55 protein-coding genes and 1 pseudogene (1 of these 56 running past the window's edge) are annotated in these 55,145 nt (G+C 70.2%); 35 read left to right on the plus strand and 21 right to left on the minus strand.

Going from position 1 to position 55,145, the window contains the following annotated elements; translation table 11 throughout:
• The first annotated feature begins 142 nt into the window (after positions 1-142).
• The 9 genes and pseudogenes from AC3EQ1_RS17090 (at position 143) to AC3EQ1_RS17130 (ending at position 7,740) form a co-directional block, all read left to right on the plus strand.
• Entirely contained in the window at positions 143-790 is a 648-nt protein-coding gene (locus AC3EQ1_RS17090) for an HAD family hydrolase (RefSeq protein ID WP_432095168.1), read from the plus strand.
• A 43-nt stretch (positions 791-833) separates the two neighbouring features.
• Positions 834-2,105, plus strand: a complete 1,272-nt coding sequence (locus AC3EQ1_RS17095; RefSeq protein ID WP_432095169.1) for an MFS transporter — start codon at positions 834-836, stop codon at positions 2,103-2,105.
• Positions 2,056-3,228: an acetoin utilization protein AcuC gene (locus AC3EQ1_RS17100; RefSeq protein WP_432095170.1), complete on the plus strand. Its 1,173-nt coding sequence runs from the start codon at positions 2,056-2,058 to the stop codon at positions 3,226-3,228. Before AC3EQ1_RS17095 ends, AC3EQ1_RS17100 begins: the two co-directional genes overlap by 50 nt.
• Before the next feature lie 329 nt (positions 3,229-3,557).
• Positions 3,558-4,374 (plus strand): annotated as a pseudogene (locus AC3EQ1_RS17105) (phosphatase).
• Positions 4,375-4,501: 127 nt separating this feature from the next.
• Complete coding sequence (locus AC3EQ1_RS17110) at positions 4,502-4,711, plus strand: helix-turn-helix domain-containing protein (RefSeq protein WP_351507891.1); 210 nt, start codon at positions 4,502-4,504, stop codon at positions 4,709-4,711.
• A gap of 111 nt (positions 4,712-4,822) precedes the next feature.
• The gene (locus tag AC3EQ1_RS17115; RefSeq protein ID WP_003948845.1) at positions 4,823-4,921 is read left to right on the plus strand and encodes a 30S ribosomal protein bS22; all 99 of its coding nucleotides are present in this window, start codon (positions 4,823-4,825) and stop codon (positions 4,919-4,921) included.
• A 207-nt stretch (positions 4,922-5,128) separates the two neighbouring features.
• A complete protein-coding gene (locus tag AC3EQ1_RS17120; RefSeq protein ID WP_432095171.1) occupies positions 5,129-6,181 on the plus strand; it encodes an NAD-dependent epimerase/dehydratase family protein in 1,053 nt (350 codons plus the stop codon).
• A 1-nt stretch (position 6,182) separates the two neighbouring features.
• Complete coding sequence (locus AC3EQ1_RS17125) at positions 6,183-7,193, plus strand: lysophospholipid acyltransferase family protein (protein WP_432095172.1); 1,011 nt, start codon at positions 6,183-6,185, stop codon at positions 7,191-7,193.
• Between the two features lie 79 nt (positions 7,194-7,272).
• Positions 7,273-7,740: a hypothetical protein gene (locus tag AC3EQ1_RS17130; RefSeq protein ID WP_432095173.1), complete on the plus strand. Its 468-nt coding sequence runs from the start codon at positions 7,273-7,275 to the stop codon at positions 7,738-7,740.
• A 246-nt stretch (positions 7,741-7,986) separates the two neighbouring features.
• Here the strand turns inward: AC3EQ1_RS17130 and AC3EQ1_RS17135 are convergent, their stop codons facing one another.
• The 4 genes from AC3EQ1_RS17135 to AC3EQ1_RS17150 all read right to left on the minus strand — a co-directional run bounded on the left by AC3EQ1_RS17135 (position 7,987) and on the right by AC3EQ1_RS17150 (position 12,036).
• Positions 7,987-9,177, minus strand: coding sequence for a DUF5667 domain-containing protein (locus tag AC3EQ1_RS17135; protein ID WP_432095174.1), 1,191 nt, complete (start codon positions 9,175-9,177; stop codon positions 7,987-7,989).
• 218 nt (positions 9,178-9,395) lie between these two features.
• The gene (locus AC3EQ1_RS17140) at positions 9,396-10,184 is read right to left on the minus strand and encodes an ECF subfamily RNA polymerase sigma factor, BldN family (RefSeq protein WP_432095175.1); all 789 of its coding nucleotides are present in this window, start codon (positions 10,182-10,184) and stop codon (positions 9,396-9,398) included.
• 491 nt (positions 10,185-10,675) lie between these two features.
• Positions 10,676-11,617: an HAD family hydrolase gene (locus AC3EQ1_RS17145; RefSeq protein ID WP_432095176.1), complete on the minus strand. Its 942-nt coding sequence runs from the start codon at positions 11,615-11,617 to the stop codon at positions 10,676-10,678.
• Positions 11,618-11,757: 140 nt separating this feature from the next.
• Positions 11,758-12,036 carry a glutaredoxin family protein gene (locus tag AC3EQ1_RS17150; protein WP_432095177.1) on the minus strand — a complete coding sequence of 93 codons (279 nt, stop codon included), beginning with the start codon at positions 12,034-12,036 and terminating at the stop codon, positions 11,758-11,760.
• Between the two features lie 357 nt (positions 12,037-12,393).
• Here AC3EQ1_RS17150 and AC3EQ1_RS17155 point away from each other — a divergent pair, with 357 nt between their 5' ends.
• The 5 genes from AC3EQ1_RS17155 to hemB are packed head-to-tail and all read left to right on the plus strand — an operon-like array spanning position 12,394 to position 18,170.
• The gene (locus AC3EQ1_RS17155) at positions 12,394-13,161 is read left to right on the plus strand and encodes a redox-sensing transcriptional repressor Rex (protein ID WP_432095178.1); all 768 of its coding nucleotides are present in this window, start codon (positions 12,394-12,396) and stop codon (positions 13,159-13,161) included.
• Positions 13,158-14,504 (plus strand): glutamyl-tRNA reductase, encoded by a 1,347-nt coding sequence (locus tag AC3EQ1_RS17160; protein ID WP_432095179.1) that lies wholly within the window; start codon positions 13,158-13,160, stop codon positions 14,502-14,504. Before AC3EQ1_RS17155 ends, AC3EQ1_RS17160 begins: the two co-directional genes overlap by 4 nt.
• Positions 14,501-15,523 (plus strand): hydroxymethylbilane synthase, encoded by a 1,023-nt coding sequence (gene hemC / locus AC3EQ1_RS17165; protein WP_432095180.1) that lies wholly within the window; start codon positions 14,501-14,503, stop codon positions 15,521-15,523. The genes AC3EQ1_RS17160 and hemC overlap by 4 nt, the downstream gene beginning before the upstream one ends.
• Positions 15,520-17,178 (plus strand): bifunctional uroporphyrinogen-III C-methyltransferase/uroporphyrinogen-III synthase, encoded by a 1,659-nt coding sequence (locus AC3EQ1_RS17170; RefSeq protein ID WP_432095181.1) that lies wholly within the window; start codon positions 15,520-15,522, stop codon positions 17,176-17,178. The genes hemC and AC3EQ1_RS17170 overlap by 4 nt, the downstream gene beginning before the upstream one ends.
• A complete protein-coding gene (gene hemB / locus AC3EQ1_RS17175) occupies positions 17,175-18,170 on the plus strand; it encodes a porphobilinogen synthase (RefSeq protein ID WP_432095182.1) in 996 nt (331 codons plus the stop codon). The genes AC3EQ1_RS17170 and hemB overlap by 4 nt, the downstream gene beginning before the upstream one ends.
• 108 nt (positions 18,171-18,278) lie before the next feature.
• On the opposite strand, the gene AC3EQ1_RS17180 is transcribed toward hemB, so the two are convergent.
• The 6 genes from AC3EQ1_RS17180 to AC3EQ1_RS17205 all read right to left on the minus strand — a co-directional run bounded on the left by AC3EQ1_RS17180 (position 18,279) and on the right by AC3EQ1_RS17205 (position 22,326).
• Positions 18,279-18,866, minus strand: coding sequence for an AMIN-like domain-containing (lipo)protein (locus tag AC3EQ1_RS17180; protein WP_432095183.1), 588 nt, complete (start codon positions 18,864-18,866; stop codon positions 18,279-18,281).
• 131 nt (positions 18,867-18,997) lie between these two features.
• Positions 18,998-19,552, minus strand: a complete 555-nt coding sequence (locus tag AC3EQ1_RS17185; protein WP_432095184.1) for a hypothetical protein — start codon at positions 19,550-19,552, stop codon at positions 18,998-19,000.
• Positions 19,549-20,205 (minus strand): hypothetical protein, encoded by a 657-nt coding sequence (locus tag AC3EQ1_RS17190; RefSeq protein ID WP_432095185.1) that lies wholly within the window; start codon positions 20,203-20,205, stop codon positions 19,549-19,551. Before AC3EQ1_RS17190 ends, AC3EQ1_RS17185 begins: the two co-directional genes overlap by 4 nt.
• The gene (locus AC3EQ1_RS17195; RefSeq protein WP_432095186.1) at positions 20,202-20,777 is read right to left on the minus strand and encodes a hypothetical protein; all 576 of its coding nucleotides are present in this window, start codon (positions 20,775-20,777) and stop codon (positions 20,202-20,204) included. The genes AC3EQ1_RS17190 and AC3EQ1_RS17195 overlap by 4 nt, the downstream gene beginning before the upstream one ends.
• Positions 20,778-20,809: 32 nt before the next feature.
• The gene (locus AC3EQ1_RS17200) at positions 20,810-22,021 is read right to left on the minus strand and encodes a WXG100 family type VII secretion target (protein WP_432095187.1); all 1,212 of its coding nucleotides are present in this window, start codon (positions 22,019-22,021) and stop codon (positions 20,810-20,812) included.
• Positions 22,018-22,326 carry a hypothetical protein gene (locus AC3EQ1_RS17205; RefSeq protein ID WP_432095188.1) on the minus strand — a complete coding sequence of 103 codons (309 nt, stop codon included), beginning with the start codon at positions 22,324-22,326 and terminating at the stop codon, positions 22,018-22,020. Before AC3EQ1_RS17205 ends, AC3EQ1_RS17200 begins: the two co-directional genes overlap by 4 nt.
• Positions 22,327-23,280: 954 nt before the next feature.
• Between AC3EQ1_RS17205 and AC3EQ1_RS17210 the strand changes: the two genes are divergently transcribed.
• The 3 genes from AC3EQ1_RS17210 (at position 23,281) to AC3EQ1_RS17220 (ending at position 25,571) form a co-directional block, all read left to right on the plus strand.
• Positions 23,281-23,478, plus strand: coding sequence for a DUF397 domain-containing protein (locus tag AC3EQ1_RS17210; RefSeq protein WP_432095189.1), 198 nt, complete (start codon positions 23,281-23,283; stop codon positions 23,476-23,478).
• Between the two features lie 369 nt (positions 23,479-23,847).
• The gene (locus AC3EQ1_RS17215) at positions 23,848-24,477 is read left to right on the plus strand and encodes a hypothetical protein (RefSeq protein WP_432095190.1); all 630 of its coding nucleotides are present in this window, start codon (positions 23,848-23,850) and stop codon (positions 24,475-24,477) included.
• On the plus strand, positions 24,477-25,571 hold the full coding sequence (locus AC3EQ1_RS17220) for a hypothetical protein (RefSeq protein ID WP_432095244.1): 1,095 nt from the start codon (positions 24,477-24,479) through the stop codon (positions 25,569-25,571). The genes AC3EQ1_RS17215 and AC3EQ1_RS17220 overlap by 1 nt, the downstream gene beginning before the upstream one ends.
• 81 nt (positions 25,572-25,652) lie before the next feature.
• On the opposite strand, the gene AC3EQ1_RS17225 is transcribed toward AC3EQ1_RS17220, so the two are convergent.
• Together AC3EQ1_RS17225 and AC3EQ1_RS17230 are read right to left on the minus strand one after the other, a co-directional pair.
• A complete protein-coding gene (locus tag AC3EQ1_RS17225) occupies positions 25,653-25,847 on the minus strand; it encodes a DUF397 domain-containing protein (RefSeq protein ID WP_432095191.1) in 195 nt (64 codons plus the stop codon).
• Positions 25,848-25,860: 13 nt separating this feature from the next.
• A complete protein-coding gene (locus AC3EQ1_RS17230) occupies positions 25,861-26,712 on the minus strand; it encodes a helix-turn-helix domain-containing protein (protein WP_432095192.1) in 852 nt (283 codons plus the stop codon).
• Positions 26,713-26,980: 268 nt separating this feature from the next.
• Here AC3EQ1_RS17230 and AC3EQ1_RS17235 point away from each other — a divergent pair, with 268 nt between their 5' ends.
• Both AC3EQ1_RS17235 and AC3EQ1_RS17240 read left to right on the plus strand, forming a co-directional pair.
• Complete coding sequence (locus tag AC3EQ1_RS17235) at positions 26,981-27,403, plus strand: ATP-binding protein (RefSeq protein WP_432095193.1); 423 nt, start codon at positions 26,981-26,983, stop codon at positions 27,401-27,403.
• Positions 27,400-27,954 (plus strand): Uma2 family endonuclease, encoded by a 555-nt coding sequence (locus tag AC3EQ1_RS17240; RefSeq protein WP_432095194.1) that lies wholly within the window; start codon positions 27,400-27,402, stop codon positions 27,952-27,954. The genes AC3EQ1_RS17235 and AC3EQ1_RS17240 overlap by 4 nt, the downstream gene beginning before the upstream one ends.
• Positions 27,955-28,079: 125 nt before the next feature.
• Here the strand turns inward: AC3EQ1_RS17240 and argS are convergent, their stop codons facing one another.
• Positions 28,080-29,846 carry an arginine--tRNA ligase gene (gene argS, locus AC3EQ1_RS17245; protein ID WP_432095195.1) on the minus strand — a complete coding sequence of 589 codons (1,767 nt, stop codon included), beginning with the start codon at positions 29,844-29,846 and terminating at the stop codon, positions 28,080-28,082.
• 243 nt (positions 29,847-30,089) lie between these two features.
• On the opposite strand from argS, the gene lysS reads away from it, so the two are divergent.
• Both lysS and AC3EQ1_RS17255 read left to right on the plus strand, forming a co-directional pair.
• On the plus strand, positions 30,090-31,844 hold the full coding sequence (gene lysS / locus AC3EQ1_RS17250; RefSeq protein WP_432095245.1) for a lysine--tRNA ligase: 1,755 nt from the start codon (positions 30,090-30,092) through the stop codon (positions 31,842-31,844).
• A 279-nt stretch (positions 31,845-32,123) separates the two neighbouring features.
• Positions 32,124-32,354 (plus strand): hypothetical protein, encoded by a 231-nt coding sequence (locus tag AC3EQ1_RS17255; protein WP_432095196.1) that lies wholly within the window; start codon positions 32,124-32,126, stop codon positions 32,352-32,354.
• Between the two features lie 154 nt (positions 32,355-32,508).
• Here the strand turns inward: AC3EQ1_RS17255 and AC3EQ1_RS17260 are convergent, their stop codons facing one another.
• The 3 genes from AC3EQ1_RS17260 to AC3EQ1_RS17270 form a co-directional block, all read right to left on the minus strand.
• Entirely contained in the window at positions 32,509-34,014 is a 1,506-nt protein-coding gene (locus AC3EQ1_RS17260) for a DUF2637 domain-containing protein (RefSeq protein WP_432095197.1), read from the minus strand.
• Positions 34,015-34,340: 326 nt separating this feature from the next.
• A complete protein-coding gene (locus tag AC3EQ1_RS17265) occupies positions 34,341-35,183 on the minus strand; it encodes a DUF3558 domain-containing protein (protein ID WP_432095198.1) in 843 nt (280 codons plus the stop codon).
• Between the two features lie 27 nt (positions 35,184-35,210).
• On the minus strand, positions 35,211-36,227 hold the full coding sequence (locus AC3EQ1_RS17270) for a hypothetical protein (RefSeq protein WP_432095199.1): 1,017 nt from the start codon (positions 36,225-36,227) through the stop codon (positions 35,211-35,213).
• 161 nt (positions 36,228-36,388) lie between these two features.
• On the opposite strand from AC3EQ1_RS17270, the gene AC3EQ1_RS17275 reads away from it, so the two are divergent.
• Positions 36,389-37,582 carry an RtcB family protein gene (locus AC3EQ1_RS17275; protein ID WP_432095200.1) on the plus strand — a complete coding sequence of 398 codons (1,194 nt, stop codon included), beginning with the start codon at positions 36,389-36,391 and terminating at the stop codon, positions 37,580-37,582.
• Positions 37,583-37,730: 148 nt separating this feature from the next.
• Here the strand turns inward: AC3EQ1_RS17275 and AC3EQ1_RS17280 are convergent, their stop codons facing one another.
• Entirely contained in the window at positions 37,731-38,486 is a 756-nt protein-coding gene (locus tag AC3EQ1_RS17280) for an SDR family NAD(P)-dependent oxidoreductase (protein WP_432095201.1), read from the minus strand.
• 337 nt (positions 38,487-38,823) lie between these two features.
• On the opposite strand from AC3EQ1_RS17280, the gene AC3EQ1_RS17285 reads away from it, so the two are divergent.
• Positions 38,824-39,420 carry a hypothetical protein gene (locus AC3EQ1_RS17285; RefSeq protein WP_432095202.1) on the plus strand — a complete coding sequence of 199 codons (597 nt, stop codon included), beginning with the start codon at positions 38,824-38,826 and terminating at the stop codon, positions 39,418-39,420.
• A 111-nt stretch (positions 39,421-39,531) separates the two neighbouring features.
• Here the strand turns inward: AC3EQ1_RS17285 and AC3EQ1_RS17290 are convergent, their stop codons facing one another.
• Positions 39,532-39,867, minus strand: coding sequence for a YnfA family protein (locus AC3EQ1_RS17290; protein WP_432095203.1), 336 nt, complete (start codon positions 39,865-39,867; stop codon positions 39,532-39,534).
• Positions 39,868-40,089: 222 nt separating this feature from the next.
• On the opposite strand from AC3EQ1_RS17290, the gene AC3EQ1_RS17295 reads away from it, so the two are divergent.
• Together AC3EQ1_RS17295 and AC3EQ1_RS17300 are read left to right on the plus strand one after the other, a co-directional pair.
• A complete protein-coding gene (locus AC3EQ1_RS17295; RefSeq protein WP_432095204.1) occupies positions 40,090-40,869 on the plus strand; it encodes an SDR family NAD(P)-dependent oxidoreductase in 780 nt (259 codons plus the stop codon).
• Positions 40,870-41,728: 859 nt separating this feature from the next.
• Positions 41,729-42,187, plus strand: coding sequence for a hypothetical protein (locus tag AC3EQ1_RS17300; RefSeq protein ID WP_432095205.1), 459 nt, complete (start codon positions 41,729-41,731; stop codon positions 42,185-42,187).
• A gap of 240 nt (positions 42,188-42,427) precedes the next feature.
• Here the strand turns inward: AC3EQ1_RS17300 and AC3EQ1_RS17305 are convergent, their stop codons facing one another.
• The gene (locus tag AC3EQ1_RS17305; RefSeq protein WP_351507826.1) at positions 42,428-42,982 is read right to left on the minus strand and encodes a hypothetical protein; all 555 of its coding nucleotides are present in this window, start codon (positions 42,980-42,982) and stop codon (positions 42,428-42,430) included.
• Between the two features lie 116 nt (positions 42,983-43,098).
• On the opposite strand from AC3EQ1_RS17305, the gene hemL reads away from it, so the two are divergent.
• The 7 genes from hemL (at position 43,099) to ccsB (ending at position 51,168) form a co-directional block, all read left to right on the plus strand.
• Positions 43,099-44,415 (plus strand): glutamate-1-semialdehyde 2,1-aminomutase, encoded by a 1,317-nt coding sequence (gene hemL, locus AC3EQ1_RS17310; protein WP_432095206.1) that lies wholly within the window; start codon positions 43,099-43,101, stop codon positions 44,413-44,415.
• Positions 44,412-45,140: a histidine phosphatase family protein gene (locus AC3EQ1_RS17315; RefSeq protein WP_432095207.1), complete on the plus strand. Its 729-nt coding sequence runs from the start codon at positions 44,412-44,414 to the stop codon at positions 45,138-45,140. The genes hemL and AC3EQ1_RS17315 overlap by 4 nt, the downstream gene beginning before the upstream one ends.
• Positions 45,141-45,238: 98 nt before the next feature.
• The gene (locus tag AC3EQ1_RS17320; RefSeq protein ID WP_432095208.1) at positions 45,239-46,471 is read left to right on the plus strand and encodes a polysaccharide deacetylase family protein; all 1,233 of its coding nucleotides are present in this window, start codon (positions 45,239-45,241) and stop codon (positions 46,469-46,471) included.
• A 125-nt stretch (positions 46,472-46,596) separates the two neighbouring features.
• Entirely contained in the window at positions 46,597-47,214 is a 618-nt protein-coding gene (locus AC3EQ1_RS17325; protein ID WP_432095209.1) for a TlpA family protein disulfide reductase, read from the plus strand.
• A gap of 10 nt (positions 47,215-47,224) precedes the next feature.
• Entirely contained in the window at positions 47,225-47,986 is a 762-nt protein-coding gene (locus tag AC3EQ1_RS17330; RefSeq protein ID WP_351507916.1) for a cytochrome c biogenesis CcdA family protein, read from the plus strand.
• 3 nt (positions 47,987-47,989) lie between these two features.
• On the plus strand, positions 47,990-50,089 hold the full coding sequence (locus AC3EQ1_RS17335; RefSeq protein WP_432095210.1) for a cytochrome c biogenesis ResB family protein: 2,100 nt from the start codon (positions 47,990-47,992) through the stop codon (positions 50,087-50,089).
• Complete coding sequence (ccsB, locus tag AC3EQ1_RS17340) at positions 50,086-51,168, plus strand: c-type cytochrome biogenesis protein CcsB (RefSeq protein ID WP_432095211.1); 1,083 nt, start codon at positions 50,086-50,088, stop codon at positions 51,166-51,168. Before AC3EQ1_RS17335 ends, ccsB begins: the two co-directional genes overlap by 4 nt.
• A 104-nt stretch (positions 51,169-51,272) precedes the next feature.
• Here the strand turns inward: ccsB and AC3EQ1_RS17345 are convergent, their stop codons facing one another.
• Complete coding sequence (locus tag AC3EQ1_RS17345) at positions 51,273-51,638, minus strand: PLDc N-terminal domain-containing protein (RefSeq protein WP_432095212.1); 366 nt, start codon at positions 51,636-51,638, stop codon at positions 51,273-51,275.
• A gap of 89 nt (positions 51,639-51,727) precedes the next feature.
• Here AC3EQ1_RS17345 and AC3EQ1_RS17350 point away from each other — a divergent pair, with 89 nt between their 5' ends.
• Positions 51,728-53,179 carry a menaquinone biosynthesis decarboxylase gene (locus AC3EQ1_RS17350; RefSeq protein ID WP_432095213.1) on the plus strand — a complete coding sequence of 484 codons (1,452 nt, stop codon included), beginning with the start codon at positions 51,728-51,730 and terminating at the stop codon, positions 53,177-53,179.
• Positions 53,179-54,093, plus strand: coding sequence for a menaquinone biosynthesis prenyltransferase MqnP (gene mqnP, locus AC3EQ1_RS17355; RefSeq protein ID WP_432095214.1), 915 nt, complete (start codon positions 53,179-53,181; stop codon positions 54,091-54,093). Before AC3EQ1_RS17350 ends, mqnP begins: the two co-directional genes overlap by 1 nt.
• A 173-nt stretch (positions 54,094-54,266) precedes the next feature.
• Here the strand turns inward: mqnP and AC3EQ1_RS17360 are convergent, their stop codons facing one another.
• On the minus strand, positions 54,267-54,872 hold the full coding sequence (locus tag AC3EQ1_RS17360; protein ID WP_432095215.1) for a rhomboid family intramembrane serine protease: 606 nt from the start codon (positions 54,870-54,872) through the stop codon (positions 54,267-54,269).
• A gap of 148 nt (positions 54,873-55,020) precedes the next feature.
• On the opposite strand from AC3EQ1_RS17360, the gene AC3EQ1_RS17365 reads away from it, so the two are divergent.
• Positions 55,021-55,145: the 5' end (the start) of a UbiX family flavin prenyltransferase gene (locus AC3EQ1_RS17365; protein WP_432095216.1), read on the plus strand. 583 nt of this gene lie beyond the right edge of the window; 125 of the gene's 708 nt are visible here — the first part of the coding sequence; it begins with the start codon at positions 55,021-55,023; its stop codon lies beyond the right edge, outside the window.

Below are 55,145 nucleotides of genomic sequence, written 5' to 3' on the forward strand. Positions count from 1 at the left end.
ACGGACCCGTTTTCCCTGCACGCCCCGGGTATCGGATTCACGTATCCCCGGGGCCGGACCCCTCAACACCGCAGCCGGATACGGATCTTGGCAAGGAGAAGAACGGGGCTCCCGCACACTGACCTGCGTTTAGGCTTCCCGCATGCGCTACGACTTGGTGATCTTCGACAACGACGGCGTGCTCGTGGACAGTGAGCCGCTCTCCAACGCGATCCTGGCCGCCTACCTCACCGAGTCGGGCCACCCCACCACGTACGAGGACTCGATCCGCGACTACATGGGATCGGCCATGCACCGGATCCACGACCTGGTGCGGGAGCGTTCCGGGAAGCAGCTTCCGGCCGACTTCGACGACGTCTTCCACGCCAGGGTCTTCGACGCCTTCCGCCGTGAGCTCCAGGCCGTCGCAGGAGTCGAGGAGGTGCTGGAGAAGCTGACAGCGGATGGCGTCCCCTACTGCCTCGCCTCGTCCGGCAGCCACGGCCGGATCCGCGTGGCCCTCCACAGGACCGGGCTGTACGACCGCTTCGGGGAGGAGCGCATCTTCAGCTCGCAGGACGTCGGGCGGGGCAAGCCGGCGCCGGACCTCTTCCTGCACGCCGCCCGCACCATGGGGGTCCGTCCCGAGCGGTGTGCCGTCGTCGAGGACAGCCCGCTCGGGGTGCAGGCCGCGGTCGCGGCCGGGATGGATGTGTACGGCTTCACCGCGATGACGCCGCCTGCCCGGTTCGACGGACGGGCCACGGCGCTCTTCTCGGGCATGGGGGAGCTGCCGCAACTCCTGCTGTGAACGGCCTACCCAGCGGTAGCGGCGGGCCGTACGCTCCTCGGCCATGGACGCAGCGGTGCGGCACGGCAGGGTCTCGTTGACGGTCGGCTTCCTCGCGCAGGGTGTGGTGTTCGCGCTCCTGGTGACCCGCATTCCGGCGATTCAGGAGCGCTACGGCATGTCCGACGCGCTGCTGCCGGTCTTCCTCGCCGCCGTTCCGGCGCTCGCCGGTGTGGGGAGCGTGGCGACCGAGGGTCTCGTCCGGAGGCTGCCGCCGAGTGCCGTGCTCCGCTGGGCACAGCCGGTCGTGGCGCTCGCTCTGGTGGCCGTCGGCGCCGGCCGGGACGTGCCGGAACTCATCGCGTCCCTCGCGGTGTTCGGGCTCGCCCTCGGTGCGCTGGACGCCTCCATGAACATGCTCGGCGTCAGTCTTCAGCAGGCGTACGGGCGGAGCATCATGCTCGGCTTCCATGCCGCGTACAGCCTCGGCGGCATCCTCGGAGCCTCGCTCGCCTGGGCGGGTGCGCACGGGGAGTTATCGCTTGCCGCGCTCTACGGGCCAGTGGTGGCCGTGCTGATCCCTTTGGCACTCGTCGCGAGCCACTGGTACGCCGACGGGGCGCCGGCCCGCGTCCCACGTCCCCGTGAACCCGGCTCCGTCGGCGTGCCGCTGACGGCGGGACAGAGCGACGGCGTCGCGCGGGAGTCCCTACCGTCGCCCGTCGCGATGCGGGTGCTGATGCCCCTGTGCCTGGTGATGGCCTGTGTCTACATCGGTGACTCCACGGTGGCCAACTGGAGCGCGAAGTACCTCCAGGACGTGCTCGGCAGCTCCGAGCAGCTGGCCACCGTCCCCTACAACGTCTATATGGTCACCACGCTCCTCGGACGAGCGGTCGGCGACCGCGGGGTGCGGCGGTTCGGCGCGGTGCCGGTGGTGCGCGGCGGGACGGTCCTGGCGGCCGCGGGCTTCGCCGTGGTCGCCCTGGCACCCGGGGCGGCGGTGGGGATGGCCGGCTTCACGCTGCTCGGTCTGGGGCTCTGTGTGATCGTGCCGCAGACCTTCGCCGCCGCGGGCCGCCTCTTCCCCGGCGCGTCGGACGCCGCCGTCGCCCGGCTCAACATCTTCAACTATGTCGGCTTCCTGGTCGGCTCACCGCTCGTGGGCGTGCTGGGGGACGCCTGGAGCTACCGCGGGGCGATGCTCGTGCCGATGGCCCTGGTGCTGGTGACACTCCTGTACGCCGGTTCGTTCGGCGCCGAATCGACCCGATACGGTGGCGAGCATGAGCGGCCGCGCACAGCTGATGTGGGACGAGGCAGTAACGGGCTATGACTTCGGGCCCGGACACCCGATGGATCCGGTGCGGCTGGGACTGACCATGCGCCTGGTCGAGGCGTTCGGTCTTGACCGGGCGCTGGACGTGGTGTCCGCCAAGTCCGCCGGTGCCTCCACGCTGCGGCTCGTGCACCGCTCGGACTACATCGACGCCGTGCGGCGCGCGTCGGCCGATCCGAAGTCCGCCGAGGCGTCGTACGGCCTGGGCACCGAGGACGACCCCGCGTTCGCCGGCATGCACGAGGCGTCGGCGCTGATCGCCGGGCAGTCGGTCGGGGCGGCGGAGGCCGTCTGGCGCGGTGAGGTCCGGCACGCGGTGAACTTCGCCGGCGGACTGCACCACGCGATGCCCGGCGGGGCGGCTGGGTTCTGCATCTACAACGACGCGGCCCTGGCCATCGCCCGGCTCCTGGAGCTGGGCGCCGAGCGCGTCGCCTATGTGGACGTGGACGTGCACCACGGCGACGGCGTCCAGGCCGCCTTCTGGGACGACCCGCGCGTGCTGACCGTCTCGCTCCACGAACACCCCCGCACGCTCTTCCCGCAGACGGGCTGGCCCGAGGAGACGGGCGGCACGGCCGCCGAGGGCAGCGCGGCCAACATCGCGCTCCCGGCCGGGACCGGGGACGAGGGCTGGCTGCGGGCGTTCCACGCGGTGGTGCCGGAGCTGATCGAGGCGTTCGCGCCGCAGGTGCTGGTGACCCAGCATGGCGCGGACACGCACTTCGAGGACCCGCTCGCCCACCTCGCGGTCAGCCTGGACGCCCAGCGGGCGGTGGCGGAGTCCTGTCACGACCTGGCCCACCGGCACGCCGACGGCCGCTGGGTGGCGCTGGGCGGGGGCGGCTACGCGGTCGTGGAGGTCGTGCCCCGCTCCTGGACGCATCTGGTGGCGATCGCCGCCGGACGCCCGATCGCACCGACCACCGAGGTGCCGGAGGAATGGCGTCACCATGTGTACGCCAAGACGCGGCAGCCGGCCCCGTACCGGATGACGGACGGGCGGGAGCCGCACTGGCGGGACTTCGAAGGCGGCGGCTACGACCCGGCGGACCGGCTGGACCAGGCGATCCTGGCCACGCGCCGGGCGGTGTACCCGTCCCACGGGCTCCTGCCGTAGACCCGTCACCGCTGTAGCTCCGCCATTGCCGTAGCCCGCCATTGCCGTAACCCGTCACTGAATTGGCCCGGCCACTGCGTCCAGGTACCGCCATGGCACCGTCACCGCCATGCCCTGTCACGGCCATGCCCTGTCACAGCCGTGGGCGCTCTCCTCGCCGCGGCACAGCCTGGTGACCGGCGCGTTCTGGCCGTCCCCGGCGACCGCGAGCCTCTTACCCGGCCCGGTAACGCGCCCCGCGGCGACCGCGGTTACGCGTCATCGGGCCGTCGGTGGGGCTTCTCCGCGTTCCCCTGCCGTGGGGCCCTCTTGTGGCCGGCATCGTGGGCGTGTTGAGTGCTGGAGCGCTGCGGGCCCATCTGCTGGCGGCCCGGTTGGCGGGGCCCGTGGCCACCTCACGGGAGCCCAGCCTGCGGAGCTATCGGCTCTTCGCCGCCCGTGAGACCCGAGCGCGCTGCTCGGGCTCGATCCGGAACGGACCTGGCGGCAGCCGGAACTGCTGCGGCTGATGGGCGACCGGTGCGGTCTCTCGGGCGACCCGGAGCCGGCGTCCGGGCCCGACCGGATCGGCCCCGACCGCACCCTGGCCGCTCTCGGGGCGTTCGCCGACCGGCTCCGCGCTGCTGCCCGCGCCCGTGCGCCGGTCCTGCTCGGGACCGGCCACCCGCACCGTCTCCTGGGCTTCTACGCCGCGTTGGCCCGCGCTCTCTCGGCGGCGGGATGCCCCGTTCTCCCCCCGGCGCAGGGGCGATGTATCGACATAACGACCCGGTTCGGGGTACGCACCCGCACCCTCGCCTACGCACGAGGGGTCGCGTTGGTGTGCGCGGGGCGGGCTGCCGCGGAGGGCTGTGGAACCGGCGTGCACACCCACTCCCCGCTCCCGGTTCGGACCGCCCTCGGGGCCGCCGCCGACGTCGGCGGACCCCTCCCCGCGCTCGTCGTCGGGGCCACGGCTGGGTCTGCGGAGCAGGTCAGCTGGGGATCGAGGCCATCGGCCCGGCCGACACGGACGACCCGGCGCTGTTCGTCGGCGAGGCCGGAGGCCGGGTGGCGGTGACCGTTCCGCTTGATGACGCTGTGCGGTCCGCTTACTACCGACCGCTTACGCGCTATGTACTCAATCGAGCGTGTCTGTCACAGTAGGCGGTCGATCGCTACTCCTCTTCCCCACTTGCATCACACGCCCCTAATCTGGGGAGGAGCGCACAGCGACGCGAAGTCACCGGAGGGGAAGCCGGTGACCGTCATGTGCGGAAGGTTCAGGTGTGTCATGGCTGCTGGCGAGAGGCCTCTGAACGAGGTGCAGTTCCTGACTGTGGCGGAAGTCGCCACGGTGATGCGCGTATCCAAGATGACCGTGTACCGGCTGGTGCACAGCGGTCATCTGCCTGCGATCAGGGTGGGGAGGTCCTTCCGGGTGCCGGAGCAGGCGGTGCACGACTACCTCCGTGAGTCCTATGTGGGGGTGGAGACCGCCTGAGGGTGACCCGCGGATTACGCTCCTCACTCGGCGCCGGGTAGGCTGGGCCGACGTAGGTAGTGTGGGCTCGGACGCCCCGCACCGAGTGATTCGAAGTGAGCGAGGGTAGTCGTGGGCTCTGTTATCAAGAAGCGGCGCAAGCGGATGGCGAAGAAGAAGCACCGCAAGCTGCTCAAGCGCACCCGCGTTCAGCGTCGCAACAAGAAGTAAGCGAACGCCGAGCGTGACACGCCGCCCTCCTGCCGTTCCGGTGGGAGGGCGGCGTCGTCGTATCGGGGGAAGGCCGTCCGGCATCCGGCCGAAATGTAGCTCTGTGCATCCTTCGGTCACCACAGCGCAACAACCACCCGATACGGTGACCGCTGCGGGAACAAACACGCCAGCCGCGACCTGGATGTGGAAGGAAGGCGCTGAATCTTGGGCAAAGTCGTGCTCGTCACCGGTGTCGCCCGGCAGCTCGGGGGACGGTTCGTACGACGCATCCAGCGGGAGCCCGGTGTCGACCGGGTGATCGGAGTGGACGCGGTACGGCCCGAGCACCATCTCGGCAGCGCGGACTTCGTCCGGGCCGACATCCGCCAGCCCACCATCGCCAAGGTCCTCGCCGAGCACGCGGTCGACACCGTGGTGCACATGGACGTCACCGGCACCCCGCTGGGCACCCGCGGCAGCCGGAGCACGATCAAGGAAACGAACGTCATCGGCACCATGCAGCTGCTCGGCGCCTGCCAGAAGGCGCCCTCCGTGCAGCGGCTCGTGGTCAAGTCCAGCACCAGCGTGTACGGCTCGGCGCCGCGCGACCCCGCCGTCTTCACCGAGAGCACGCCGCCCAAGTCCCTGCCCAGCGGTGGCTTCGCCAAGGACGCTGTCGAGGTCGAGGGGTACGTCCGCGGCTTCGCCCGCCGCCGCCCCGACGTCGCCGTCTGCGTGCTGCGGTTCGCCAACATCCTCGGCCCCCGGGCCGAGTCCCCGCTCATCGACTATTTCTCCCTGCCGGTGCTGCCCACCGTGTTCGGGTACGACCCGCGGCTGCAGTTCGTGCACGAGGACGACGTCGTCGAGGTGCTGCGGATCGCCTCGTCCGAACCGCGCCGCGGCACGCTCAACAGCGGCACCTTCAACATCGCCGGCGACGGAGTGCTGCTGCTGTCGCAGACCGCGCGGCGGCTCGGCCGCCCCACGGCGCCGGTGCTGCTCCCCGCCGTCACCTGGGTCGGCTCCGCGCTCCGCTCCATCGGCATGACCGACTTCTCCCCGGAGCAGATCCGGCTGCTGACCCACGGCCGGGTGGTGCAGACCACGCAGATGCGGGAGACGCTGGGGTTCCGGCCGGAGTACACGACCGCCGAGACCTTCGCCGACTTCGCCCGCAGCCGGGGCCCCGGGCTGCTGCCGCCCGAGACCCTCGCCCGTACCGTCGACCGGCTCGCGGACCTCGCCTCCGCCGGCCCCAGTGAGGAGCGCACCTGACATGGCCGACGCCAAGGTCATTCCCTTCGGTGACGACCCGAGGTCGCGGCGCGGCAAGCCCAAGCCGAAGTCCCGGGTGAACGGGCGTGCGTCGGGCCCGCTGGCGCCGGTCCCCGAGCAGGCCGTGTCCCCCGATGCGCCGGCCGCGGCGGCCGGGGACCCACCGCGGAGCGGCCAGTGGGAGCGCCGGCTCGCGCACGGGCTGTCCTTCCTGCGCCGCCGGGTCACCGGGGACTACGAGGTCGACGACTTCGGCTACGACGAGGAGCTCACCGACCAGGTCCTGATGTCCATGCTCCGCCCGCTGTACGACAAGTACTTCCGGGTCGAGGTGAAGGGCATCGAGAACATTCCGGACACCGGTGGCGCGCTGATCGTCGCCAACCACTCCGGAACCCTGCCGCTGGACGGGCTGATGCTCCAGGTCGCGGTGCACGACCACCACCCCGCCGACCGTCATCTGCGGCTGCTCGCCGCCGATCTCGTCTTCATGCTGCCCGTCGTCAACGAGCTGGCGCGCAAGGCGGGCCACACCCTGGCGTGCTCCGAGGACGCCCAGCGGCTGCTGGAGCGCGGCGAGGTGGTCGGGGTCATGCCGGAGGGCTTCAAGGGCATCGGCAAGCCCTTCTCCGAGCGGTACAAGCTGCAGCGCTTCGGGCGGGGCGGGTTCGTCTCCACGGCGCTCCAGGCGGGGGCGCCGATCGTGCCGTGCTCGATCGTCGGGGCGGAGGAGATCTACCCGATGATCGGGAACGCCAAGACGCTCGCGCGGCTGCTCGGCTTCCCGTACTTCCCGCTGACGCCGACGTTCCCCTGGCTCGGCCCGCTCGGTGCGGTACCGCTGCCGACGAAGTGGACGATCCAGTTCGGCGAGCCGATCCCGACGGACGGCTACCCGTTGGAGGCGGCCGAGGACCCGATGCTGATGTTCAACCTGACCGACCAGGTCCGGGAAACGATTCAGCACACCCTGTACAAGCTGCTCGTCCAGCGGCGGTCGGTCTTCTTCTGACCTGTTCCTCCGGCCTGCGCCCGGTCCCCGCTCGGCGGACGGCCGGGAACGCCGTGTCCGGCAGGGCCGTTCGCCGGATGTGGGAAACGACATCGTCATCATCACGGGGACGCTTGCAGCCCTGGCCGCGGCTGCGTTCCTCGCCGATCGCCTGCTGTTATGGATGGAGCGCCGCGGCTGGATCTACTGGCGCAAGCGCAAGGGGCTGTCGGCGATCGGCGCCGACTTCATGCAGGACATGAGCCCGCAGGCGCAGGCCAACAAGAAGGCCATGGAGCAGGAACGCGTCCGCAAGAACGTCCGTCCCGCGGAGGAGCCGCCGGTCTCGGTGGACCTGGACGCCGGCGTGGTCCGGCTGCGCCTGACCGAGCACCGGGACGGCGGGGGCCGCGAGAACGCCGGTAGTCGGGAGAACGGCGGTAGTCGCGAGGACGGGGGCAGTCGCGTGGGCGGCGGTCGCGGGGACGGCAGCGGGCGCGGGGACACGGCCCGCGCGGACACCGGCACCCTGTCCTGGGGCGGCGGCCGGCTCGGGGCCGATCGGTGACGGACGCCCTGAACGCCTCGGCGCAGAGCCCCCGCACAGCCCCTGGAGCACAATCGCCTGGAACACAGCCGCCTGGAACACAGCCGCCTGGAGCACATCCGCTCCGCTGAAGACGCCCGCCCGCAGCCGCCCGGGGCACAGCCGACACAGCGAACGGCGTCCGATCCCCGGCGCCGTAGCGCGGAGGACCGGACTCCGTCCGGAGAGCGGGAGCCGCCGGGCGAGGGGCGGCAGGCGCGGTGCTGCCTACCGGGCGTCCTCGCCCTCGATGCCCAGGCCCGGCAGCAGGCCGGGCAGTACGGGCGGCAGGGTGACGTCCGGCTTGGCCGGGGCGCCGCCCTTGCCGCTGTCCCGGCCCGAGGGCGACGGGCTGGTCTTCGGCGGGTCGAGCAGATCGTCGGCGCCGTCGATGAGCCCGCCCTCGGACTGCCGCGACTCCGACGGATGCGGCTTGCTCTCCTTGCCGCTCCGGCGCTCGGACGGGGCGTCGGACGCGGGCTCGGAGTGCCGTGACCGGCTGTGCGAACCGGTCGGGCCCGAGGAGCGGCCGGAGCCCGTCCGGGCGTCGTCCCCGCCGGGCGGGGTGGGGAGGAGCGACTTCAGCGGGCCGACCTCCTCGTCCATCGCGTCGAAGACCGAACTCACCTGGTCGCCCACGTCGGTGAGCTGGGCGGGCAGCCGGTCGCGGAGCTCCCGCCAACTGCGCCGGTGCGAGGTCGAGAAGGACTCCAGGGTCTGGATCGGACCCAGCGAGCCGTCCTGCGCGTAGGCCTGGGACAGCAGCCGGTGGCCCTCCGAGGCGTCGTGCCGCATGCCGGAGAGTGCCCGGCGGACCTCGCCCAGCGACTCGTGGTCGAGATCACCGGCGCGGCCGCGCTCCATCAGCCTGCGGGCCTCGTTCATCCGCGTCGAGGCCTGGTCCAGGTACACCCTGCCGCGGTCGGAGTCGCCGTCCGCCAGGCCGCGCTTCATGTCCTCCATGCCGCGCTTGAGCCCGTACAGCGAATCCCCGGGCAGGGCGTCGGAGCTGGCCGCCGCCACGCCGCTGAACGCCCCGGCCGCGACACCGACCGTCAGCCCGCCCGCGGCGAGCCCCTTCGACCAGCGGGACCGCGGACGGAGCGACCGGCCCGAGCCGGCCCGGTGGGCGCCCTTGCCGGAGCGCTGGCCGGGCAGTGCCGGGCCCTCGCTCGCGGTGCCCTCGGCGAGCATCGCCTCCATGGCAGCGACCAGCTGCGCCCGCTGCACCGTCCTGACGTCCGGATCCAGCTCCGGCTTCGGCAGCCGACCGAGCCCGCCCGCCAGGGCGAGCAGCCGGTCCTGCCGGATGTCCGCCGTGGTGTCGGACCGCTCGGCCGTCCCGTCCTGGTGAGCCTGCTCGTCCAGGACCTGGGCGAAGGCGTTCGCCCGCCGGTGCGCCGATACGTTTGCGATCACAGGCGGCACCTCCTCTCGTCATCACCCTCGACTCCCCGGCATGGATGGAAGGTTGCGCACCTTGAGCGCAACCACTCGATCGAGTGAGCAGAAGCGATCAGGGGACGACCAGAGGGAGCCTGCAATCCGGACAACGAGCAGCTCGGCAGTCGGGTTACGCGCGGACGATGATCGGACCGGGGGGTCATGTTGGGTCACCGTAGGGGTTGTCGTGGTGGTCAGCGGGCGTCGTCGGGGAGCAGCCGCGCCAGGGTCCGGACGGCCCGGTACTGGAGCGTCTTGATCGCGCCTTCGTTCTTCCCCATCACCCGGGCGGTCTCCGCGACCGACAGGCCCTGGAGGAACCGCAGGGTCACGCACTCCTGCTGCTGCGGGTTGAGCTTGCGAACGGCCTCCAGCAGGGCCGCGTTGGACAGCGATTCGAGGACCGAGTCCTCGGGACTGCGCTCCACTTCGTTGGCGTCGAGCATCTCGCCGGTGGTGATCTCGAGGCGGAACCGGCTGGACTTGAAGTGGTCGGCGACGAGGTTGCGGGCGATCGTCACCAGCCAGGCGCCGAAGTCGCGGCCCTGCCAGGTGAAGGTGCCGATCCGGCGCAGGGCGCGCAGGAACGTCTCGCTGGTGAGGTCCTCCGCGGTGGCCTTGCCGCCCACCCGGTAGTAGATGTACCGGTACACGGTGTCGGCGTACTGGTCGTAGAGGCGGCCGAAGGCCTCGGCCTCGCCGGCCTGGGCGCGTTCGACCAGGTCCATCATGCGACGGCTGTCGCTGTCGGCGGCGGGGCGGCGAGCGGCGGGGGCGCCGGTCCGGGTGCGTCGGCCGACCGCGGCGGTGCGCTCGGCGAGGGCGTAGGCGGGGCCGACGGGTCCGGTGGGTCCGGCGGCAGGGACAGGCACGGCGAAGGCGGGGACGGCGTACGCGGCGGGGACGAGGCCGCGCAGATGGTCGGCGACCGTCGCGCGGAGCGTAGCCAGGCCCGAGGCGTCAACCCCGACGTGTGGGTACACGGGACTCCCAGAGGCAGAGCTTCCATCACGTGCAGTACGGATACATTCACCCGTCGTAGCGACGTGCGGGTACCCGTTTGCGTCTGAGGAGAATAACGCTTCGTACAGGCAGCGCTACACCGAGTTGCTCAAATCACCGCTTCGGAGCGCTCTGTTACAGGTTGATGACCGATTGCATAGGGAGCGTGGTGCGCAGAATGATCGATTCTCCGCGCAAATTGCTCGATCGCGGGTCAACTTGTGGCGATGCGGCGGCATTGGGACTGGCGGGGAGCCGCGGGGGGTAAGAAGGCCGGAATGGCCGCGCGTCGCACCGGCGCAGCACGGCCGGGCCGGAGCGGGCGGTGCGGTCCGCCGGCCGGCGCTCCGGGGGTCGCCGGATCTCCGGGCGGGGCGGGGCGGTTCCTTCGCCTCCGCAGGTCGGTCCGGCGGGACGGTGACCGACCCGCCGCGGCCGGCGGCCGACGGTGGTGGGGTGCGAAAAGGGTGCGTCAGCGGCGGCGGCGCTGGAGGGCGACCGCGGCGGCCGCTCCACCGGCCAGCGCGCCGACCCCGGCGGCGGCCGGGATGCCGACCTTCGCCGCCTTGCGGCCCGTGCGGTAGTCGCGCAGCCGCCAGCCGTGCTCGCGGGCGTGTTTGCGCAACCGCGTGTCCGGGTTGATCGCGTACGGGTGCCCGACGATGGACAGCATCGGGATGTCGTTGGCGGAGTCGCTGTACGCGGCGCAGCGCGAGAGGTCGAGCCCCTCGGCGCCGGCCAGGGCCCGTACCGCCTCGGCCTTCGCCGGGCCGTGCAGCGGTTCGCCGACGAGCTTGCCGGTGTAGATGCCGTCGAGGGACTCGGCGACGGTGCCGAGGGCGCCGGTCAGGCCGAGCCGGCGGGCGATGATCGTCGCGGTCTCCACCGGGGCGGCGGTGACCAGCCAGACCTTCTGGCCCGCGTCGAGGTGGGCCTGGGCGAGGGCGCGGGTGCCCGGCCAGATCCGCTCGGCCATGTACTCGTCGTAGATCTCCTCGCCCATCTCCATGAGCTCGGAGACCCGGTGGCCCTTCACGATGGACAGCGCGCTGTTGCGGGCGTCCTCCATGTGCGCCGGGTCCTCCACGCCCGCCAGCCGGAACCACGCCTGCTGCCAGGCGAAGCGGGCCAGTTCGCGCTTCTGGAAGAAGCGGCGCTTGTAGAGGCCGCGGCCGAAGTGGAAGAGGGCCGCGCCCTGCATGACGGTGTTGTCGAGGTCGAAGAAGGCGGCGGCCAGGCGGTCCCCCGCGACGGGGAACTCCGGCTCCCCGGAGTCCTCGGCGCTCTCGCTCCCGGCGTCCGGCGCGGCGTCGAGCGAGGACTTGCGGGCTGCCTCGGCAGCCGCTTCGCCTGCCAGCACGCTGCGTGCCGTGGCGGAGCGCCTTCGCGGTGTGAGCCATCCCAGTGCGGCCATGACGTGAGCATAGCCAGTGACCTCCGCCAAACCGGAGTCGGGAGGATTCGGGCGCGTGAACTTCCTGCGGCGGTTCTGTTTCCGGTCCGTGTGTCCGCTGTGCCGGTGTGTGATCACCGGCCGCCGTCGCCGGACGGGCCTCAGCCGCCCAGGGCCGTGCGCAGCCGCTTCGGGTCGACCCGCCAGAAGTCGTGCTGGGCGCCGTCGACGAGGACGACCGGGATCTGCTCCCAGTACTTGCGGTGCAGTTCCGCGTCCTCGGTGATGTCCTTCTCCTCCCAGGCCGCCCCCAGCTCGGCGCAGACGGAAGAGATCACCTTCCGGGCGTCGTCGCAGAGGTGGCAGCCCGGTCTGCCGATCAGAGTGACGGTGCTGTCGGCGGGGTTCTTGCGGGGTGTGCGGCGCAGCAGCGGGCTCATGACTGCATTGTGCAGCGCGCGGACGTGCGCCGGGGAGCGGCCTCCGGTTGGATGGCGGCATGGACGATTCGGGTGGTTCGGGGGCAAAGTCGTAGGGAACGTGGCCACGCACCCCTGCCGGCCGCGGGTCCGTCCCGGTGGCCGGGGGTGGGGGTCCCCTCCCGGCGGCGACCGGGGGAGATCCGCATTGTGGGCGGTTCCGCGATCATGCGATCGATACGCGTGACCCCGGTCACTTTGGTCGGACAAAGCGGACACCATCTTTGTGCACGCGTTCACAAAGACATAGCCTGCTGTCGACGGGGTGGCCCTGGGACGTGTGGCCGCCTGCAGCCCCGCTCTACCCGCAGGAGCACCGTGGCAACTGGCCGAACTCACCGACCGGCGACCCGTAGCCGAGGGATTCCCGAGGCCACCGTCGCCCGGCTTCCGCTGTATCTGCGTGCGCTGACGGCGCTGTCCGAGCGTTCGGTTCCCACGGTCTCGTCGGAGGAGCTCGCGACCGCGGCCGGGGTGAACTCCGCCAAGCTCCGCAAGGACTTCTCCTACCTCGGCTCGTACGGCACCCGTGGTGTCGGCTACGACGTCGAGTACCTCGTCTACCAGATCTCGCGCGAGCTCGGCCTGACCCAGGACTGGCCGGTCGTGATCGTCGGTATCGGTAACCTCGGCGCCGCCCTCGCGGGCTACGGCGGCTTCGCCTCCCGCGGCTTCCGGGTCGCCGCGCTGATCGACGCCGATCCGGCCATGGCCGGCAAGCCGATCGCCGGGCTGCCCGTCCGCCACACCGACGAGCTCGAAGCGATCATCGACGACAACGGCGTCTCCATCGGGGTCATCGCCACCCCGGCCGGCGCCGCCCAGCAGGTCTGCGACCGGCTCGTCGCCGCCGGCGTGACCTCCATCCTCAACTTCGCCCCCACCGTGCTCTCGGTGCCGGACGGGGTGGACGTCCGCAAGGTCGACCTCTCGATCGAACTCCAGATCCTCGCCTTCCACGAGCAGCGGAAGGCGGGCGAGGACGGTGCGCACGAGGGCGCCGTGTCGCCGCCGCCGCTGCGCGCCGGAGCCGACGGGGGCCGGAAGGGGCCCGACGGGGACGTGCCCGCCGTGATGCCGGCATGAGTCTTCTGGTCGTCGGGCTGAGCCACCGCAGCGCGCCGGTGAGCGTGCTGGAGCGGGCCGCCCTCGCCGCCGACACGCAGGCCAAGCTGCTGCAGGACACGCTCGCCGCCGAGCCGGCGGCCGAGGCCGCGGTGCTCGCCACCTGCAACCGCATCGAGCTCTACGCCGACGTGGACAAGTTCCACGCCGGTGTCGCCGAGCTGTCCACGCTGCTCTCCGTGCACTGCGGGGTCGGCATCGACGAGCTCACCCCGTACCTCTACGTGCACTACGAGGACCGGGCCGTCCACCACCTGTTCTCGGTGGCCTGCGGCCTGGACTCGATGGTCGTCGGCGAGGGCCAGATCCTCGGCCAGATGAAGGACGCCCTCGCGCTCGGCCAGGAGCTGCACAGCGCCGGGCGGCTGCTGAACGACCTGTTCCAGCAGGCGCTGCGGGTCGGCAAGCGGGCGCACAGCGAGACCGGGATCGACCGGGCCGGCCAGTCGCTGGTCACCTTCGGTCTCGAACAGCTCGCCGCGGGCGGCCCCGTCGAGCCGTGGGCGTCCGGCAAGCGCGCCCTGGTGATCGGCGCCGGATCGATGTCCTCGCTGGCCGCGACCACGCTCGCCCGCGCGGGCGTCGTGGAACTGGTGATCGCCAACCGAACAATCGACCGTGCCGAGCGGCTGGCCGCCGCGCTCGCCGACCAGACCGGTCCCGGCCTCACGGCGCGCGCCGTACCGATGGACGAGGTCCCGGGCGAGCTGGCCCGCGCCGACCTCACCGTCTCCTGCACCGGCGCGACCGGGCTGGTGCTCACCGGCGAGGCCGTGGCCACCGCGGTCGCGGAGCGCACCGGGGAGAGCTTCCTGCTCGACCTGGCGATGCCGCGCGACATCGACCCGGCGGCGCACCGCGTCGACGGCGTCCGGCTGGTGGACATAGAAACCCTCGCCGAGGCCTCCGCCGACGCGCCCATGGCCGCCGATGTGGACCGGGTCCGGGGCATCGTCTCCGAGGAGGTCGCCGCGTTCGGCGCCGCTCAGCGTGCCGCCCACATCACCCCCACCGTCGTCGCCCTGCGGACCATGGCCGCCGATGTCGTCGCGAGCGAGATCGCCCGCCTCGACGGCCGCCTCCCCGGACTGGACGACAAGCAGCGCGCCGAGATCACCCAGACCGTGCGCCGCGTCGTCGACAAGCTGCTGCACGCGCCCACCGTGCGGGTCAAGCAGCTCGCGGGCGAGCCCGGCGGCGCCGGGTACGCGGACGCGCTGCGGGAACTCTTCGACCTCGACCCGCAGGCGGTCGCCGCCGTCAGCCGGGCCGACAGCACCGACCCCGGGCAGGAGCGGGCATGAACGACAACACCACCCCCTCCACCACCGCGCGCGAAGCGTCCGGCTCCGGCAGCGGTCCGCTGCGCCTGGGCACCCGCCGCTCCACCCTGGCCATGGCCCAGTCCGGGCAGGTCGCGGACGCCGTCCGCCGGCTCACCGGACGCCCGGTCGAGCTGGTCGAGATCACCACGTACGGCGACACCTCCCGGGAGCAGCTGGCGCAGATCGGCGGCACCGGCGTCTTCGTGACCGCGCTGCGCGACGCGCTGCTGCGCGGCGAGATCGACTTCGCCGTGCACTCGCTCAAGGACCTGCCGACCACGCAGCCCGAGGAGCTCGTGATCGCCGCCGTGCCGCCGCGCGAGGACCCGCGGGACGCCCTCGTCGCCCGCGACGGCCTCACCTTCGAGCAGCTGGCGGAGGAGTCCCGGAGGGCTCCGGTCCGCATCGGCACCGGCTCCCCGCGCCGGATGGCGCAGCTCAACGCGTGGGCCCGCACCCTGGGCCGCGACATAGAAACCGTTCCGATACGCGGCAACGTCGACACCCGTATCGGATACGTGCGCTCCGGCAAGCTGGACGGCGTCGTCCTCGCCGCCGCCGGGCTCACCCGGATCGGCCGTATCGACGAGGCGACTGAGAAGCTGCCCGTCGACAACGTCCTGCCCGCCCCCGGCCAGGGGGCACTGGCGGTCGAGTGTTCCGCGTCCGACGCGGGCCTCGCCGCCCGGCTCGCCGAGCTCGACGACCCGTACACCCGGGCCGCCGTGACCGCCGAGCGATCCCTGCTCGCCGCCCTGGAGGCCGGCTGCAGCGCACCTGTGGGGGCGCTGGCCGACCTTCTGGCCGACGGGCAGGTTGTCACCGAAATGCGCCTGCGCGGCGTCGTCGGCACGACCGACGGCAAGACGCTGGTGCAGCTGTCCACCACCGCTCCCGTACCCGCGTCTCACGACGACGCCCTGCAGCTCGGCAGTGAACTCGCCGCCGAACTGCTCGCCAAGGGTGCGGCCGGTCTGATGGGGGAGCGAGCACTTTGAGCCCCACTGCCGCAAAGATCCAACGAGCACCACAGGCTGGTCTCGGTCACGTCACCTTCCTCGGTGCCGGACCCGGAGATCCGGGACTGCTGACGCTGCGCGCCGTCGAGGCGCTGGCCAACGCGGACACTCTGATCGCCGATCCCCAGGTGCTCGACGTGGTGCGTACGCACACCAGGGCAGGGGTGGACATCCCGCAAGCGGGGCATGACGAGTCGTCAGCCCCTGCGACGGAGCCCGCCTCAGGGGATGCCGCCAATCTTGTCATGGGGGCCGCACGGGGCGGCAAGCGGGTCGTGCGGGCGGTCGCGGGCGACCCCGGCATGGACTGCGACGCCGCCGCCGAGATGCTGGCCTGCGCCGCCGAGAACATTCCGTTCGAGGTGGTGCCCGGAGTGGCGACCGCGGTGGGTGTACCCGCGTACGCCGGTGTGCCGCTGCGCAACGGGACCGGCGCCGACGTCCGCTTCCTTGACGCCCGGACCGCCACCGAGCGGTCCTGGAGCGAGGTCGGCACCAGCGACGCCACCGCCGTCGTCTCCACGACGCTGGACTCGGTCGCCTCGGCCGCCGGTGAACTCGTCGCCGCCGGGCGGAAGCCGGACACCCCGATGACGGTCACCGTCGCCGGCACGACCACCCGGCAGCGCACCTGGACCGCCACCCTGGGCACGGTCGCCCAGGTGCTGAAGTCCGCGAAGGTGCTGCCGTCGCCGGACGGCGGCCAGTCGGTGATAGCCGTCGTCGGCGAGCACAGTGCGGCGGAACGGCGCGACCAGCTCTCCTGGTTCGAGTCGAAGCCGCTGTTCGGCTGGAAGGTCCTGGTCCCGCGGACCAAGGAGCAGGCGGCCTCGCTCTCCGACCAGCTGCGCAGCTACGGCGCGGTGCCGCACGAGGTGCCCACCATCGCCGTCGAGCCGCCCCGCACCCCGCAGCAGATGGAGCGCGCGGTCAAGGGCCTGGTCACCGGCCGCTACGAGTGGATCGCCTTCACCTCGGTCAACGCGGTGAAGGCCGTCCGGGAGAAGTTCGAGGAGTACGGGCTCGACGCCCGCGCCTTCGCCGGGATCAAGGTCGCGGCCGTGGGCGAGCAGACCGCCAAGGCGCTGGTCGACTTCGGTGTGAAGCCGGACCTGGTGCCCAGCGGCGAGCAGTCGGCGGCGGGCCTGCTGGAGGACTGGCCGCCGTACGACCCGGTCTTCGACCCGATCGACCGGGTGTTCCTGCCGCGCGCGGACATCGCCACCGAGACCCTGGTGGCCGGTCTGATCGAGCTGGGCTGGGAGGTGGACGACGTCACGGCCTACCGGACCGTGCGCGCCTCGCCGCCGCCGGCCGAGACCCGTGAGGCGATCAAGGGCGGCGGGTTCGACGCGGTCCTGTTCACCTCGTCCTCCACGGTGCGGAACCTCGTCGGCATCGCCGGCAAGCCGCACAACGTCACCGTCATCGCCTGCATCGGCCCGGCCACCGCGAAGACCGCGGAGGAGCACGGCCTGCGTGTGGACGTCCTGTCGCCCGAGCCGTCGGTGCACAAGCTGGCCGAGGCGCTCGCGGACTTCGGTGCCAAGCGCCGGGACGCCGCCGTCGAGGCGGGCGAACACGTCACCAGGCCGAGCGAGCGCCGGCCCGGATCGCGCAGGAGGCGCACGTGAGTGTTTACGGACGCTTTCCCGGGGCCCGTCCCCGACGGCTCCGTACCACCCCGGCCATGCGACGGATGGTCGCCGAGACCCGGCTGCACCCGGCCGAGCTGATCCTTCCCGCCTTCGTGCGGGAGGGCATCAGCGCGCCGGTGCCGATCTCGGCGATGCCGGGCGTCGTGCAGCACACCCGCAACACCCTGCGAAAGGCCGCCGCGGAGGCGGTCGAGGCCGGGGTCGGCGGGCTCATGCTGTTCGGCATCCCGGAGGTCAAGGACGCGGCCGGCAGCCAGGGCACGGACCCGAACGGGATCCTCCAGGTCGCCATCCGGGACGTGAAGGCCGAGGTCGGCGACGACCTCGTCGTCATGTCCGACCTGTGCCTGGACGAGTACACCGACCACGGCCACTGCGGCGTACTGGACGACGACGGCCGGGTCGACAACGACGCGACGCTGGAGCGCTACGCCGAAATGGCGCGGGTGCAGGCGGACGCCGGCGTCCACGTGGTGGGCCCGAGCGGCATGATGGACGGTCAGGTCGGGGTGATCCGCGAGGCGCTGGACGGCACCGGGCACGAGGACGTCGCGATCCTCGCCTACACCGCGAAGTACACCTCGGCGTTCTACGGGCCGTTCCGCGAGGCCGTCGCCTCGTCGCTGAAGGGCGACCGGAAGACGTACCAGCAGGACCCGGCCAACGCGCGGGAGTCGCTGCGGGAGCTGGCGCTCGACCTCGAAGAGGGCGCCGACATGGTGATGGTGAAGCCGGCGCTGCCGTACCTGGACATCCTGCGGCAGATCGCCGACACGGTGGACGTGCCGGTCTCCGCGTACCAGATCTCCGGCGAGTACGCGATGATCGAGGCCGCGGCCGAGAAGGGCTGGATCGAGCGGGACCGCGCGATCATGGAGACCCTGACCGGGATCAAGCGCGCGGGGGCGGGGACGATCCTGACGTACTGGGCGACCGAGGTCGCGCGGCGGTTGCAGCGCGGGGAGTAGTTCTCCCGGCCGGGATCGCGTGATGTGAACGGGATGGTGAACGACGGCGGCGCTCCGTACTCGGTACGGGGCGCCGCCGTCGTCATGGTCCGTGCGGAGGTGCTTCGGTCAGCGCGCCGTGGACCAGGTGTGCGCCACGTCGATCACCAGGCGGTCGGGGAGCTGGAGCACGCGGAACGGCAGGCGGGCGCGGACGCCCAAGCCGATCTGGGTGTCACCCTCGAAGCTGCCGACGAACCGGGTGTCCTTGAACGTCCGGTAGCCGCTGATGTTCACGCCGGGCAGCGGCTTGCCCGCGCGCCCCGCGTACGTCGCCGCGCCCGTCTCGGGGTCGTAGCTCGGCGCGGCCACCCGGACCTCGAGGACGGCGCCGCCGCCGACGGGGATCGCCGTGCCGGAGCCGTCCTGGTAGACCTTGTCGACGTACCGCACCTGGTAGCCGACCTTGTGGCCGCCCGCGGCGCGGGTGTCGATGACCATCCGGTCGTAGCAGTCGTGCCGGCCGGTCCTGATGTTCGTCAGCGGCGTGTACGCGGTCACGTCCGCGGTCTTGTCTCCGCTGCCCCAGGCGGTGGCGCAGGCCTCGGCCCGGGTGCTCGCCTCGGTGGCCGTGGCGGCGGTCGCCGAGGCGGCGGTCGCCGTCAGTCCGGTGGCGGCGAGCACGAGCGCGGCCGCCGCGGTACCCCAACGTCGCATGATGTTTCCCCCCAGGAAATCGATCGGATGCGGTGTCGCCGGGTTGGACGGCCGGATGCGCCGGATGGTTGTTCGGGTGGGGAGATTTGGCCGGATACGGTGACTCCTGATGAAGATCACCCGTCGCTTACTCACACCCAGCGCAATGACGCAGCGATAGCCTTGCACAACTCGCCCATCGGCGTCGCGACGCCCTCCAGGGGTACTGAGAAGGCAAGAAGCAGATAGCCGACCCCGCCTGGCATCTCGACATAGAAGTCCTGTGTCGTGTCAGTCACGACGTGAACTGCGGTTCCCGCGGGGACGCTGCCGATCGCCACAGTGCCTCCGTTGCGATTGCGGGCTGACAAAGCCCGGGAGAGGTCGGCAGGGGAAGTCCGCAGTTCCCCCTTCAGTGGCAGCAGCGAGACCAGCAGCGTTGCAGGAGCGCTTAGATCACCTTGCACGCCAGTGCGAAGGAACAACTCCAGAGCACCCCGCCCGGCGGCGTCCTCGGCGGTATTCCGCAAGGTTCGCCACAGCTCTTTTCTTGTTTCTGCGGGCATCAGGCCGTGCTCTGTCTGTAGGTCGACAAACTTCTTCAGCTGTGGACGCCAGCCTTCAATCGTGAGGTCGATTCGAAACCAGTCCCGTGGTACCAGGATCTGGTAGTCCTCAGGCGGCTTGATCTCGTCGATGGTGGTCAAGTTGACATCTCCACAGCGTGTTCAGCGGGGGCAAAAATGCGAACACTCTTGACAACCCCCGCAAACATGGAAGAGAAGACATCCCACCCTTCCTGAGTGGGTGTAGCCAGCTCGAATACGGCAGCCGTTCCGTTGGAAAGGGGGATCTGCACCTGGATGAACGAAGTCCAAAAGGGCTCGTCATTTCCGGATGGCGTCAGTGCCCCTGTCAATGCAGCCCTACGGCTGCCGATGCAAGAAACTGCTGGACCGCACGGGAGGGAGATCTCCCGGACTTCGCCTATGTTGAGGGCTTTCAACGCTGCCATCGTGGCTTGGATCGGGTCTTTTCTGGTTTCTTCGGCAAGGTCCATGAGGGACACGTGGACAGTGGCGGTGCACCGCTTGTCATCAACTTCCGTCGCCACGAATCCGGCGTATTGTACGCTGCCCTCAACGAAAGCGTCGTAGTTGGCTCCGCACATGGCGGCCCACTGGTACTGCATGTCCGGTGTGCCGTTCGGAAGCACCTCCTGCGCCAGACGGATCAGCTGCTCCGTGATTTCCTCCACGGACTCTGCTTCCATCGGCAGCTCGAAGAAGCCCGTAGGCATCACCCAGTTGACATCAAGAAAACCCTCATCGAGATTCCAGTTGTGGTGAGAAGAGCTCACGAGGAACATTCCTCACCCGGCAGCCGGAGCTCTGCCGCCTCAGGATGAAAATTGGCTGCGAAGGGGTAGGGGCCATAATGTGGGTAGAACTCGGGGAGTTCGGCGCCGTGGCGCCCCGCAGTATGGGCGATGTCTCTGTATGCAGCGGCGCGTGCTCGGACGTTCTGCCTGGCGCGATCACCCCAGTGTCGAGCGAGAAAAACGATGTAGAGAATAAGGATGACGGCAACCACCGCACCCGTTATGACGTAGAAGGTCGTCTGCGACTTGGAGGATTCCCAGTACTGGACGTACCCTCCCCAGTAGAGAAACAGGCCGGTGAGAGCCAATGCAGAAGGAAGTCCCAGCTTCATTCCGATGCCGCGCAGTTGAGTGTCGTCGTAGTGGCGAAGTCGAAGCATCCGCAATACCGCGGCGTCGTCGAGGAAATCGAACCCCAGCTTCCGGCCCTGTTTGTCAGCAAGTTCCCGAGCCTTCGGAATTGCAAATAGAGCCTCACCCGGCACCATCTTCCTGACGATGCCGCCGCGCGCTCGGTACTCTCCTGGCTCCAGCTCGTGATCTTGAGGCATCTGAGAATTCCCTTCGACGGAGGAAACGGACGCTAGTGCGCCAGGGCGGTGTGAAAGGCCTGTGGTGAGGGCTTCGGCTGCGGTGAAGGGCGAGGTGAGGGTGCAGCCGGTGTGGGTTTCGGCGGGTCGCCTGGGTCACCCGTCCGCTCGCCGTTGTGACCTCCGAATATTTTGACCAAGGCTCCCACAAAGGAGCCTGTTTTGATTCCTGCGGTGATCCGTTCACCTGTGATCGCAGGCCTCCCAGATTTCACGAGAACCCCGTTAACAACTGTCACAGCGAGTCCGTTGAAGAACTTGTGCGAAACTCCTGCCAAGGCGTCGCTGCCGCTGAAGCGAATCCCCCGAAGCTTACTGAGGCCGCTGAGACCTTTGACAGCCCTGAAGCCCTTGAGGGATCCCAGGCCTGGCATGACCCCGAGTCCGTCGAAGAACAGCTTCCAGCCGTTGAGTTCCCCGCCACGCGCAGACATGTCGTAGCTGTGTCCCACCAGCGCTGCCGCGCTGGTCAATACGGCAAGCGCACCAAAGATGGGGGCGAGGACTTCCAGGGGAGGAACGAATACGCAAATGACGGCCAGAATCGAGAATATCGCTGAAAGGTTGGCGAATCTATCCGCCCAATCGGCCAGGAAATTCATGATTCCGCCTTGGTCGCGGACGCCATCATGGTGAACTGTATTTCTGATGTGCTTCGCTGCCGCTTTTGCGGCATCATCCCGAATGATTTTTGCTCGGCCGACCTCGCTATGGCAACGACGAATGACGTCCATCGCCGCATCACGCTTTTTCTCGAGCCTGGTTCGTTCTGTGGCATCGTCGGCGCTGGGGACCGTGCCGTGGAATTTTTCCAGGTCAGCGCCGGCATGCTTTTGTTCGCGTTCTGCTTCGCGAAACTCATCCAGAGCCTTGTCTGCAACTTTCTGGGCTCTGTTCAGTTCACTTGCGTACTCGTTGGACTCGCCCTGCACGACTTTGGTGCCGAGTGCTTTGGCTGCTTCGTCGTAGCGGTCGTATGCGCGTTTCAGCCGTGCTGCGGTTCCATCAGCTATCTCGTGGAAACCACGACCGGCATCACTGTCCCAGCTCTCGACTGACGAAAGAGCCTTGATATTGTCGGCCTGTTTGTCGATCTCGTCGGCCATCCGGCGTAGACGCTTGCCGAGCCTGGCCACTTCGTGGGGGTCGCCGGGAATGGGGTCGCCGTCGTGCAGCGGTTCCCAGTCATGGGGGCGAGGGCTCATTTCTTCCTCCTCGACTTGCGGGTGTCGCGAAGGGCTTGAGCCAGCTCGTGATCCACCTTGTCATACGTTTCGGCTGCGGTCCGTGTGAATTTGGCCAGATGGTGGATGTCTTCCATCAATTTCTTGCGCGTCTTCTTCCAGGTTTCGGAGAAGTCGTCGAAAACGCTGCGGAGCTCATCACTCCCGAGGGACTTTTCGCAGTCATCTGCGGGGTTGCTGTTCTCCTTGAATTCTCGATGAATCCGAAATAGGGAGTTCGAGCAATCCTTGATCAGTTCAGTATCGGCTCTCGTTCTCTCGCTCATCTGGCTCCCCCTGGTCAACCCTCTGAAAAGTCAACGCTTCCGGCTCTGTTGTGAAGGCTTGGCAGGGCAGGCCCTTGCCCGGCCCTAGGGTCTATCCTTCGTCCGGGGCGCGTCAGGCACTGCGCGCGGCGGGTGTCATCGACGCCGCAATGGAGGCAGACCGTGGCTCGCCCCGACTCCGACAGCCGAAGGTGAACACCCGAACCGCGACGCTACCGGGTGTAGTTCACCGTACGCCAGGTGCAACAAGGTTTACCCAGGGGGCCGTTGTATGCGCATGGCGGCATCTGTCCAGCCGTGACCGTATCCCGCGGTGAACTCGCCCTACCTCTCGGGTGCTGCCGGGCTCCGGCCACGGGGGCGCCGTCCCCTTGTGGGCCGGGGGCGAGGGAGCGGCGAGCGGCTGGAGTTGGCGAGCCGCGTCGGCTGGTGCGTCAACCACCAGGAGACGCCACGCGGATGGACTCCGGGCCTCTCCGCAGCGGACGGGCGGCGACTCAACACCATCGCGGTACCGATCCAGCGGTACCGATCCAATGGCATTGGACTGCTGATGGTGTGCGGTGCGCCGTGGCTTCACCGTTGTGCAGATGACGTTTCATGTGTCTTCAAGCACCCATCAGGCTCATGTTCGGGCTCGTGGTGGCACTTCGGGTGCAGTCAAGCCCGACGTCGAGTGGGATGCTCCTGACTCTCGCCGGATCTGCGAGTTCCTCTATGGCCAATGCATGCTTCATGGCGCCAAACTGTGACCCGGTAAGAAGCTGATTCTCAACCTTGTGTCCAATGCCTGGGCCGTCGGCCTCTCGGTCCTTACCGGCCTGCTCCTCTTTGCCAGAGCCCTGCCATGACGTTGGCGTCTGCTCTCATCACATAGTACAAGTTGGGAGTCGGATCACTAATCGCGCGATCAGGTTACCCTCCTTTGCCAGGAATGCTGAGGTAGTGAGGTCCATGAAGCAGTCGGAATGGCAGAAATCCTCTTACTGCCAGGGCGTTAGCAATTGCCTGAATCTGGCCCTCGGAGCGGATGGAGTCCTGTTGCTCTGCGAGAGCGAAGACCCGGAGATTGTTCTCAAGACCACCCCCGAGAGGTTGCGTGCCTTCTTTCTGGGCGTGAAGGCAGGGGAGTTCGACCACTTCGTGACCTGATGCGTCAGCACAGCCTCCTGGCCGAGCCGGACAGTCTTTGGCGTCTCCACGGGCCGAGATCGTCTGTCGCGCCACGAGGCGCCCGACCAGTGGGCGGTGGCGAATGGGGACCATTCGCGGTCGACGTTGAACCGCGCTCCATGCATCGTCAGCACCGGAAGGCATGTGAGCCGGCCGGCCTGTGGTGACGGTTGCGCATATCTGCCGAGTGTGGGTATTTACGGTCCGGTTCACGCGAGGGCGCGGCATGCGTGGCATTGAGTCAAAGCGTAACTCTTCGGGATGAATGACTCGAAGGGCCCCACTCGGCATCAACTCCGTGCCGTACTAGTGTGGGTACTCCTTGTCACCGCCTAGAAGGGGAAGCTCTTGAGTGCCCGAAGCCTGTCCGTCGCCGTAACTGCGATCGCCGCCGCCATGGTGCTGACGGCTTGTGGAGGTGGCGACGGCAGACCGAAGGACGACAAGATCAATGGCGCGGAGGAAGGGGCGGAGGGGCCGTCGGCGTCCGCCCCGGCGTCGCATGCAGCCGGTCGCCCTGAGATCAAGCTGAAGCACTTCAAGGCTGACTTCGAAGGCTGGACGAACAGCGACCCCAAACTCCAAGCGATCCTGAATGATGGCAAGGAGCGCTTGCGTGCTGGTTACGCAGCCATTATTGCGGGTGACCCGCACGACAAGAATTTCGCATTCTATGATGTTGGGCAAGCCGCGAGGTCCGGTCCTCGGTGGGTCAGGGACTACAAGGATCTGACCCTGCTCGGAGCGGTTCGCGCCTTTGACCCTCAGGTTCACATGAGCAACGAGGGATTCGGTGTCCTCTCCTACTGTGTGGATGAGACCAAGGGGTACACGCGGAATCTCAAAAATGGCAAGGTTGAAACCACCCCGAAGGGTAGTAAATCGAAGGTCCAATACAGGACACGATTGGACAAGAACACCCACGGGGTGTGGGAAACTTCAGCAGTGGAGTCCGTGCGGGGAGGGTGCCGGGCGTGATGATCCGACGCCCGGCCGTCATGGGGGCCGTTTTCATCCTCTCGGCTGCTGCCCTGCTGACCCCTTCTCAAGCCCTCGCAGTTGGCGGTGGTAGGGGGGACGAAACAGGGCGTGAGCAGCAGCCGCCCGTTGGCGGACGATCCGACAGTCGGAATCTGATGGCATCAGTCTCCCAGTCCCAGATCGTGATCAAGGGCTCTGGGGCAGATTCCTCCAAGGCGCCGTCTGGTGAGCTGTCCTCCGTTGATCCCAACTGGGAGCCTCCGGTGTGTTGGTACGAACCCACGTTCTCCCCTGAGCGGCTCAAGAGAGCAGTCGAGAGTGACAAGGGGGGGTATGTGAATCCACACGAGTGGTGGGATGCCAGTTTCTTCGTGGATCACTACGACAAGGGAATTGCGCAAGAGAACCTGGGTCCCGATCAGCCGCCGAATAGCAAGACGAAAGGCTACAAGAAGTATAATCTCGGTAAAGATGGAATGTTCTGGCGCAGTGTGGTCCGCAAGGGGTACGAGACCGATAACAGGGCTTGGGACTGCGGCCGGATCATGTTCTGGCAGGACGCCGGTACGGTCCCGGACGATAAGAATGCTCCGACCCCGAAGGTTCTTGCCTCCTACGCCTACGACAAGATCCGCGTGCCGGACACCGAGGTCGAGCTGAATCCCAAGGCCCGGTCGACCGTGAACCTGCCCACCTGGGCGTGGCTGGACAAGGGGAAGTTCAAGGACGTCAAGGTCCGTGCCGAGCTGCCGGGTACCGGACTGTGGGCGGAGACCACGGCCAAGCCGGTCGGGCTGCACTTGGAACCGGGAACCAAGGACGCCCAACTCCACCCCGCCTCGGGGGAGTGCGCGATCAATGGCGACGGCAGCATCGGGACCCCGTACACGAAGGGCCAAGGGGACAAGACGCCGCCGTGCGGGATCACGTACCTGCGAGCGACGAGCGGGAAGCCGTACGCCATGAAGGCATCCGTGACCTGGGAGGTCTCCTGGGAAGGGTCCGGTGGCGCGAAGGGCGACCTGCCGAACGGCACCTTCGAGACCACACAGGATGTGAACGTCCAGGAGCTGCAGGCTGTGGACCGCTGACCCTTCGGGGCAGTTGGAGGCTCCAGACGATGTGCGCTGCCCCGCCCGTGGAGGGCGGGGCACTGCTGTTCAGGGTGCCGGCTACACGAGGTGGTCGAACTCTCCCGCCTTGACCCCGAGTATGAAGGCCTTGAGCTTGTCCGGGGTGGTCGTCACGATCACGTCGGGGGCTTCGCTCTCGCGGAGGAGGATGGTTCCGTCGGGGCCGGCAGCCAGGTTGAGGCAGTTGTTCGCAGCCTGACAGTAGGAGGACTGCTGCCAGTTCGGATTCGTCATTGCAGTTCGCCTTTCAGAGATCTCGTGCGATCTCGTTGATGAAGTCGCGCGATGTATCGGGTTTCAGAGCCAGGCCCTCCAGCCGGTTCAGGATGTTGCGGTACTTGTCCAGCTGGGCCGTGGCGTCGAGAAAGACGGGTCCGTGCACCTCATCGAGTTGAACGGTGTCGAGTTGGGGTACCGGACCGGTCGCATAGAAGATGGTCTGGCCGGGCGCAGGGAATGCGCCGGCTGTGAACGGAACGACCTGCACGGTGATGTTGTCCCGCTCGCTCATCTCCATGATGTGTCCGAGTTGGGCTCGGGCGGTGGCGGTGCCCCCGAACTGCATGCGCAGGGCGGCTTCGTGGATGGTCGCCGAATAGTGAGTGAGGTCGGCCCCGTCCAGAACCGCCTGGCGTTTGATGCGGTGGGAGACGCGGTGCTCGACTTCGTGAGCCGGTAGGGGCGGAGCGGACTCCGCGAAGATCGCTCGCGCGTGGTCGGCCGTCTGGAGGAGGCCGGGCAGCGTGGCTGTCTGCGCGGTGCGCATCCGGATGGAGTGGTGTTCGAGTTCGGCCAGGTCGAGGAAACCGTTGGGCAGAACACCTCGATACTCGTCCCACCAGTGCCGCATGCGGCCGGCGGTCATTGCTGCGAGCGCCGCGATGAGCGGTTCGTCCGTGCAGCAGTAGTGACCGGCGAGTGTGCGGACCCGCTCCGCACTGAGCCCTACCCTCCCCGTCTCGATGCTGCTCATCTTGGCGCGGTCGACCCCGAGAAGAGCGGCGGCCTCGGTGGGGGAGAGCCCTGCGCGTTCTCGCAGCTTGCGGAGCTCGACCCCGAGTCGCTGTTGACGGGGTGTTGGGGAACTTCTCGGTGGCATGCACCTCTCCTCGGTCGATCACAGTCTGACGCCGTCAGCCCAGAGAATCTAGGGAGTACTAGTTTTCCGAACTTGGTAGCACAGGTACCCCTGAATCCTCTACCGTGTGTGGCACGTCACTCACGTTGCGTCGCCGTCCGTCCGGAAGTGCACCGTATCCCTCCCCGTCCTGCTGCCCTGGCACAGGTATGCCCTGGGGGAAGCGGCAGAGCCACCGCACGGCGTCGGGCTCGCGTGGGTCAACCATCCCCGCACACAGGAGAGTTGCATGATCCGCGCCTCGCAGGGACTCGACTGGGACTACACCCTCCAGATCCCGCACGACCCCATCGCCCCACGCATCGCCCGACGTACCCTGCGAACGATCCTCAACGCCTATGACATCCGTGAACCGGCCGACACCGCTGAGCTGTTGGCGTCGGAACTCGTTACTAATGCCCACCGGTACGCTCCGGGGCCCGCTTCGATGCGGATCTGCCGGGACGGCAAGCTGCTGCGGGTCAGCGTGTGGGACACCGATCCGACGCTCCCCGGGCGCGATGCCTACGACCCTCCGGGGCCGGAGCAGGAGGGAGGGCGCGGGCTGCCGCTGGTGCGGATGTGCGCCGACGACTGGGGCGGGTTCGCGGTCGGGGAGTCGCAGTGCGGGCTCATGGGCAAGCTGCTCTGGTTCGAGTTGGGGGAAGGATGAGCCAGGTGCCGGATGCACAGTCGAACGCACCTGCCGGGCCAGCCCTCGCCGACGGCGCCGCACGCATCGGGAGCGACCGTGTTCAAGTGGTCGACGGGTTATCCGAGTTGCTGACGCCGAGCTGGGATCACGAAGCGACAGCCGACGCCGTCCGGCTGCAGATCGCGCCCAGGGTGCAGGAGCTGAAGTGTGTGGCCGGGTCAGGCAACCTCGACCTGCCGGGCAGCAGCAACTGGTATGTGCCGGACATCGCCGTCGTGGAACGGTCGGTGGCCAAGGGCGGGGGAGCGTTGTTGCCCGACCAGACCCTGCTGATCGTCGAGGTGACGAGCGAGTCGAACGCGGAGACGGACCGTACGGTCAAGCGCCGCCGGTACGCGGAGTACGGGGCTCCGCTGTACCTCCTGGTGGACCGGCAGGAGCGGACGTGCACGCTGTTCTCGGAGCCCGGGGAGCTCGGCTACACGCGGGCGGAGGGGCCGTTTCCGTTCGGTACGCCGGTGCAGTTGCCGCAGCCGTTCGGTCTGGCCCTCGACACCGTCGACTTCTGAGGCTCCTGGTCCGCTGAGCCGCGTCAAGAACGGCTCCCGGCGCCGACGTGCCACCTCCGGACACGCGGAACCCCGCCCCCTGAGCCAGGGGACGGGGTTCGCGTGAGGCGTCGGTCCGTGCAGCGTCAGAGCCGCTCGGGCGTCCGGATGCCCAGCAGCGACATGCCCTGGCGCAGGGTGCGGGCGGTCAGGTCGCAGAGGAACAGGCGGTTCTCGACCATGGCCGGGGTCTCCGCCTTGATGACCGGGCACTGGTCGTAGAATGTCGTGTAGTGCGAGGCCAGCTGGTAGAGGTACGCGGCCAGCTTGTGCGGCTCGTACGTCTCGGCGACGGAGGACAGCACCTCGGCGAACTCGTCCAGGTGCAGGCCCAGCGCGCGCTCCGCCGGGGCCAGCGGGAGCTCCGGGTGGGCGGCCGGGGCGACGTCGCCCGCCTTGCGGAGGATCGACTGGATCCGGGCGTAGGCGTACTGGAGGTAGACGCTGGTGTCGCCGTTGAGCGAGACCATGCGGTCCAGGTCGAAGATGTAGTCGCGGGCCATCGAGGTCGACAGGTCCGCGTACTTCACCGCGCCGATGCCGACCTGGCTGCCGCGCTCGACGGTCTCCTCCTCGGAGAGGCCCAGGTTCTCGCTCTTCTCGCGGACGACCGCGGTGGCCCGCTCGATCGCCTCGTCGAGCAGGTCGACCAGCCGGACCGTCTCGCCCTCACGGGTCTTGAACGGCTTGCCGTCCTTGCCGAGCACGGTGCCGAAGGCCAGCTGCTTCGCGGCGCCCTCCGGCAGCCAGCCGGCCCGGCGGGCGGTCTCGAAGACCATCCGGAAGTGCAGCGCCTGGCGGGCGTCCACCACGTACAGCAGGGTGTCGGCCTTGAGGGTGCCGATGCGGTTGCGGATCGCGGCGAGGTCGGTGGCGGCGTAGCCGAAGCCGCCGTTGGACTTCTGGACGATCAGCGGCGTCGGGTTGCCGTCCGGGCCCTTCACGTCGTCGAAGAAGACGCAGAGCGCGCCCTCGGAGCGCACGGCGACGCCCGACTCCTCGAGGTCCTTCACGACGGCCTGGAGGTCGTCGTTGTAGGCGCTCTCGCCGACGATGTCCTCGTCCACGATCTCGACGTCGAGCTTGTCGTAGACGCCCCGGAAGTAGAGCTTCGACTCGTCGACGATCTTGTGCCAGAGGTCCAGGGTCTCGGTGTCGCCGGACTGGAGCGCCACGACCCGGTCCCGGGAGCGGGTCTTGAACTCCTCGTCGGAGTCGAAGAGGGTGCGCGAGGCCTTGTAGAGGCGGTTGAGCCGGGACATGGCCGCCTCGCCCTCGCCGTCGGCGGCGTCGGACTCGTGGTCCAGCTCGTGCGGGTGCTCGATCAGGTACTGGATGAGCATGCCGAACTGGGTGCCCCAGTCGCCGATGTGGTGGCGCCGGACCACGGTCTCGCCCCGGTGCTCCAGGATCTGCACGACCGCGTCGCCGATCACGGTGGAGCGGAGGTGGCCGACGTGCATCTCCTTGGCCACATTCGGCTGGGAGTAGTCGATCACCGTGGTGCCCGGGTTGTCCGCGTACGGGACGCCCAGCCGGTCGTCGGCGGCCCGTGCGGCCAGGGTGGAGACGATCGCCGCGTCGGTGATCGCGATGTTGAGGAAGCCGGGGCCGGAGACCTCGACGTCGGCGAGGACGCCGTCGGCCGGGAGGCCCTGGACGACCTGGGCCGCCAGCTCCCGCGGGTTCGCCTTGAGCTTCTTGGCGAGCCCCAGCACCCCGTTGGCCTGGAAATCCGCCCGGTCGCTTCGTCGCAGCAGCGGGTCGGCGGCGCCGGCCTCCGGCAGTGCAGCCGAGAGGGCGTCCGCGACGCGCTGGTGGACCGTAGCGGCGAGGGAGGGGACCGAGGCCATGGGTTGCGTACCGTTCCGTCGTGGGGGAAGGGGATTCCGGCCAGTATCCCACGCTGCCGCCTCCGCTCCGCCAGGCAATAACCGGGGCCGCCGCGCCGGGCCGTGACCGGGGCGGGGGCCGGTCCGCCCGCCGGCCGGTGCCGGGCCGCCCCGCCGGGCGGAAACCCCGTCCGCCCGTCCCGGACCGTCTGGGACAATGGGCTCGCCAGGCTTTCGAGCATGAGGAAGCAGAGGAAGAAGGAAGTGCCAACCGTGGCTCAGAGCACCGAGGCCGACTGGGTCTCCCGTTTCGCGGACGAGGTCATCGCCGAGGCGGAGCGACGAGCCCCGGGCAAACCGATCGTCTGCGCCTCGGGCCTCAGCCCGTCCGGGCCGATTCACCTCGGCAACCTCCGCGAGGTCATGACCCCGCACCTGGTCGCCGACGAGATCCGCCGCCGCGGCCATGACTGTGTGCACATCCTGTCCTGGGACGACTACGACCGGTTCCGCAAGGTGCCGGCCGGCGTCGACCCGTCCTGGTCCGAGCACATCGGCAAGCCGCTGACCAGCGTCCCGGCCCCGCCCGGCAGCCCGTACGGCTCCTGGGCCGAGCACTTCAAGGCGCCGATGATCAAGGCGCTCGAAGAGCTGGGCATCGAGTTCCACGGGATCAGCCAGACCGAGCAGTACACCTCGGGCGCCTACCGCGAGCAGATCCTGTTCGCGATGCGGGAGCGCGCGCGGATCGACGCCGTCCTCGACCGCTACCGGACGAAGGACAAGGACAAGGCCAAGGGCGCCCAGGGCAAGAAGCCCCAGCAGCAGAAGGGCAAGGTCGACGAGGCCGACGCCGCTGCCGCCGAGGCCGCGGCCGAGGGCTCCGGCGCGGCGAGCGAGGACGACGGCACGGCGGCGGCGGGCTACTTCCCGTACAAGCCGTACTGCTCCGTCTGCGACCGCGACCTGACCACGGTCACCGCCTACGACGAAGAGACCACCGAGCTGAGCTACACCTGCCAGTGCGGTCACTCCGAGACGGTCCGGCTCTCCGAGCACAACCGCGGCAAGCTGGTCTGGAAGGTCGACTGGCCGATGCGCTGGGCCTACGAGGGCGTGGTGTTCGAGCCGTCCGGTGTCGACCACTCCTCGCCGGGCTCCTCGTACGTGGTCGGCGGGCAGATCGTCAAGGAGGTCTTCGGCGGCGAGCAGCCGATCGGCCCGATGTACGCGTTCGTGGGCATCAGCGGCATGGCGAAGATGTCCAGCTCCAAGGGCGGGGTGCCGACCCCGGCCGACGCGCTGGAGATCATGGAGGCGCCGCTGCTGCGCTGGCTGTACGCCCGCCGGAAGCCGAACCAGTCCTTCAAGATCGCCTTCGACCAGGAGATCCAGCGGCTGTACGACGAGTGGGACGCGCTCAACCGCAGGATCGGGGACGAGAGCGCCCAGCCGGCGGACGCCGCCGCGTACGGCCGGGCCGTGCGTACGGCCGCGGGTGAGCTGCCCCGCACGCCGCACCCGCTGCCGTACCGGACGCTGGCCTCGGTGGTCGACATCACCACCGGCCACGACGAGCAGACGCTCCGCATCCTGCGCGATCTCGACCCGGAGAACCCGGTCGGCTCGCTGGACGACGCGCGGCCGCGGCTCGACCGGGCCGAGCGGTGGATCACCACCCAGGTCCCGGCCGAGCAGCGCACCCGGGTCCGGGACGAGCCGGACACCGAGGCGCTGTCCGCGCTCGGCGACACCGAGCGGGAGTCGCTGCGGCTGCTGCTCGACGGGCTGGACGAGCACTGGTCGCTGGACGGCCTGACCACACTGGTCTACGGCGTGCCGAAGGTGCAGGCCGGTCTGGAGCCCGACGCCAAGCCGACGCCGGAGCTGAAGGTGGCGCAGCGGTCGTTCTTCGCGCTGCTGTACCAGCTGCTCGTCGGACGGGACACCGGGCCGCGGCTGCCCACGCTGCTGCTGGCGGTGGGCGCGGACCGGGTGCGGAAGCTGCTCGGCGCGTAACGGCGGCGGGCGCGAGCGTACTGCCGGGTGCGGTACGTGCCGTCCGGCGCGCGTACCGCTGGTGTGGTGCGCTGCCGCGTTCGGCGTCGTGGCCGTGAAGTCGTCGGAGGGCCGTCAACCTGAGGAGGGGTGACGGTCCTTCGTGCGTCCGGACGCTTCTGGGCCGGATCGGCGCCCCGTTTTCGGCCAGTGCACCCGGGCACTGCATCCTTCGGCGTACCGCGGATTTCGGCCACGGGGAGGACGTCGGGAACGCGCCAGCACAAGATCATTGACCTTGTGCGAACAACCATCGGATACGTCCTTCAGAGCATTGGTTTCCTCATCGCGGTCCAGGGGCTGCTGGGCTGCGTCTCGCAGAGCTTCTTCGACACGCATTGGGGCTGGCTCCACCACCTCGCGTCGCTGTCGTCCGCGGCCTACCTGGGCATCACCGTGCTGGGCGCGGCGATTGCGGTCGGCGGGGCGATGACGCTGAAGGGGAGCCGGGCGGCTGCCGAAGCCGCCTGACCGGCGACGGTACGGCGAGCCGCGCCGGGCCCGCGGACCGGCCGGACCGGGTGCGCCCGCGGGCCAGCGGTCCGGTCGGATCAGGCGCGCCCGCTCCGGGCCATGCGGGTCGGTCGGGTCGGGCTCTCCGGGCCCGCCCTCCCGGCCCGGCGGCTCACGGGGAGTGCTCGGTCTGCATCTCCATCCGCAGCCGGTCGCGGAACTCCCGGGTGTAGCCCCGCAGGTAGTTCTCGCTCAGGGGGCCGCCGCTGCGCCCCCGGACGCCGTACCGGTCCAGCAGGTACCGGCCGAACTGGCGGGTGTCGGGCCAGACTTCGTTCTCCGCGACGTACTGGCGGTAGGCGGTGAAGTACGCCTCGTCGCGCGGTACGTCGTCGGGCAGACCGGCCACCGGGTCGTCGGCTTCGGTCCCGGTGCCGGCGAACGGGTCGACGAACAGCTCGTGGTCGGGCGTGGGCGCCGGGTCCCGCGGCTGGGCCGCCTCGCGCGGGGGCGCCTCCCGACCGGGGGCGTCGCCCGGTGAGTCCCCCCGTGCGTCCCGTTCCTGCCCGTCCTGCTGCGGCCCCTCCGGTCGGGGCGCGTCCCGGTGCGGTGCGGGGTAGGCGCCGGTCCCGGCCGAGTAGCCGGTGAGCTGGGCGTTGCGCAGGGCGCGGACCCGCCCCGGCGCGACCGGCACGGTCACCTGCGGCATCTGCGACCCCTCGGGCACCTGCTCGCCGGAGGGCGCACCGGCCTCGTCCCGCGGCGCGGCGCCCCACGCCGGGTCCTGCGGCGCGGTGTACGGGTGCGGCCGCGCGCCGCCGTCCGTCCCGTCCGGCGCGGACACCGCGGTGTGGTCGTCGGCCCGTTCCGGACCGTCGGACCGCCCGTCTGCCCGCTCCGGGCCGTCGGGCCGGCTGTCGGGCCCGGACGCCGGCAGCGCGGCCTGCCCGGTGCGGTCCGCGGTCGGGCCGCCGGCCGGCAGGACCGCCGGGTCGATGCCGGCGGCGGCCAGCCCCGCGGCGCCGGTCCGGGAGAGCGGCACGCCGTACCGCGCGAGCCGGAGCGGCATCAGGGACTCGACGGGTGCCCTGCGGCGCCAGGAGCGGCCGTAGCGGGCGCGGAGCCGGGCCTGGTAGACCAGCCGGTCCTGTTCGAGCTGGATGACCTCGTCGTAGCTGCGCAGCTCCCACAGCTTCATCCGCCGCCAGAGCCGGAAGGTGGAGGGGAAGGCCAGCAGCCAGCGGGCGACGCGGACCGACTCCATGTGCCGGTCGGCGGTGATGTCGGCGATCCGGCCCACGGCGTGCCGGGCCGCTTCGACGGCGACGACGAAGAGGACGGGGATCACCGCGTGCATGCCGACGCCGAGCGGATCCGGCCAGGCGGCAGCGCCGTTGAACGCGATGGTCGCGGCGGTCAGCAGCCAGGCCGTCTGCCGCAGCAGGGGGAACGGGATGCGGATCCAGGTCAGCAGCAGGTCCAGGGCCAGCAGGACGACGATGCCCGCGTCGATGCCGATGGGGAAGAAGGCGGAGAAGCTGCCGAAGCCCTTCTTCGCGGCGAGCTCGCGCACCGCCGAGTACGAACCGGCGAAGCCGATGGCCGCGATCACGATCGCGCCGGCGACGACCACGCCGATCAGTATGCGATGTGTGCGTGTGAGCTGCGTCGCGGCCACCCGCGATCCCCTCCAACGGTCGGCATCAGGCGCGGACACTCTGGCACACGCGTACGAACAGCGGTGCCCGGGTCCATGGGAACCCGGGCACCGCTGTCGGCGTATTCGGTGATATGCGGCTCAGGCGCCGGAGCCGGACGTGCCGCAGCCGGACCTGCCGCAGCCGGACCTGCCGGAGCCGGACTCGCCGGAGTCCGCGCTGCCGGAGCCGGTCCGGCCGGCGCCAGGCCTTGTCGACCTCAAGAACTCAGGCTTGGTCGGCCTCAAGCGTGGTCGGCCTCAGGCTCGGTCGACCTCAGGCTCGTTCGACCTCAGGAGTGGTCGGCTCAGGCCTTGTCGGAGTCGTCCTTGTCCGAACCGGACGGATCCGTGCCGGTCTTGTCGGAATCGTCCTTCTCGGTGTCGCCCTTGTCGTCCTTCTCGGCGTCGTCCTTGCCGGACTCGGCCGGGGCGCCGGCGCCGTTGGCCTCGGCCACCGACGCGACGACCTCCTTGGCCGCCTTCTCGGCGTCCTTCAGCAGGTCCTCGCCCTTCGGCGTCTTGCCGCTCTCGTAGCCGGCGCCGTTGTAGTTGAGGGTGATGACGACGTTCTCGGTCCGGACCACGACGGTCTGGTTCCGGAAGTCCTCCTTGTCCTTCTCCAGCTCGAAGCGGAAGGTGGCCGCCTCGTCGCCGACGCCGGCGGCGGTGCCGCTCTTGAGGCCCTTGGCGCCCTTCTCGCCGGCGGCTCCCTTCGCGGCGTCGACCTGCTTGGCGTAGGAGGCCTTGGCGCGGCTCTCGCCGCTGCCCAGGGTCCGGTCGGAGTCGAAGCGCTGCAGCGCGACGTCGAGCCAGCGGTACTGGAAGCCGTCGAGGCCGTTCCAGGAGCACAGGCCCCGGGCGTTGCTGTCGTCGGACTCGCCCGTCGTGCCGCCGGCGTCCTTGGCCTTCGGGACGATGTCCTCGACCGTCTTCTTGGACAGCGCCTTGCAGGGCTGGGGCAGCTTGGCGTACTTCGCCGCTTCGACGGACGGCTCGGCGCTGGGCTCGGAGGACTTCGACGCGCCCGAGCCCGTGTTCTTCGAGCCGGAGCCGGAGCCGGAGTCCGAGGAGCAGCCGGCGACCAGCATCACCGGGACGACGGCCGCGCAGGCGAGTAGACGGGCGAGTGGCGTGCCTGTTCTGTGCATGATTCCTTCGCTCATCGGGGGACAGGTCTATTCACTGATGCGCCCGACCAGTTCCTGGGCGAGGCGCTGGGCCTTGCTCTGCAGGTCCTGGCTGTCGGGCTGGTCGGACTGGGTGGCCGACCACTGGTCGTATTCGACGGTCACGATGACGTTCGACGCCCGGAACACCACGGTGACGTCGCGGTGGACGCCGGAGTCGGCGGTGGCCAGGCGGTCGTCGAGGTAGGCGACGTCGGCGAGGTCGTCGAGCGGGCGGGGCGCGGTGTCGGGACCGGCGTCCGCGGGGGCGGAGGAACTCCCGCTGCCGGGCTTGCCGCCCGACTCGGACCCGTCCTTCGCCCCGGGCTTCGCGGTGTCCTTCGCGCCGGGCTCGGCCGAGGCGCCGTCCTTGCGGGCGGCGTCCTCCGACGCGTCGTTCCCGTCGGCCGACGCGCCGCTCCCGCCGGAGCCCCCGGTCCTGCCCGTGCTCTTGTCCGTGCCCGAGCTCCGGCTCGCGCCCTCGGCCTTGTCGGCGCCCTCGGCGGCGGACTCGGAGGCGGAGGCGGACGGCTTGTCCTGGCTCTCCGCGTTCTGGCCGCCGGACGGCGACGCCGCGGGGATGCCCGCCGCGGTGGCCTTCCGGTCGTAGAGCTCCTGGGCGCGGTCGTCGTCGCTGACGGCGGCGTCGTAGGAGACGATCCGCTCGAAGTCGATGTTGAGGTGGCGGGTGCCGGCGTCCGAGACGGACTTCCAGCGGCAGCCGACGCGGCGGTCCGTGTCGAATGTCACGGCTGCCTGGCCGTCGTAGGCCTTCTTCCGCTCCTCCTGCGTGAGGTCGTCGATGCCGGGCAGCATCGCGCGCAGCGTGCCGGTGCTCACGGCCCCGCACGGCTCGGGGAGGGTCCGGTATCTGCCGGGCTCCGCGTCGGGCGCGGAGGCGGACGGCCCGCCGGGCTTGGAGTCCTCCGGGGTGTCGCCGTCCGAGGCGCCCGTACAGCCGGTGAGCCCCGCGGTGAGCAGGGCCGTCAGCAGCACGGCACCCGGTACGTACGACCTTCGCTGCACGGTCCTCGGCTCCCTTCGGGCAAAAACTGGTTGCCGCCCTTCCGCGGCCAATGGACACAATGTGTACCGCACGCACTGCCGCGCTCGCCGTCCCTCCGACAGGTATCGGACGGTAAGTCCGGCTTTTGCGTTTTTTAGCTTTTCGGGGGAATGGGGAAGTCATGGCATACACCGAAGTGCCGGGTGCACGGGTGCCGATCCGGATGTGGACGGATCCGTCGACGGTCGAGGACGGCGCCATGCAGCAGCTGCGGAACGTCGCGACGCTGCCGTGGATCAAGGGCCTCGCCGTGATGCCGGACGTGCACTACGGCAAGGGCGCCACGGTCGGCTCGGTGATCGCGATGCACGGCGCGGTCTGCCCGGCCGCGGTGGGTGTGGACATCGGCTGCGGCATGAGCGCGGTCAAGACCTCCCTCACCGCGAACGATCTTCCCGGCGACCTGTCCCGGCTCCGCTCGAAGATCGAGCAGGTGATCCCGGTGGGCCGCGGTATGCACGACGCCCCGGTGGACCCGGGCCGGCTGCACGGCTTCCCCACGGCGGGCTGGGACGACTTCTGGTCCCGGTTCGACGGCGTGGCGGAGGCGGTCAAGTTCCGTCAGGAGCGGGCGACCAAGCAGATGGGCACCCTGGGGTCGGGAAACCACTTCGTGGAGTTCTGCCTCGATTCGGAGGGTTCCGTCTGGCTGATGCTGCACTCCGGCTCCCGCAACATCGGCAAGGAGCTGGCGGAGTACCACATCGGCCAGGCGCAGAAGCTGCCGCACAACCAGGGCCTGGTCGACCGCGACCTCGCCGTCTTCGTCGCCGACACCCCGCAGATGGCGGCGTACCGGCACGACCTGTTCTGGGCGCAGGAGTACGCCAAGCGCAACCGGGCGATCATGATGGGGCTCTTCCAGGACGTCGTCCGCAAGGAGTTCAAGAAGGCGAAGCCGACCTTCGAGCCGGTCATCTCCTGCCACCACAACTACGTGGCCGAGGAGCGGTACGAGGGCATGGACCTGCTGGTGACCCGGAAGGGCGCCATCCGGGCGGGCTCCGGCGACTACGGCATCATCCCGGGGTCCATGGGCACCGGCTCGTACATCGTGCGGGGCCTGGGGAACGCGGCGTCGTTCAACTCCGCGTCGCACGGCGCGGGCCGCCGGATGAGCCGGAACGCCGCGAAGCGGCGCTTCTCCACGCAGGACCTGGAGGAGCAGACGCGCGGTGTGGAGTGCCGGAAGGACGCGGGGGTGGTCGACGAGATCCCCGGCGCGTACAAGCCGATCGAGCAGGTCATCGACCAGCAGCGGGACCTGGTGCAGGTCGTCGCGAAGCTGAAGCAGGTCATCTGCGTGAAGGGCTGAGGCGGGGGCGTCGACCTCACCGGGCCGAACAGGGCCGGCGTTCGGCGCTCCGGACGGCCGACGGGCCCCGGACTCGTACGGAGTCCGGGGTCCTAGGCTGCCCGGTCCTCGGCCGGTCCGCGCTACTGAGGCCCCGGTCCCGGCCGGGTCAGCGCTCCCGGTGCACCTTGTAGTTGGAGGCCTGGGCGCGCGGCCGGACGACCAGCAGGTCGATGTTGACGTGCGGGGGCCGGGTCACCGCCCACTCGATGGTGTCCGCGACGTCGTCGGCCGTCAGCGGCTCGGCCACGCCCGCGTAGACGGCCTCCGCCCTCTCCTCGTCGCCCCGGAAGCGGGTGAGCGCGAACTCGTCGGTCTTCACCATGCCGGGGGCGACCTCGATGATGCGCACCGGCTGCCCGTTCAGCTCCAGCCGCAGGGTCTCGGCGATGACGTGGGCGCCGTGCTTGGCGGCGACGTAGCCACCCCCGCCCTCGTACGTGGCCAGCCCCGCCGTGGAGGACAGCACCACGACCGTGCCGTCGCCGGAGGCGGTGAGGGCGGGGAGCAGGGCCTGGGTGACGTTGAGCACGCCGAGGACGTTGACCTCGAACATCGTGCGCCAGTCCTGCGGGTCCGCGGACGCCACCGGTTCGGTGCCGATGGCCCCTCCGGCGTTGTTGACGAGGACGTCGCAGCGGTCCAGCGACGCGGCGAAGGCGTCGACCGCGGCCCGGTCGGTGACGTCCAGGGGGTACGCGAGCGCGCTGTGCCCGGCCGCGGTGAGTTCAGCGGCGAGCGACCGGATGCGTTCCTCGCGGCGGGCGGTGAGGACCACCCGGTAGCCGGCCGCCGCGAGCCGGCGGGCCGTGGCCGCCCCGATCCCGCTGCTCGCCCCGGTCACGACGGCGGTACGGGTGCTCATGCGGTGCTCCTCACGGCGATGACATCGATCCCGAGCAGCATAAATCGATCGCCGCAAGTGTGCGTGACGTCAACTCCTGTCGCTTCTTTCCCTGTTCTCTACCCGTTCTGGTCGGATGACCTGTTTTAACATCAACTACAACTTTGCCATTTCTTGGTGTTGCCCACATCACGTGTTGCGTCAGTCTCATTCGCAACAGGCAGTGATTCCAAGCCCATTGGCGTCACTGGCCCCCAAAGGCAAGGCGAAAGGCACGATCATGGCGATAAATCGAGCGATCAGGCGTGGAGCGAGACTGCTCGCGCTGTCGGCATCGGCGTTGGGCATGGTGGGGGCCATGGCTCTCCCCGCATCGGCCGCCGACGAACCCACGCGGGATCAGCTCATGGCCGATTGCAGCTCCGGCAAGGGGAAGTGCAGCTTCAACGACCCCCAGCTCGGTGAGGCGTACCTCGGCGAGTTCCACAAGGTCTCCGACGCGCTCTACAACTGCACCTCGTCGGACGCCAGCCAGACGATGGGCTGGACCGACACCGTGGGGTCCACCGACTCCGCCGGTGTCTCCGTCACCGCGGGCGGCAACATCGCGGGCATCATCGACCTCAGCGTGACCGCGACGTACAGCCACACCTGGACGAACACGCACGCCGAGAACAGCTCCCTGAACATGACGGTGAAGCCGGGCGAGGTCGGATGGATCTCACGGGCCCAGGTGATGCAGAAGGTGACCGGTACCTGGCAGACTCACTACGACGACCCGCAGTGGGGCCACTACTACTGGTTCGTTCCGGACACCGTCACCGGTCCGGCGGCGAACGGTACCGACGGCAAGAACAATGCCGTGGTCGTCAAGTCCCGCAAGATGACCGCCGCGGAGAAGGCTTCCTGCTCCGACGAGTCCGTGCAGGCGAAGAACAAGGTCTTCCGGCGGTAGCCGCACACCCGTGGCAATGCCGGAGCCTCTGACCCCTGGAAGAGGCTGACAGAGGCGGCCCGCGCCGTGACCCGGCGCGGGCCGTTGTCATTTCCGCGGCGGCCCGGAGGCTCACCCGCCGCGCGGGGCGTACATGATGACGGCGACCCCGGCGAGACAGATCAGCGCCCCCGTCACGTCGTAGCGGTCCGGGCGGTAGCCGTCCGCGACCATCCCCCAGGCCAGCGAACCCGCGACGAAGACCCCGCCGTACGCCGCCAGGATGCGGCCGAAATCGGCGTTCGGCTGGAGCGTGGCGACGAAGCCGTACACGCCCAGCGCGAGGACACCCGCGCCGATCCAGGCCCAGCCGCGGTGCTCGCGCACTCCCTGCCAGACGAGCCAGGCGCCGCCGATCTCGAAGAGTGCGGCGAGGGCGAAGAGACCGATCGACCGGATCACGAGCATGCGCGCAGCGTACGGGCGGACGGCCCCGGATGCCGGTGCGGTGCTGGAGCCGGGCGGGGGATCACCCCCGCCGGCAGTGGTGGCGGGAGCGCAGAGGGCCCGTCGGCGGTCGGTCGCCCCGGTCGGGAAGGTGCGTCGCCCGAGGCCACCGGTGCTGTCCACTGGATGGGAATCCGCTCTCCGGGCAAGGCCGTTGGGGCCGCGCCGTTCTAGGGTTCGGGCATGACCTCGCAGTCGTATCTCTCCGAACTCTTCTCGCTGGACGGGCTGGTCGCCGTGGTGACCGGTGGCAGTTCCGGCATCGGCCGCGCCATCACCGGCGCGTTGGCGCGCGCCGGGGCGAGCGTGGTGGTCGTGGCGCGCCGGGAGGCGGAACTGACCGCCACCACGGACGAGCTGACGGCCGACGGCTGCCGGGCGTCCTGGGTCAGCGCCGACCTGAGCACCCGCGACGGTGTGCGCGCGGCGGCGGAGAAGGCGGCAGCGGTGTACGGGGAGCCGCACATCCTCGTCAACTCCGCCGGAATCAACCTGCGCCCGCCGATGGACGAGCTCGACGACGCGACGTGGGACGCCACGATGGCGGTGAACCTGGAGGCGCCCCACCTGCTGGGCCGGCGGTTCGGCCCCGGCATGGCCGAGCGGGGCTTCGGGCGGATCATCCACATCAGCTCCCAGCAGGCACACCGGGCCTTCGTGCGCAGCGGCGCCTACGGCGTCTCCAAGGGGGCGCTGGAGTCGCTGGCCCGTTCCCAGGCCGAGGCCTGGTCGCCGCACGGCGTCACCTGCAACACGCTCGTGCCGGGGTTCGTGATGACGCCGCTCAACACCCGCCTGTCCTCCGACCCCGAGCGGGTGGCGGCACTGGCCGAGCGCACCCTGGCCGGGCGCAACGGCCTGGCCGAGGACTTCGCGGGCGCCGCGGTGTTCCTGGCGAGCCGCGCCTCCGGCTACGTCACCGGGCAGTCGATCTGCGTCGACGGCGGCTTCTCCGTCCACTGAGCCCCGGGCGCGGCCGCGGTGCCCGGCCGCGGTGCCCGGCCGTGTTCCGGGCCCCGCTGTGGCCTGGGCCGCGCCCCGTACCGGGCACGCCGCGGTATGTGTCCCGCCGAGTCCTCCCGCTGTCGCCTGGGCTCCGCCGAGTCCTCCCGCCGTTTGCGGTGGGCTCCGCCGATTCCGGGCCCCTCGCCGTGCCCGCACCGACCCGGTGTCCGTCCGCTGGTCTCCGCAGCCCCTTCGACCGACCGGGTCTGCGGTCCGCTGAGCCCGGCCGACAGCTCGCCCGAGCCCCGTCGACCGGGCCAGGACCGTGATCGGGCACAGTGCGGATCGGCGGGGCGGCGGTCCGGGTGGTCGAGCCCGTGCACGTCCCGTCTCACCGCTCACCGCTCACCGCTCACCGCTCACCGCTCACCGCTGACCGCTGACCCCGACCGGGACGGGACCGTCTTCCTGCGGCCGGACGGGATCGACCCCGACCGGTCGTGGCGGGGCGCCCGCCCGGCCTCGGTGAGGGAGACCACCAGCGCCTCGGGGCGCGCCCGGCCCGTGGGGAGCTCCAGGGTGCCGCCGGCTGCCCGTGGCGTGGTGGGGCCCGCGGACGGGGCGGTGCCCGGGGCGCCTCCCGGGCGGCGGCAGCGGCTCACCCGTGCGGACGCGATCATCAGGGGGGAAGGCGGATTTCCCGCGACACGCCGCAGGCGCTGCGAGAACTCCCCCGGACGCACAGGAACTGATCCGGCATCAGGGTGACTTCGGCGTGGCGCTCGCGTCGCGCGCCGAACGCTCCTCGCTTTGCATCGGACTGTGCCGGAAATCCCGAGGGTGGCCACCGGAGCCACGGCCGGCACAGGAGGAGTCCATGCGACCAGCTCGTGTATTCGCCACCACGGTCGCGGCCACCGCGCTCGTGGGTCTGGCCGCCCCCGCCGCCATGGCCAGTGTGGATCCGCACCGGGCCCGCCCGGGCCAGACCGTGCGGATCACCGACGACAAGAAGTGCGACAGCCGCCGGGGGGCGACGGCGTACTCGGCCGCCTTCGGGACGACCCGGCTGCAGCCCAGCGGCCGGCAGCTGGCCGGCACGGCGAAGGTCCTCCGGGACGCCAAGGGCAAGAACAAGGTCATCCTCCGCTGCGGCGACGGGCGGAAGTTCTACGACTGGCTCACCGTCGGGCCCACCGGGGGCTCCCGCGCCGGTGAGGGCGGCACCGGTCAGGGGCTCGGCAACCCGGAGTTCGTCGGCGGCGCGGCGTTGGTCGCCCTGGCGGCCGGAGGGAGCGCGATCGTCATCCGCCGCCGGGTGAAGGGCCAGCCGTGATCCGGTCCGCGGACCAACGGGACGACGACATATCACCGGCAGCGATATTAGTGAGGGGCACTCCGCCGTGCGGGGTGCCCCTGCCGGTGCCCGCGCCGGAGCCGGACCCGTTCCGTGCTGCCCCGGCGATGACCGCTGGCCCGTGGCTCCGAGCCGCACCGGGCCGTAGGTGCAGGACGTGACCGTTCCGTGCGTCAGAGCCGCACCGGGCCGTACGTCAGGGCGCCACCGCGCAGTGCGTCAGGGCCACACCAGGCAGTACGGCTGGTGCCCCGCCTCGTGCAGCCGGTGCGAGAAGTCCTGCCACTCGTGGAGCAGCTGGTAGACGTTGAACGCGTCCCGCGGGCCGCCGCGGTCCGGGACCGTGGACCAGATGAAGGCCGCCGCGCCGACGGACTCCTCGCCCACGCCGCGCAGCGGGTCCACGACGGTCATCGGCAGCTTGACCACCGCGTAGTCCGGGTGCAGCACCACCAGCTCCAGCGGCGGGACCTTGTGCAGCGGTACGCCCTCGATGCCCGTGAGCACCATCGCCGCCATCGTCTCCGGCTTTATCTTGGTGAACATGCCCCCCATGCCGAGCTCGTCCCCACCGAGCTCCTCCGGGCGCATGGAGATGGGGACCCTGGCGGCGGTCGCCCCGTCCGGCGCACCGAAGTATTTGTAGGTCACCCCCACTCGGCCACCCCTGCTCCCACCAGTCCGCGCTTCGCCCTCGCGCCGGTGCCGCCCCCGCTGAGCGCGCTCGGGGCCCAGGTCATCGGTCCCCTCGCCCAGTCCGCCACCGCGCTGCATATCTCCACCCGACCACTCACGGCCATCGCCGCGCAACCCGATCATCGTGTCAGAGACCTCCCCCGCCGTCCGGCGGCGAAACGCCCGACGACGCATCCCCGCCGGGCTCTGACACCATGGCTTGCGTGACTTACTCGTACGATGCCCCAGTTTCGCAGACGCTGTTCGACCGTGCGGCCGTCGTGACGCCCGGCGGCGTGAACTCTCCCGTCCGTGCCTTCCGCGCCGTCGGTGGTACGCCCCGTTTCATGGTGTCCGGTACCGGTCCGTACCTCACCGACGCCGACGGTCGCGAGTATGTCGACCTGGTGTGCTCGTGGGGACCGATGATCCTCGGCCATTCCCACCCCGAGGTGATCGAGGCGGTGCAGGCGGCCGTCGCGCGCGGCACCTCCTTCGGTACGCCGGGTGAGGGCGAGGTCGCGCTCGCCGAGGAGATCGTCGACCGGATCGCGCCGGTCGAGCAGGTGCGGCTGGTGTCCTCCGGCACCGAGGCGACGATGTCGGCCATCCGGCTCGCCCGCGGCTTCACCGGCCGCGCCAAGGTGATCAAGTTCGCGGGCTGCTACCACGGGCACGTGGACGCGCTGCTGGCCGCGGCGGGCTCGGGGGTGGCGACGTTCGGGCTGCCGGACACCCCGGGCGTCACCGGGGCCCAGGCCGGCGACACGATCGTCCTCCCCTACAACGACCTGGACGCCGTCCGGCACGCCTTCGCCCGCTACCCGGGGGAGATCGCCTGCGTGATCACCGAGGCGTCGCCGGGCAACATGGGCGTCGTGCCGCCGCTGCCGGGCTTCAACGCCGGGCTGAAGTCGCTGTGCGCGGAGAGCGGCGCGCTCTACATCTCCGACGAGGTCATGACGGGCTTCCGGGTGTCGAAGTCCGGCTGGTACGGGATCGACGGTGTCGAGCCGGACCTGATGACCTTCGGCAAGGTCATGGGCGGCGGCTTCCCGGCCGCGGCGTTCGGCGGGCGCGCCGACGTCATGGCCCACCTCGCCCCGTTCGGCCCCGTCTACCAGGCGGGCACCCTCTCCGGGAACCCGGTCGCCACCGCCGCCGGCCTCGCCCAGCTGCGGCTGCTGGACGACGCGGCGTACGAGCGGGTGGACGCGGTCTCCGCCGAGCTGCGCGGACTGGTCACCGAGGCGCTGGCCAAGGAAGGGGTGACGCACCGGCTGCAGACCGCCGGGAACATGTTCTCCGTCTTCTTCACCGACGAGGACGTCACCGACTACGACAAGGCCAAGGCCCAGCAGGCGTACCGTTTCACCGCGTTCTTCCACGCGATGCTCGCCCAGGGCGTCTACCTTCCGCCGTCCGCCTTCGAGTCCTGGTTCGTCTCCACGGCCCACGACGGCGCGGCGGTCGAGCGGATCGCGGCCGCACTGCCGACCGCGGCGCGGGCCGCCGCCGAGGCCTCCGCATGATGGACGACATGACCAACGCGAGTGCCCCCGAGGGGCAGAGCAGCACCACCGTCGTGCACCTGGTGCGCCACGGCGAGGTGCACAACCCGGACGGTGTTCTCTACGGGCGCAGGCCGGGCTACCACCTCTCGGAGCTCGGCCGGCAGATGGCCGACCGGGTCGCCGAGCACCTGGCCGACCGGGACATCCGGTACGTCGTCTCCTCCCCGCTGGAGCGGGCCCAGGAGACGGCGACGCCGGTCGCCAAGGCGCACGCGCTGGATCTCGCCACGGACGAGCGGCTGATCGAGGCGGGCAACGTCTTCGAGGGCAAGACGTTCGGGGTGGGGGACGGCGCCCTGAAGCGCCCGGCCAACTGGCGTCACCTCACCAACCCGTTCCGGCCGTCCTGGGGTGAGCCGTACATCGACCAGGTGGTGCGGATGATGTCGGCGCTCGGTGCGGCGCGCGACGCCGCGCGGGGGCACGAGGCGGTGGCGGTCAGCCACCAGCTCCCGATCTGGATCGTCCGGAGCTTCGCCGAGCGGCGGCGGCTGTGGCACGACCCGCGCCGCCGGCAGTGCACCCTGGCGAGCGTGACCTCGTTCACCTTCCAGGGCGACCGGCTCGTCTCGGTCGGCTACAGCGAACCCGCCCGGGACCTGGTCCCGCCGCACCTGCTCGCCGGTGCCCAGAAGCGCTTCGGCCGGGGTGCTGTCAAGGGCGGCAAGGGATTCGGAGCGTAGAAAACGCGCCGTTCTCCGGAACCCGCCTCTCGTCCCCTCCCTCTTAGCCGGTGTCCGTTCGTACGAGGAACGGACACCGGTACGTGGATGGGGACACAATGCGCGACATCAGTCGTCGGGGACTGCTGGGCATGGGACTGGGCGCAGTGGCTGCTGCGGGAGCCGCGGGCTGCGGCCCGGACACGGGCTCCGGCAAGGGGCGCGGAGGAACGGGTTCCGGAGGGGGCGGCGGGAGCGACCGGCCCGCGGAGAAGCCGATCGGGGACGGTTCGACCGCGCACAGCGGGCGGCAGCCCCACCAGCCCAAGCCCGAGCGGCTCGAACCGGGCCAGACCCCGCCCCAGTTCGTGATCTTCTCCTGGGACGGCGCGGGGGAGGTCGGCAACGGTCTCTTCCCGCGCTTCCGCAAGGTGGCCCGGGACCACGGCGCGGCCATGACCTTCTTCCTCTCCGGCATCTACCTGCTGCCCGAGTCCAAGAAGCGGCTGTACCACCCGCCGAACAACCCGGTCGGCGCCTCCGCCATCGGCTACCTGACCGACGACCACATCCGGGTCACCCTGGAGAACCTGCGCAAGGCCTGGCTCGAGGGCCACGAGATAGGGACCCACTTCAACGGCCACTTCTGCAGCGGTACGGGCTCGGTGGAGAACTGGACCCCCGCCCAGTGGCGCTCCGAGATCGACCAGGCTGTGTCGTTCGTCACCAAGTGGCGGACCAACACCGGCTTCAAGGACCTCCAGCCGCTGCCCTTCGACTACACGAAGGAGCTGGTGGGCGGCCGGACCCCGTGCCTCAAGGGGCAGGACCGGCTGTTGCCGACGGCCAGGGAGCTCGGCTGGCGGTACGACGCCAGCTCCTCCGGCGGCCTTCAGGTCTGGCCCAGCAAGAAGCTGGGCATATGGGACCTTCCGCTCCAGCAGATACCTTTCCCCGGTCGCAGCTTCCAGGTCCTGTCGATGGACTACAACATGATGGCCAACCAGTCGCAGGCCGCGACCCAGAGCGATCCGTCGAACTACCCGGGCTGGGAGAAGCAGGCCCGCGGGGCGCTGATCCAGGGCTTCCAGCGGGCCTACGAGAGCAACCGGGCGCCGTTCTTCATCGGCAACCACTTCGAGGAGTGGAACGGCGGCATCTACATGAACGCCGTCGAGGAGGCGATCAAGCACATCGCCGACGAGAAGCGGAAGGACGTGCGGCTGGTGTCCTTCCGGCAGTACGTGGACTGGCTGGACGCCCAGGACCCCAAGGTGCTCGCGAAGCTGCGCCGACTGGGCGTCGGCGAACAGCCGACGGGTGGCTGGAAGTCGTACCTCTCGACCGTCTGAGTCCTGCGTCGGGTCCTGTGTCGAGTCCTCCGTCCGGGCGATTCGATGCCGCCCCTGACAGGGGGTTTCGGGTGGGTTGAGGGGGGTGCGAATTCTCCCCGGAAGCGCCATGCGAAACTTTTCACATGAGTGCTCGCCGTGTGCCCCGACGCCGCACGCCCCTACGCCGGACCGTCCTTCCGGCCGTGGGCGCGGCGGCCGCCGCGCTCGCCCTGACGTCCTGCCTCGGCGGCGGTACGTCCGGAGGCTCCGCCGGGACGAAGTTCGTCGCCGGAACCGGAGGCATCGACACGGCGAAGAAGGCCGACCGGCAGCCGCTCCCCGACATCTCCGGCACCACCCTCGACGGCAAGAAGCTGAACCTCGCCGACTACAAGGGCAAGCTCCTCGTCATCAACGTCTGGGGCTCCTGGTGCTCGCCGTGCCGGCTCGAGATGCCGCACCTGGTGAAGGTGGCCAAGGCCACCAAGGCGGACGGCGTGGAGTTCGTCGGGATCAACGTCCGGGACCCCAACAAGCCGCCGGCCGTGAAGTTCCAGAAGGAATTCGGCGTGCCCTACCCGAGCCTCTACGACCCGGTGGGGAAGCTGATGCTGCGCTTCCCGGCCGGGAGTCTCAACCCGAAGGCGATCCCCTCGACGGTCATCGTCGACCGGGACGGCAAGGTCGCGGCCCGTGCCCTGAAGGCCCTGAGCGAGGACGAGCTGCGCAAGGCGCTCGACCCGCTCATCGCGGAGAAGTGATCGTGTGAGCGTGCTCGCCGCTGCCGCGACCGACCCGAACGACACCGTCATGACGGGGGCTCTGCTGCTCGCGGTGCCCATCGCCCTCCTCGGGGGGCTCGTCTCCTTCTTCTCCCCGTGCGTGCTGCCGCTCGTGCCGGGCTACCTGTCGTACGTGACCGGCGTCACCGGCACCGACCTGGCCGAGGCCAGACGGGGCCGGATGGTCGCCGGAGCCTCGCTGTTCGTCCTCGGCTTCACCGCGGTCTTCGTCTCCGGCGGCGCCCTGTTCGGCCAGGCCGGGCTGACCCTGGAAGCGCACAAGGAGACGATCACCAAGATCCTCGGCGCTCTGACGATCGCCATGGGACTGATCTTCACCGGTGTGCTCGGCGGGTTCACCCAGCGCGAGCTGCGCTTCCACACCAAGCCCGCGGTGGGGCTGGTGGGCGCGCCGATGCTCGGCGTGCTGTTCGGCCTCGGCTGGACCCCGTGCCTCGGCCCGACGCTGGCCGCGGTCAACACCCTGGCCCTCCGCGAGGCGAGCGCCGGCCGCGGGGCGCTGCTCACCACCGTGTACTGCCTGGGTCTGGGCCTGCCCTTCATACTGGCGGCGGTCGCCTTCCGGCGGGCGCTCGGCGCGTTCGGCTGGGTCAAGCGGCACTACGTCTGGGTGATGCGGACCGGCGGCCTGATGCTGGTCACCGTCGGAGTCCTGCTCGTCACCGGCGTCTGGGACCGGATGATCGCCGACATGCAGGTCTGGACCTCCAACTTCACCCCGGGAATCTGATCCATGACCCACACGGACAACGCCACCGCCGAGGCCGCGGAGGAGACCGGCCTGGGCGAAGCCGGCTCCCAGCTGTCGACGGCGCCGGTCGAGGAGCAGCCCGGGCAGGCCATGCCCGGGTCCTTCGGCGGGGTGCGCCGGCCCGGGGTGCTGGGCGGGCTCGCCTGGTCGGGCCGGGAGGCCGTGGGCTGGGGCCGCTGGTTCTGGCGGCAGCTCACCTCCATGCGCACCGCGCTGATCCTGCTCTTCCTGCTGTCGCTGGCCTCCGTGCCCGGCTCGCTGGTGCCGCAGTCGAGCGTCGACCCGGTCAAGGTCCAGACGTTCAAGGACCAGCACGAGACGCTCGCCCCCGTCTACGAGAAGCTGGGGCTCTTCCACGTCTACAGCTCGGTGTGGTTCTCGGCCGTCTACATCCTGCTGTTCATCTCCCTCATCGGCTGCATCGTCCCCCGCAGCTGGCAGTTCGTGGGCCAGCTCCGCGGCCTGCCGCCGGCCGCGCCGAAGCGGCTGACCCGGCTGCCCGCCCACACGACCTGGCGCACGGACGCCGAGCCCGGGCAGGTGCTCGCCACCGCGCAGCGCGTGGTCCGGCGCCGGCGCTTCCGCGCCCACACCGTCGGTGACGCCGTCGCCGCCGAGAAGGGCTACCTGCGCGAGGCCGGGAACCTCGTCTTCCACATCGCGCTGATCGTGATGCTCGTGGCCTTCGCGGTCGGGCAGCTGTGGAAGTCGGAGGGCGGCAAGCTGATCGTCGAGGGCGACGGCTTCTCCAACACGCTCACCCAGTACGACGACTTCAAGTCCGGCAGTCTCTTCGACGCCGACAGCCTCGCTCCCTTCGGCTTCTCCCTGCACTCCTTCGACGCGACCTACGAGCGGAAGGGCCCGCAGAAGGGCACCCCCCGTAAGTACCGCGCCGACGTCACGTACTGGGAAGGCGCGGACGGGAAGACGAAGCGGAGCGCCATCGAGGTGAACAAGCCCCTCGACGTCGCGGGCAACAAGGTCTACCTCCTCGAACACGGCTATGCGCCGGTCGTCACCGTCCGGGACGGCCAGGGCGACGTCGCCTACCAAGGCTCGGTGGCCTTCCTCCCGCAGGACGGCAACCTCAGCTCCGTCGGCGTGATCAAGGTCCCGGACTACCGGGACAAGGACGGCAAGAAGGACCAGCTCGGCTTCCAGGGCCGGTTCGCCCCGACGTATGCGCTGGACGCGGTCCGCGGCCCGCACTCCTCCTTCCCGGCGCTGGACTTCCCGGTGCTGTCGCTGAACGCCTACCACGGCAGCCTCGGCATCGACTCCGGGCTGCCGCAGAACGTGTACCAGCTCGAAACGCGCAAGATGAAGCAGTTCAAGGACAAGAACGGCGACATCTTCCGCAAGGCGCTGCGTCCGGGCGAGACCATGAAGCTCCCGAACGGCGCGGGCTCCCTGAAGTTCGACGGGGTGAAGGCCTGGGCCAGCTTCCAGGTCTCCCACCGGCCCGCCAACGGGTTCGCCCTCGGCGGCGCGGTGGCGGCGCTGGCCGGTCTCGCGGCCTCGCTCTTCATCCAGCGCCGGCGCGTCTGGGTGCGGGCGGTGCGCGACGCCGACGGCAGCACGGTCGTCGAGATGGCCGGGCTCGGCCGCAGCGAATCGGCGAAGCTCCCGGAGGAGCTGGCCGATCTCGCCGTGGCCCTCCGGCCGGACGCGCCGCCGGTGGACCGCGCTCCCGAGCCGACGGACCGGGACCCGGAGCCGACGGACCAGGCCCCCGAGCAGGCCGGCCGGGCCCCCGAGGCGGGAGCCGCCGAGTCGGCCGAGCCGTCGGCCACGGAACCGACGGCCACCGGGGCGGCCACGGAGGCGGCCACCGAGGCAGCCCCCGAGGAGGCAGCCGAGGAGAGCGCAGCCACCGAACCTGCAGCCACCGAACCGGCAGCCACCGAGGCAGCCCCCGACGCGGCAGCCGAAGAGAGCGCAGCCACCGAACGGGACGCCGAACCGGCCGACCCACCAGCGACGGAAACACCAGCGGCTGAAACACCAGCGGCGGAAACGCCGGCCGACCCACCAGCCGACCCTGCGGAACCCGGAGAAGGCGAAGGAGCACGCGCGTGAACCTCGCGGCCGCGGCCAACGAGAACCTGGCCCACATCAGCAACGTGCTGATCTATTCGGCGATGGCGGTGTACACCCTCGCCTTCATCGCACATATGGCGGAGTGGGTCTTCGGCAGCCGCAGCAAGGTGGGCCGCACCGCTGCCGCGCTCACCGCGCCCGCGGCCCCCGAGGTCACGGTCACGGCCTCCGGGCAGGCCGGCGGCACGGCCGTGCTCGACCGCCCCAAGGTCGTCACCCGGTCCGTCGCGGGCACCCGTGACGTGCCCGACGGCCCCGGTGCCGCCGGCGGCACCGAGAAGGGCGATCTGTACGGCCGCATCGCCGTCTCCCTGACCGTCCTCGCCTTCCTCATGCACTTCGGTGGCGTGCTCACCCGCGCGCTCTCGGTGGAACGCGCCCCCTGGGGCAACATGTACGAGTTCTCCACCACCTTCTCGATGGTGGCCGTGGCTGTGTACCTCGTCCTCCTCGTGCTGAAGAAGAACGTGCGGTGGATCGGACTCCCTCTGGTCACGAGCGTCCTCCTCGATCTGGGCCTCGCTGTCTCCGTCTTGTACACCGACAGCGACCAGTTGGTTCCCGCCCTGCACTCGTACTGGCTGTGGATCCACGTCTCCTGCGCGATCATCTCCGGCGCCTCCCTCTACCTCGGCGCGGTCGGCAGCCTGCTGTACCTCTTCCGCGACCGCCACGAGGCCCGGCTCGCCGACCCGTCGGGCAAGCAGCCGGGCGCCTTCGCCGTCTCGGTCCTGGAGCGGCTGCCCTCCGCCGCCAGCCTCGACAAGTTCGCGTACCGCATCAACGCCACGGTGTTCCCGCTGTGGACCTTCACGATCATCGCGGGCGCCATCTGGGCCGAGGCCGCCTGGGGCCGCTACTGGGGCTGGGACCCCAAGGAGGTCTGGTCCTTCATCACCTGGGTCGCCTACGCCGGCTACCTGCACGCCCGCGCCACCGCCGGCTGGAAGGGCCGCAAGGCCGCCTACCTGGCCCTGATCGCCTTCGGCTGCTACCTCTTCAACTACTACGGCGTGAACATCTTCGTCACCGGCAAGCACTCCTACGCCGGGGTCTGACGGCTCGTTCGACGACGACGGCGGCCGTCCCACCGAGGAGACTCGGTGGGACGGCCGCCGCCGTTCTGTCCGTTCACCGCCGGGGGTGCACGGCGTGAACCCCCTCAGCCCCGGTTCTCGTCCGGGCCGTGGTCCTCGTCATGCTCCCGCTCGCGGTCCTTGTCCCGCGACGCCTCGCGGTCCTTGTCCAGGGACTTGAGGAAGTCGGGGTTGTCGTCCGGCGCGACCCAGCGGCCCCCGCCACGGCCGCCGAACGACCGGGCCGCGCCTCCCGCCGCCGCCGCGCGCCGGGGGCGTCCGGCCAGGAACCACGCGAGTGAACCGAACAGCACATAGCCGAAGAGCACGATGATCAGCACCCAGGCACCCTTGGGAAGCTTGCGGACCTCGTTCTCGGGGGTGTTCAGACAGTCGATGAACGCGTAGATCCACATCGCCAGGACCAGCAGAAACGGCAGATACCTGAGCATGGTGGTGCGGTCCCCCTGACGGCGGGCGGTGGGGCCGGGCGAGGCCCCGGGTACGTGACCAGGGTAGTAGGTGCCCGATACTGGGGCGTATGGCTTACGACGATCTTCGCTCCCTGCTGCGGGCGCTGGAGCGCGACGGCGACCTCAAGCGCATCAAGGCCGAGGTGGACCCCTTTCTGGAGGTCGGTGAGATCGTCGACCGGGTGAACAAGGCCGGCGGGCCCGCGCTCCTCTTCGAGAACGTCAAGGGCTCGGCGATGCCGCTGGCCATGAACGTCTTCGGGACCGACCGCCGGCTGCTCAAGTCCCTCGGGCTGGCGTCCTACGACGAGATCAGCGAGAAGATCGGCGGCCTGCTCAAGCCGGAGCTGCCGCAGGGCTTCGTCGGGATGCGGGAGGCCTTCGGCAAGCTGGCCGGCATGGCGCACGTGCCGCCGCGGAAGGTCAAGGACGCCCCGGTCCAGGAGACCGTCCTCACCGGCGACGACGTCGACCTCGACCGGCTCCCGGCCCTGTTCACCTGGCCGGAGGACGGCGGGTCGTTCTTCAACCTCGGCCTCACGCACACCAAGGACCCCGAGACCGGGGTCCGCAACCTCGGGCTCTACCGGCTCCAGCGCCACGACCGCCGGACCATCGGCATGCACTGGCAGATCCACAAGGACAGCCGCAACCACTACCAGGTGGCGGCCCGCCGCGGAGAGAGGCTGCCGGTCGCCATCGCCTTCGGCTGCCCGCCCGCGGTGACCTACGCCTCCACCGCGCCGCTGCCCGCCGACATCGACGAGTACCTGTTCGCCGGTTTCGTCCAGGGCAAGCGCGTCGAGATGGTCGACTGCAAGACCGTGCCGCTCCAGGTCCCGGCCAACGCCGAGGTCGTCCTGGAGGGCTGGCTGGAGCCCGGGAAGATGCTGCCGGAGGGCCCGTTCGGGGACCACACCGGCTTCTACACCCCGCAGGAGGACTTCCCGGCCCTCACCATCGACTGCGTGACGATGCGTCGGCGGCCGCTCCTCCAGTCGATCGTCGTCGGCCGGCCGCCCACCGAGGACGGGCCGCTGGGACGGGCCACCGAGCGCTTCTTCCTGCCGCTGCTCAAGGTCATCGTGCCGGACATCGTGGACTACCACCTCCCCGAGGCGGGCGGCTTCCACAACTGCGCGATCGTCTCGATCGACAAGCGCTACCCCAAGCACGCGCAGAAGGTCATGCACGCCATCTGGGGCGCGCACATGATGTCGCTCACCAAGCTGATCGTCGTGGTCGACGCCGACTGCGATGTGCACGATCTGCACGAGGTCGCCTGGCGGGCCCTCGGCAACACCGACTACGCCCGTGACCTGAGCGTCGTCGAGGGCCCGGTCGACCACCTCGACCACGCCTCCTACCAGCAGTTCTGGGGCGGCAAGGCGGGCATCGACGCCACCCGGAAGCTGCCCGAGGAGGGCTACACCCGCGACGGCGGCTGGCCGGAGATGGTGCAGTCCGACCCGGAGACGGCGGCGAAGGTCGACCGCCGCTGGAAGGAGTACGGCCTGTGATGTCCGCCGCCGAGGGCGTTGTCGGGCCGGGCCCGGCACCGACGGGCCGGGTGAAGGCCTTCCTCCGGCTCGTGATGATCGAGCACTCGGTCTTCGCGCTGCCCTTCGCCTACATCGCCGCGCTCACCGCGATGTTCCTGGAGGACGGCCGGGTCCACTGGTGGGAGCTGCTCCTGGTCACCGTCGCGATGGTGGGGCTGCGGACCTTCGCCATGGCCGCCAACCGGATCATCGACCGTGAGATCGACGCCCGGAATCCGCGCACCGCGAGCAGGGAGCTGGTCACCGGCGCCGTCTCCGTCCGGTCCGCCTGGACGGGCGCCCTCGTCGCCGTCGTCGTCTTCCTCGGGGCCGCGGCCCTGCTCAACCCGCTCTGCCTGGCGCTGGCCCCGGTCGCGGTGATCCCGATGGTGGTCTATCCGTACGGCAAGCGGTTCACCCACTACCCGCACGCCATCCTCGGCCTGGCGCAGGCCATGGGCCCGGTCGGCGCCTGGCTGGCCGTCACCGCGGACTGGTCCTGGGAGGCGGTGCTCCTCGGGCTCGCCGTCGGCATCTGGATCGGTGGCTTCGACCTCATCTTCGCCTGCCAGGACGTCCAGGCGGACCGGGCGCACGGGGTGCTCTCCGTCCCGGCCCGGTTCGGGGTCGCGGGCGCGCTGTACGGGGCGCGGGTGTGCCACGTTCTGACGGTCCTGTTGCTCGCCTGGTACGGCCTCGCCACCGGTGCGGGGGTGTTCTTCTGGGCGGGACTGCTGATCGTGGTCACGGCGTTCCTCTACGAGCACAGCATCGTCCGGCCCGGCGATCTGTCCCGGCTCAACCGGGCCTTCTTCACCGTCAACGGCTTCATCGGCATCGCGCTGTTCGTCTGCTCCCTGCTCGATCTGCTGGTGCGCGGCCTGACGGCCTGACGGTCTGACCCGTCGGTCGCCGACGGTGTGTGCCGGGGCCCGTCGGAACCGGGACGGCGCCCCGGGGCACAGCGGTTTGGACGGCACGTGCCGGAGCCCGTCGCCACCGGCGACGGGGGCGGGGCGCTTTCGGAGGGGAAGCGCCGGAGCAACGGGCCGTCGGCCGCCCGGCTTCAGACGGGCTCCTCGGGGCGCCCGCGGCGGAACAGGAAGGCCGCCAGCACCCCGCCGATCAGGCCGAAGAGGTGCCCCTGCCAGCTCACCGCGCCCGCGCTGGGCAGCACGCCCCACAGGATCGAGCCGTAGACCATCGCCACCAGCAGGCCGACCAGGATGTCCAGCGGCCGGCGGTCGACGAACCCGCGGACCAGCAGATACCCGAAGAGCCCGAAGACGACGACCGAGGCACCCGCGGTCAGCGAACCCGGCGGCGCGGTGAACCAGACACCGAGGCCCCCGACCAGGACGATCACGCAGACCACCGCGAGGAAACGGCGCAGGCCGGCGAGGGCCGCGAGGAATCCGAGGATCAGCAGCGGCAGGGTGTTCGCCGCGACATGTCCGAAGCCGAAGTGGAGAAAGGCGGCGGGCGGTATGTCCGCGAGTTCGGCCGGTTCGCGCGGGGTGATGCCGTACGGGTCGAGGGCGTGCCCCGTCGCCACGTCGACGGCTTCGAGCAGCCACAGCAGCACCACCCAGCTGAGCATCAGCACCGCCGCGGCCTTCATCCGGTCGCCTCTGCTCCGCTCCGCCGGTGCGGCCGCCGGTCCGTACGACATCGCACCTCGCCTCCTGTGCCCTCGCCCCGGGCCGGCCTCCTTCTGAGGCGCGGTCCTCCGGGCCGTCACCCGGACAACGGCCGAGGTGCGGCACCCGGTTCCTGCCCGGGCAGGGTTCCCGGTGGCGGCCTCCGGATAGGCTCGGGCCGTGCAGCCGCCCCAGCAGCAACCGAACGACGACGCCGCCGCCGGCCCGCGCCGGCCGTGGGTCGTCGGCGTGTCCGGCGCCTCCGGCACGCCCTACGCCGCCGCCGTCCTGCGTGCCCTGCTGCA

The sequence above is a fragment of the Streptomyces sp. bgisy100 genome, assembly GCF_057709105.1.

Excerpts from the sequence above, each read along its gene's own strand:
- AC3EQ1_RS17090 (WP_432095168.1), top strand. The coding sequence starts at position 143 with ATGCGCTACGACTTGGTGATCTTCGACAACGACGGCGTGCTCGTGGAC.
- AC3EQ1_RS17095 (WP_432095169.1), top strand. The coding sequence starts at position 834 with ATGGACGCAGCGGTGCGGCACGGCAGGGTCTCGTTGACGGTCGGCTTC.
- AC3EQ1_RS17100 (WP_432095170.1), top strand. The coding sequence starts at position 2,056 with ATGAGCGGCCGCGCACAGCTGATGTGGGACGAGGCAGTAACGGGCTAT.
- AC3EQ1_RS17110 (WP_351507891.1), top strand. The coding sequence starts at position 4,502 with ATGGCTGCTGGCGAGAGGCCTCTGAACGAGGTGCAGTTCCTGACTGTG.
- AC3EQ1_RS17125 (WP_432095172.1), top strand. The coding sequence starts at position 6,183 with ATGGCCGACGCCAAGGTCATTCCCTTCGGTGACGACCCGAGGTCGCGG.
- AC3EQ1_RS17145 (WP_432095176.1), bottom strand. The coding sequence starts at position 11,617 with ATGGCCGCACTGGGATGGCTCACACCGCGAAGGCGCTCCGCCACGGCA.
- AC3EQ1_RS17150 (WP_432095177.1), bottom strand. The coding sequence starts at position 12,036 with ATGAGCCCGCTGCTGCGCCGCACACCCCGCAAGAACCCCGCCGACAGC.
- AC3EQ1_RS17160 (WP_432095179.1), top strand. The coding sequence starts at position 13,158 with ATGAGTCTTCTGGTCGTCGGGCTGAGCCACCGCAGCGCGCCGGTGAGC.
- hemC (WP_432095180.1), top strand. The coding sequence starts at position 14,501 with ATGAACGACAACACCACCCCCTCCACCACCGCGCGCGAAGCGTCCGGC.
- AC3EQ1_RS17180 (WP_432095183.1), bottom strand. The coding sequence starts at position 18,866 with ATGCGACGTTGGGGTACCGCGGCGGCCGCGCTCGTGCTCGCCGCCACC.
- AC3EQ1_RS17195 (WP_432095186.1), bottom strand. The coding sequence starts at position 20,777 with ATGCCTCAAGATCACGAGCTGGAGCCAGGAGAGTACCGAGCGCGCGGC.
- AC3EQ1_RS17200 (WP_432095187.1), bottom strand. The coding sequence starts at position 22,021 with ATGAGCCCTCGCCCCCATGACTGGGAACCGCTGCACGACGGCGACCCC.
- AC3EQ1_RS17205 (WP_432095188.1), bottom strand. The coding sequence starts at position 22,326 with ATGAGCGAGAGAACGAGAGCCGATACTGAACTGATCAAGGATTGCTCG.
- AC3EQ1_RS17210 (WP_432095189.1), top strand. The coding sequence starts at position 23,281 with ATGAAGCAGTCGGAATGGCAGAAATCCTCTTACTGCCAGGGCGTTAGC.
- AC3EQ1_RS17220 (WP_432095244.1), top strand. The coding sequence starts at position 24,477 with ATGATCCGACGCCCGGCCGTCATGGGGGCCGTTTTCATCCTCTCGGCT.
- AC3EQ1_RS17225 (WP_432095191.1), bottom strand. The coding sequence starts at position 25,847 with ATGACGAATCCGAACTGGCAGCAGTCCTCCTACTGTCAGGCTGCGAAC.
- AC3EQ1_RS17230 (WP_432095192.1), bottom strand. The coding sequence starts at position 26,712 with ATGCCACCGAGAAGTTCCCCAACACCCCGTCAACAGCGACTCGGGGTC.
- AC3EQ1_RS17235 (WP_432095193.1), top strand. The coding sequence starts at position 26,981 with ATGATCCGCGCCTCGCAGGGACTCGACTGGGACTACACCCTCCAGATC.
- AC3EQ1_RS17240 (WP_432095194.1), top strand. The coding sequence starts at position 27,400 with ATGAGCCAGGTGCCGGATGCACAGTCGAACGCACCTGCCGGGCCAGCC.
- argS (WP_432095195.1), bottom strand. The coding sequence starts at position 29,846 with ATGGCCTCGGTCCCCTCCCTCGCCGCTACGGTCCACCAGCGCGTCGCG.
- AC3EQ1_RS17265 (WP_432095198.1), bottom strand. The coding sequence starts at position 35,183 with ATGCACAGAACAGGCACGCCACTCGCCCGTCTACTCGCCTGCGCGGCC.
- AC3EQ1_RS17275 (WP_432095200.1), top strand. The coding sequence starts at position 36,389 with ATGGCATACACCGAAGTGCCGGGTGCACGGGTGCCGATCCGGATGTGG.
- AC3EQ1_RS17280 (WP_432095201.1), bottom strand. The coding sequence starts at position 38,486 with ATGAGCACCCGTACCGCCGTCGTGACCGGGGCGAGCAGCGGGATCGGG.
- AC3EQ1_RS17285 (WP_432095202.1), top strand. The coding sequence starts at position 38,824 with ATGGCTCTCCCCGCATCGGCCGCCGACGAACCCACGCGGGATCAGCTC.
- AC3EQ1_RS17290 (WP_432095203.1), bottom strand. The coding sequence starts at position 39,867 with ATGCTCGTGATCCGGTCGATCGGTCTCTTCGCCCTCGCCGCACTCTTC.
- AC3EQ1_RS17295 (WP_432095204.1), top strand. The coding sequence starts at position 40,090 with ATGACCTCGCAGTCGTATCTCTCCGAACTCTTCTCGCTGGACGGGCTG.
- AC3EQ1_RS17300 (WP_432095205.1), top strand. The coding sequence starts at position 41,729 with ATGCGACCAGCTCGTGTATTCGCCACCACGGTCGCGGCCACCGCGCTC.
- AC3EQ1_RS17305 (WP_351507826.1), bottom strand. The coding sequence starts at position 42,982 with ATGCAGCGCGGTGGCGGACTGGGCGAGGGGACCGATGACCTGGGCCCC.
- hemL (WP_432095206.1), top strand. The coding sequence starts at position 43,099 with ATGGCTTGCGTGACTTACTCGTACGATGCCCCAGTTTCGCAGACGCTG.
- AC3EQ1_RS17315 (WP_432095207.1), top strand. The coding sequence starts at position 44,412 with ATGATGGACGACATGACCAACGCGAGTGCCCCCGAGGGGCAGAGCAGC.
- AC3EQ1_RS17320 (WP_432095208.1), top strand. The coding sequence starts at position 45,239 with ATGCGCGACATCAGTCGTCGGGGACTGCTGGGCATGGGACTGGGCGCA.
- AC3EQ1_RS17325 (WP_432095209.1), top strand. The coding sequence starts at position 46,597 with ATGAGTGCTCGCCGTGTGCCCCGACGCCGCACGCCCCTACGCCGGACC.
- AC3EQ1_RS17335 (WP_432095210.1), top strand. The coding sequence starts at position 47,990 with ATGACCCACACGGACAACGCCACCGCCGAGGCCGCGGAGGAGACCGGC.
- AC3EQ1_RS17345 (WP_432095212.1), bottom strand. The coding sequence starts at position 51,638 with ATGCTCAGGTATCTGCCGTTTCTGCTGGTCCTGGCGATGTGGATCTAC.
- AC3EQ1_RS17350 (WP_432095213.1), top strand. The coding sequence starts at position 51,728 with ATGGCTTACGACGATCTTCGCTCCCTGCTGCGGGCGCTGGAGCGCGAC.
- mqnP (WP_432095214.1), top strand. The coding sequence starts at position 53,179 with ATGTCCGCCGCCGAGGGCGTTGTCGGGCCGGGCCCGGCACCGACGGGC.
- AC3EQ1_RS17360 (WP_432095215.1), bottom strand. The coding sequence starts at position 54,872 with ATGTCGTACGGACCGGCGGCCGCACCGGCGGAGCGGAGCAGAGGCGAC.